Below are 56679 nucleotides of genomic sequence, written 5' to 3'. Positions count from 1 at the left end.
CAGAGGGCCGCGGACCTGCTAGAGAGGGCGGCGCGGCAGCTTGTAGTCGTTGTCCGCCGGCCATCACGATCCCGGGTTTGTCCTTCATTGTCCTCGCCTTCACTAAAATATCGGCCTGATGTCGATGGCCTGCGGGCCGTCGCGGTGATGCTGGTCCTGAATTTCCACGCGTTCCCGGACGCCATGCCGGGCGGATTCATCGGCGTCGACGTGTTCTTCGTGATCTCGGGCTTTCTGATCACGGGCATCATCGCGCGGGAACTGGAACTCGGCCGTTTCAGCCTGGTCGAATTCTACAACCGGCGGATCCGGCGCATCTTCCCGGCGCTGATCGTGGTGCTCTGCGCGACATCGATGCTGGGTTGGTTCTGGATGCTGCCATCGGCCTTCGCGCAGCTCGGCAGAGACAGTTTCGCCAGCGCGGCGTTCTTGGCCAATATCGCGCTGTTGCTGCAGTCCGGCTATTTCGACGTCGAATCCGCCAAAAAGCCGCTACTGCATCTGTGGTCGCTCGGCATCGAAGAACAGTTTTACCTGTTCTGGCCGCTGCTCCTGATGCTCGCGGCGCGACTGCGCATGAGCATTATCGCGATGGCTGCGATGCTCGGCATCGGGTCTTTCCTGCTCAACGTGGCATTGATCGGCCCAAATCCGATCGCGACCTTCTACCTGCCGTTCACGCGTGCGTTTGAATTGCTGGCCGGCGCGGTGCTGGCCTGCGGCTGGATCAACGTCAGTCATTCCAGCATCGCGAGCAACCGGCGCGCCTGGATCGGCGTGGCGCTGATCGCGGCGGCCGCCGCCATCCTCGACAGTCACAGTGCCTTTCCGGGCTGGTGGGCGGTGCTGCCGGTCGCCGGCAGCGCGCTTCTGCTATCGGCGCCCGCGGCGTGGGTGAATCGGGTCGTGCTGGCAAGCCCGCCGCTGGTGTGGATCGGATTGATCAGTTACCCGCTCTATCTCTGGCACTGGCCGCTGTTGGTGTTCGGGGGGATCATCAAATTCGGTCCGCTGACGCTGCCGGAGCGCGAATTGATATTGCTCGCGAGCGCGCTCTTGGCCTGGGCGACCTACCGGTTTGTCGAGACGCCGTTTCGTTTCGGCGTCCCCAGCCGGCGCAAGATATTCAGCCTTGGGGCCGGCATGGCGATGATCGCGGTCGCCGGTATTGCCGTCATTTGGGGACGCGGCTTCGACTTCCGGCTACCGCCGGAAATCCGCGCGATGGCCAGCGTGCCGACGGAAAGCTTCAAGTGGCGGTTTCATGAATGCCTGCTCGATCTCAGTCGCGAAATGACGTTCGCCGACACTTGCGTCGAGCGCGATCGGCGCCCGCTGGTTCTGCTGTGGGGAGATTCGACCGCCGCCGCCCTGCTGCCCGGCCTGCGCAAAGCTCAGGAGCAGCGAGGCTTCAGCATCGCGCAGCTTACCTCCAGTTCCTGCATTCCGGCGCTGAACGCCGACATTGTGAGCATCCCAATTGCCGCGCAATGAATGACAAGGTCCTGTCGCTCGTCCGGCAGATCAAGCCGGACATCGTGCTGCTGCACGGAACCTGGGAAAAACATCTCGGCAATGTGGCTGAGACGGTGGTCGCGCTGAAAAAGGAAACGAACGCGCGTGTCGTTGTTCTCGGCGGGGTGCCGATGTGGCGGCGCGGGCTTCCGTCCGAGGTGCTGAGGTATTTTATGCTCCATCGCGCGCTGATCCCGGAGCGGTCGCCCAATGCCGCACCACCCACTGCCTACGATGCCGTGATGCGCGCCAGGCTTGAGCCGCTCGGCGCGGAATTCATCTCTGCATCGGACGTCTTCTGCAACGCGCAGGGCTGCCTGACGCGCCTTGGCGATGCGGCGGGAGATGTTCTCGTGAGCGATCAGGTGCACCTGACCGAAAAGGGATCGGCATTTCTGATCGACTCGATCATCGACCACTTGCTCGGCGGTGTGGCGCCCGCCGGCAGGGCGCGTTAAGGACTCAGGCGCGACGGCTCACCTGACCCGACTCCACGTCGAAGATCTCGCCGCCGGTGCCGATATCAACGAACGCGGCCGGATCGGCGCCGGTCATCCAGACCTGCGCGCCGAGGTTTGCGAGTTCATCGAACAGCGCCTTGCGCCTGGCGGGATCGAGATGGGCGACGACTTCGTCGAGCAGCAAGAGCGGCACGATGCCGGTCATCTCGGCAACCAGCGTGGCATGGGCCAGCACCAGCCCGATCAGAAGCGCCTTTTGCTCGCCGGTGGAGGCATCACGCGCCGGCATGTTCTTCGGCGCGTAGACCACCTGCAGATCGGTGAGATGGGGGCCATCCAGGGTCCGGCCCGCCGCGGCGTCGCGGGCGCGGCTCGCACGCAGTATATCGCGGTAGCGATCTTCCACTGATGTCGCGGACTCGCCAATCAGCGCATTTTCCATCCAGCCATCGAGCATGATCTGCGCCGACGGAAAGGCAGAAGCTTGCCCACGTTCGCGCAGCATCGCCGCCAGTCGCGTCACGGTCTGGCCGCGGGTGGCGGCGACGGCGACCGCAAGCTCGGCGGTTTCGCGCTCGATCGCGTCGCACCAATGATCGTCGTAATTGCGCACTTCGAGCAGGCGGTTGCGCGAGCGCAACGAGCGCTCCAGCGCCGACACCCGGCTGGAATGCTCGCTGTCGATTGCCAGTACCAGCCGGTCGAAGAAGCGCCGCCGTTCGGAAGCCGCGCCGAGGAATAGCCCGTCCATCGCGGGCGTCAGCCACACCATGCGCAGATGGTCGCCGAATGCGGTTGCCGAACCCACGGGCTCGCGATCGATCCGGCAGCGCCGGCTGGTGGAGGCGGCTTCCGCTGCGGGCGCATCGATACCCGTGCCGAGCGTGGCAAGCCCCAGTGCACCCTCGACCTCGGCCGACACCGCCCAGGAGCCGTCGCCCTGATTGTCGGCGACATCCTCCAGCGTGGCGCGCCGCAGGCCGCGCCCCGGTGACAGAAACGAGATCGCCTCCAGGCAATTGGTCTTGCCGGCGCCGTTCGGCCCCACCAGCACCACGACATCGCCGCGCGTCTGCACGCTTCCCGCGCGGTAGTTGCGGAAGTGCGTGAGGGAGAGGCGATGGATGCGGGACGGGGTCATCGTGAGTTAGTGTCGGTCTTTCTTTCCCTCTCCCCTTGTGGGAGAGGGTGGCGCCGAACGAAGTTCGGCGACGGGTGAGGGGTTCTTACGGCTCGGCGAGCTTTGCGAAGATGTCCTCCAAAACGGCAGAAGGTTGCTGCAACACGTCGTTGTTCCAGTAGCGGGCGATTCGAAAACCTTCCGCCACCAAGATGGCTTCCCTCGCTTCGTCACGCGCGGATGACGCGTGTTGGCTACCGTCAATTTCGATGATGAAGCGCTTTTCGAAGCAAACAAAGTCGAGTATGAAACCTTGGAAGGGGACTTGCCGACGAAATTTGAACCGCTCGAGCCGCTGGTCGCGAAGCAAACGCCACATGGCTAGTTCCGCATCGGTGGGCTCGCGGCGCATCTTCTTTGCGAAGTTGCGGATGCGCTTGGCGACTGGGCGATGGCTCGGTGCTTGTGGCGCGACCCCCTCACCCGTCGCCGAACTTCGTTCGGCGCCACCCTCTCCCACAAGGGGAGAGGGGAAGTCAGCATCCGTTTTGCGCGAAGCCGTCACACCCGCATCGGCATCAGCACGTAGAGCGCGCCCTTGTTGTCCTTGTCCTGCACCAGCGTCGGCGAGCCGGGATCGGCCAGGCGCAGCACGGCGACTTCGCCTTCGATCTGGGCGGCGATGTCGAGCAGGTAGCGCGAGTTGAAGCCGATATCGAGCGCGTCGGAGGCGTATTCGACTTCCAGCTCTTCGGTGGCGCTGCCGGAATCCGGATTGGTCACCGACAGCACCAGCTTGCCGGCGGACAGCGCCAGTTTCACCGCGCGGCCGCGTTCGCTGGAAATGGTCGAGACGCGGTCGACCGCAGCCTCAAAGTCCTTCTTGTCGACGATCAGTTCCTTGTCGTTGTTCTGCGGAATGACGCGGCCGTAATCCGGAAAGGTGCCGTCGATCAGCTTCGAGGTCAGCACGACGTTGCCGAGGGTGAAGCGGATCTTGCCCTGCGACAGTTCGATTTTGACTTCGGCTTCATTGTCCTCGATCAGCCGCTGCACCTCACCGACGGTCTTGCGCGGTACGATCACGCCCGGCATGCCGGTGGCGCCGGAGGGCAGCGCCAGATCGATCTGCGCCAGGCGATGTCCGTCGGTCGCCACCCCGCGAAGCGTCGCGGCCTTGGCGCTGCCGGCCGTGTGCAGATAGATGCCGTTGAGGTAATAGCGGGTCTCTTCGGTCGAGATCGCAAACTGCGTGCGGTCGATCAGGCGCTTGACGTCGGTGGCGGGCAGCGCGAATGAATGCGTGAGGTCGCCGGCGGCAAGGTCCGGGAAGTCGCTCTCGGGCAGTGTCTGCAGCGTGAAGCGCGAGCGGCCGGCGCGGATCGCCAGCACCGAACGGTCGCCGTCGGCTTCCAGCACGATCTGTGCGCCGTCAGGCAATTTGCGGACGATGTCATAGAACATATGCGCCGGCACGGTGGTGGAGCCGCCGGTCGCGGTTTCCGCCGCCAGCGTTTCGGTCACCTCCAGGTCGAGGTCGGTCGCCTTCAGCGACAGCCTGGTGTTTTCGGCGCGGACCAGCACGTTGCCGAGGATCGGAATGGTGTTGCGGCGCTCGACCACGCGATGGACGTGGCCCAGCGACTTCAGGAGTTGCGCGCGTTCGACGGTGACCTTCATTGCAATACCCGCCAGAGATGGAAAAGCCGGGCGGCCCGTCAAGGCAGCGCCGCGGCATTGGAAACCCGAAAAGCCGGATCAGGATCGGAGTTGATCAAACCCCCGGGGGGACCGCAAGGTGGCGCGGATGGCCCGCCGGTGCAAGGGAGACGGGCCCCCGTTCCCCACTTTTGCGGTAGAAAATGGCGGCAGAAAAAAATTCTCCCGCTCCTGAGACCAGGGGCGGGAGAGGTGGGGGAGGAGCCAAGGCCTCTTCAGGGGCAGGTCCTATTCCTGCTGCCGCTATTCCTGCAATTGCCGCTTCAGCGACTCGACCTCTTCGGACAACGAGATATCCCGGGCCACCAGTGCCTCGATCTTGCGCACGGCGTGCAGCACCGTGGTGTGGTCGCGCCCGCCGAACCGGCGGCCGATCTCGGGCAGCGAACGCAGCGTCAGCGTCTTCGCCAGATACATCGCGACCTGGCGCGGCCGAACCACATTCGCCGTCCGCCGCGACGACAGCAGGTCCGAACGGCTTACATTGTACTGCCGGGCGACCACCCGCTGGATGTCCTCGATCTTGATTCGCTTCGGTTCCTGCGGACGGACAAGGTCACGGACCTCGCGCTCGGCCATTTCCAGCGTTACCGGCTGGGCGTTGAGCTTGGAATGGGCGAGCAGGCGGTTGATAGCGCCTTCGAGGTCGCGGCCGTTATGGGTGATGGTGCGCGCCAGATAATCCAGTACCGCCTCCGGCACGTCGAAGCTCGCGTGATGGGCGCGGGCGGCCGCCACGCGCGACTTCAGGATTCCGAGCCGCAGCTCTTCGCCAAGCGAACCCATCTCCACGACGAGGCCGCCGGCCAGCCGCGAGCGCACGCGATCGTCGAGGCTCTCGAGATCGGACGGCGGGCGGTCGGCGGCGATTACCACCTGACGGCCGGCATCGATCAGCGCGTTCAGCGTGTGGCAGAACTCGGCCTGGGTCGATTTGCCCTGCAGGAACTGCAGATCGTCGATCACGAGCACGTCGATGCCGCGCAACGCCTCCTTGAAGGCCAGCGCCGTCTGCGTCTTCAGCGCGGCGACGAAGCCGTACATGAACTTCTCGGCGGTGAGATAGAGCACCTTGCGCTCGCTGCCCGAATTGCCGGCCCACGTCACCGCCTGCAACAGATGGGTTTTGCCGAGGCCGACGCCGGCGTGAATGTAGAGCGGGTTGAACATCACGGGATCGCCGCGGCGTCCTTCGGCGACCTGGCGCGCGGCGGCATGCGCCAGCGTGTTGGAGCGGCCGATCACGAAGCTTGCAAAAGTCAGGCGCGGGTCGAGCGGCGAGCCGCCGAGCGCGTCATGGCTGGCAGATACCGGCGCCGTCGCGCGCAATTCAGACGCGGGCCGGCTATTGGCCTGCTCGATGCGGCGCTGCTCGGCCGGTACGGTCGTTTCCTTGGTTGGCGCGGCGCATCGCATCGCCGTGCGCACGGTGAGGTCGATCCGGTGCACTTCCGGCATCTCGGCCTGCCAGCAGGTCAGGACGCGATCGGCGTAATGGGCCTGGATCCAGCTCTTGAGGAACCGGGTCGGCACCGACAGATGCACGCTTTCGTCCTGCACGCCTTCGAGGTCCATGCGCGCAAACCAACTGGTGTAGACGTCCTCGCCCACACTCGTCCGCAACCGCCCCTTCACGCGCGACCAGCGATCCTGTTCCGTATTTGTCATTGCCTGAGAACTTTTCTGAATGAGTAATGGTGTTGCGAAATCGGCTGGCGGGGATTCCCTGCAGGCTTCCTGCCAGGCGAGACCTCGGCGTGGAGCTTCAACCACCAGGCATAGATCGGACGTTCGGCGGAATCGCCGTTGCTCAGATCAAGTACTGGATGGAGTGAGAGGCTACCGCGAGGTCAGCGCGTACTCGACGGTCTAGCCGGAGTTAGCGCGGGCGAACGACTGGAATCGTCGTCCGGGGATTCTGAAGTGGTGTCGATAGAAATGAGTGTGCCGAATGTCGCGTTGATTCCGTAAAGCATAGTTCCTCCCCCTCTCGCCGCGAGAACGCGCGGCGAGCAATCAGATCACAAGTGTTTCAAAGCCAGTCTGCTGCTACCGAACATCCGCTTGTTCGACGCTGCGCCGCCGCGTACCTCAGTCTGTCGTCTTCAACACGTTCACGAGCTCCGCGTTCCCAATCGTTGCTTCGTCGGCAAGCATCTTATTCCCCTTATCCGGAGCGCGCTGAATATGAGCGCCACGCCGGGAAATTTAGACACAGAACAACCGTCCCCATACTGCTATGAGCTACCAACTCAGCTTCGCTTGGAAAGCGTCGCTAACGCGCACACCGCCGCCGATTTGCACGTCCGCTCTTGGGTCTCATACCGCGCTGGTCAGGAGAGCCTTGAGCGTCGCGAACGAGTAACAAATACACCAAGCGCGATTTCTGACAATCCGTGATTCGACGTCGTGACCCGACTCTTCGACTATGTTGCAACACTGCAATTGCGAAGCTCCACACCAAGTTTTTGAATCCGCGCGTAGAATCGCGCGGCGCCGATGAGCGTGACAATTTTCGCTGCACTCGCAAAATTTTTTAAGAAACCGTTACAATCGTGGTTACCGAGACCAATTTTCAGAACGCTTATGCTCGCTATGTGGATAAGTGATTAGCGAGACGAAGTTTTTCGGAATTGTTTTTCAGGGTAACCCCGCGCGGCTGTGATGCGGGCGGAAGAAGCTGGGCGTTGTCTGATGGGTCAGCCGTTGCGATCACGCTTTTCGCAAGTGCGCATAGCAACGCGGGTGCAATAAATTGCACCTCGTAAAAGATTGCATCTCGTAAGACTACGGGCGCTAGAAATGTGACACGTAACCCGGTGCTCAGCAATGGGACAATTGAATTGTCACAGCCAATCCAGGCCAACGCTTTCAGCGTGAGCCTGAAATGCAACAGGATGGACGTGCGTGATAAATGGATTTTCGGGGTCGCGCTCGCGCGCCCGAGCATGACCGAAAGAGGCATGACCGAAAAAAGAAAAGCCCGGCGAAGCCGGGCTTTGACGAATATCTATTTCCGTCAGCTCACTTCGCGAGCTTGGCGATCGCATGCGTCAGGCGCGACACCTTCCGGCTGGCATTGTTCTTGTGAATGATGTTGCGCTGCGCCGCCTGCATCAGTTCCGGTTCCGCGTGCTGCATCGCCTTGAGCGCCGCCTCGCGATCGCCGCTCTTGATCGCCTCCTCGACGGTGCGCACCGCGCCACGCATCTGGGTGCGGCGCGACTTGTTGACGATGGTGCGGCGGGCAATCTTGCGGGTCGCCTTTTTGGCGGAAGTGGTATTGGCCATGTTCTCAACTATCCTTCGGCTGTCATCGCTCGGTTGGTCGGGCTTGAGCGCGCCGGCCGTTCAAATTGCGTGATCGACGCTGGTTGTGTTTTCCAGGGTGTTCTGACGTAGCCGTTCTTGAGGATGCCATGGACGGAAGCCAAAATGCTCCCGTAAGCGGCGCTGCTCAAAGAACAGCGGCGGCGGGATTGCGCCCGCCGCCATTGGGGGTCTTATAGAGGGCGCGTGCTGCACCGTCAACGCTTTCCGCCCTCCCCGAACGGCCGGGTCGGGGGCGGAAATGGGCGCGTAAGGTGCTGATGAGGTTGAATTTCCGGGATGCCCCCGGTATTGGCTGACGGCCATTTGGGGGCGATAGGTATAAGGTGACGCATGATCCGCGGTTTTTTCCGGCTTATCGGCCTGCTGCTCCTGGCCGGCGGATTCATCTTTATGGTCTATGACGGGGCCCGTTTTGTCGCCGACCAGACCCTGCGGTTCACCCGGTTTGGCCAGTTCTGGAATGACGTCCATCAGTCCAGTCAGCTTGCGTTCCGGACCTGGGTCGAGGGCACCGTGCCCTGGCTCTGGAACAGCGTCATCAAGGTCCTCCTGGATCAGCCGGTTTTTGCCGTGCTGGGCGTGGTGGGCATTCTGCTGATGCTCCTGTTCCGGCCCCGCAAGCCGTTGATCGGCTATTCGCGGGACTGACCCCCGGCCGGCTCCAGCCTCCGGGGCGGGGTAACAGGGCTGCGGCATCAGGCGTAACGACATATATAGAAGTCCGACCGGCCGACGCCGTTGTCGCGTCCGCCGATGTCCCGCCTGGAGGTACTCCATGTTGTTCATGCGCAAGACCACCGCATTGCCAAGCGCAGCCGAAGCGCTGCCGGGCCGCGCCACCCCGATCCCGACCGCCACCACGCACTTCGTCAACGGCCGCAAGCTGCAGCCGCCTTATCCCGCGGGCCTCGAGCAGGCGGTGTTTGGCCTCGGTTGTTTCTGGGGCGCCGAGCGCAAGTTCTGGGAGCTTGGTGATGGCATCTATACGACCGCCGTTGGCTATGCCGGCGGGCATACGCCCAATCCGACCTATGAAGAGGTTTGTTCGGGCCGCACCGGTCACACCGAAGTGGTGTTGGTCGTGTTCGATCCGAAGAAGATCGCCTACGAGCAGCTCCTGAAGACGTTCTGGGAAAATCACAACCCGACGCAGGGCATGCGTCAGGGCAACGATGTCGGCACCCAGTATCGCTCGGCGATCTACACTTTCGGCGACGTGCAGCGCCAAGCCGCCGACGCGTCGAAGGCGGCGTACCAGAAAGCGCTGGCAGCGAAGGGTCTCGGCGCCATCACTACCGAGATCGCGCCATCGGGTGAATTCTATTTCGCCGAGGACTATCATCAGCAATATCTCGCGAAGAACCCGGCGGGCTATTGCGGATTGGGCGGCACCGGCGTGTCGTGCCCGATCGGCGTCGGCGTAACTGCTTGATCGTTGCTTCCGACTAAACCTCGCCCCGCTTGCGGGGAGAGGTCGACGCGCTCTTGCGCGGCGGGTGAGGGGTACAGGTATCTCGACAATTTCATTCGCGGAGAGAGGCCCCTCACCCCAACCCTCTCCCCGCAAGAGCGGGGCGAGGGAGCATCCGCGCCAGTTCACCGCGCACACACCTCTCCCCAAAACCCTTTGTTAACCATAACCGGTGCAAGACTGGAGCTATCTCGCTTCAAGGGATGGCTTCGGTGCGGGTTGTGCGCGCGTTTCGATTACCGATCACTGCGATCATCACCGCGCTTGCTTTGTCGGGCTGCATGCGCACGACCGGGCCGGTTGCGGCCGCGCCGCAAGGCGATCTCGACCAGATGGCCTATGGCCAGCCTGGTAGGCCACCGCCGCAGGTGGTCGCGGCCGATTCCGGCGGCGGTGCCGTCGGCGCGCTTCGCACCGCCTTCGCCGCGGCGCCACGCACAGCGCCGGCACCCGTCGTCGTTGCCGCACCCGTGGCCCACGTCGAACCGGTACCCGTGCGCTACGACAGCGCCTATCATCTCGATGCCGGCGACAAGCTGCGCGTCGTTGTCTACGGTCAGGAAGGCCTGACCAACACTTACGCGATCGACGCCGGCGGCTCGATTACGATGCCGCTGATCGGTTCGGTGCCGGCGCGCGGCCGTACCACGGCCGGACTGGCGGCGGAGATATCAGCGAAGCTGCGCCGCGGTTTCATCAGGGAACCATCGGTCGCCGTGGAGATCGAGGCGTATCGGCCGTTCTTCATTCTCGGCGAGGTCGCCGCACCCGGACAGTATCCGTACGTACCGAACATGACGGCCGAAACTGCGGTCGCCATCGCCGGAGGCTTCTCGCCGCGCGCCCGGCGCGATCGCGTCACAGTCACCCACACCGGTGCTTCGGGAACGTCGCGCTTCGTCGTCCCGCCCGCCAATCCGATCAGTCCCGGCGACACTGTGCTCGTCAGCGAGCGCTGGTTCTAGAAAGCGATACGTTTCATCGAATCTTCATCACGATCGGGCTCTTTCTCGAGCATTTGTGTCAGGCAAATGCCTCGCATTTGACCAAGAAAATTCATTATCCGTTTCGCACCAGCGGGTTCTGCTTTCCGCATCTAACTTGCAGTAGCGGGCATGCGGCTTCGCACGTGCCTGGAGGTCTCGTTGGCGCCCGTACGTTGGTGTCGAGCCGCTTTGGTTGCGATAAATTAGCGCTATGCGCTGACTGCATTCGAAACCTTATTCCAAGTTGCACTGCAGCGATGTAGAAGGACGTGGTCAAATCTAGGCGCGCCGGATTGTTCGGCTAAGTGCCTGCAATCCGGAGTATGACCATGAACTATCATTTGCCGGCTCGCGTGGTGCGCGCGGCGACCGCGGCCGCGTTGCTCGCTTCCATCGCCGTATCGGCCTTGTGTGCCTCTTCGCATCCGGTGTCGGCGGCGGAGCCCTATCCGAGCCGGCGCATCACCTTCGTCGTGCCGTATCCCGCGGGCGGAGCCACCGACGTCCTGGCCCGGTTGCTTGCCAACAAATTATCGGAGTCGTGGAAGCAAGCCGTCGTCGTGGAGAACAAGTCGGGCGGCGGCGGCGTGGTCGGCAACGACCACGTGGCCAAGGCGCAGCCGGATGGCCACACCGTGCTGATCGGCATCACGCAGATTATTCAGGCGCCGAGCCTTGTTGCGAAACTCCCTTACGATGTCTTCAAGGATCTCGCGCCTGTCACTCAGATCGCCTTGTCGACCATCGTTCTGGTGGTCCCAGAGCAGCAGCCGATCAAGTCCGTCAAGGAACTGATCGATTATGCCAAGGCGAACCCCGGCAAGCCTTACGGCACCTTCGGCAACGCCACCACGTCCCACCTCTACGGCGAGTTGCTCAAGAAGAACGCCAATATCGACATGACCCATGTCCCCTATCGCGGCTCCGCGCCTCTCACGAACGACTTGCTCGCCAACACGGTTACCTCCGCGTTCCAGGACCTGACCACGGCGAGCGCGCAAATCAAGGCGGGCAAGCTCCGGGCTCTGGCGGTTGGCGGCGAGAAGCGCAGGAAAGCGTTGCCCGACGTGCCGACGATGTCCGAACTCGGTTACCCCGGTTTTGAGATCGAAGGCTGGCTTGGCGTGTTCGTGCCCGCCGCGACACCCAAGGAGATCGTGAAGAAGCTTTCGGACGAACTCGCCCGCATCATCGCTTCGCCCGAGGGCGTCGCCGGGATCGAGACGCTCAGCCTCATACCGGTGGGCGGATCGGCGGAAACGTTCGAGAAGGTCCTGCGCCGCGATTACGAACGGTGGGCCGATGTCGTGAAGGCAACCGGCGTCAAGGGCGAGTGAGGCGTTCGTTGCAAGCCGTCATTCCGGGATGGTCCGAAGGACCAGACCCGGAATCTCGAGATTCCGGGTTCGCGCGAAGACGCGCGCCCCGGAATGACGCCCTCCGGGCGTCACTTCAAATGCTTGGCGAAAAACGTCAGGCTGCGCGGCCAGGCGATGTCGGCGCTGGCCTTGTCGTAGCTTGCGCGCTCGTCGCAGTGAAACCCGTGTTGCGCGCCGGGATAGATATGGACTTCGACTTCCGGCCGCTTGGCCTTGATGGTTTCGACATCGGTCAGCGAAATGCCCGCATCCTTTTCGCCGAAATGCAGTTGCGTCGGCACCTTCGGCTTGTCATCGGCAAAGCGGACGATGGCGCCGCCGTAATAGCCGACCGCGACCGATAGTCCCGACAGCTTGGTCGCCGCAGCATAGGCGACGCTGCCGCCGAGGCAGAAGCCGATGATGCCGACCGGACCGGCATCTTTTACGGCATCAATCGCGGCCTGGGTATCGCGCAGCATCGCGGCCCAATCGGGATTGGCGATGAACTTTCGCGCCGTCGCAATCTCGTCAGGCGAATAGCCGCACTGGAAATCCGGCTGGGTGCGATCGAAGATCGACGGCGCAATCGCGACATAGCCTTCGCCGGCCAGCCGATCGCAGACCGAGCGGATATGGTGATTGACGCCAAAGATCTCCTGGATCACTACGATGGCCGCTTTCGGCGTGCCTGTGGGGTCGGCACGATAGCCGCCCAGTTTGAAACCGTCCGAAGCCGTCAGCTTGATATCCTGTCCCACGGGTCATCCTTCTTGTTTTGGGTCGCACGAAGTCGGTTGCGTGAATGTGCGGAGGCTACTGCCACATCCAATTATGGCCCCAGTCGCCCTTCCAGCCGGCCAGGCGACCTTTACGGAATTGCAGAAACAGCCGGTCCTTCTTGTAGAACAATCCGCTGCCGCCGATGTTGCGGAATGCGAGGAAGATTTCCTCGCCGGGTCGGCCGCGAACGTAATTGAGCGGGGTGCCGAGCGCACGCGCGGCTTCGTCGGCGTCCATGCCGAACGCGAGTGGCGTGTTGTTCGAGAGCGTCTCGGTGAAAGGTGGCGGGTAGGGGCCGCCGATCGGCGGCAGTTTTTGCGCGGCAGCTTGCGTAAAGCTGCCTGCGAGCAGGGCGAGGGCCACAGCGACTATCTTCATGACGCGGCCTTCGTGGTTGCCTTGGTATCGAGGCCGTCAAGGAACGGCAGCACGGCATCGATGAATGCCTGCGGCTGGTCGATGTTGACGGCGTGGCCGGCGGCCGGGATCACCACCTTCTGCGCGCCGGGAATCTTGGCCGCCATGTAGTCGGAGGCGGCGAGGAACGGCGTGTCGTCGGCGCCGACCACGATCAGCGACGGCACCTTGATATCCGGAAGCGTCTCGATCACGCGGGCATCGCGCTGGGTCAGCATGCCACGTGCGGCGCGCGCCAGTCCCGATGCATCTCTATGGGTGACGCTGGAACGTTCCCGGCTGGCCGATTTCAGGACTTCCAGTCCCTCGCGCTCGAAGCGGTCGCCGGTATCATGCGCGCGCTTGTTCCAGACCTCGCGGGCCTCATCCTTCTTGAAGCCCGGGCCGGTGTCGATGATCAGCAGCGCGCGCACGCGGTCCGGATGGGCGCGGTAAAACGCCAGCGACATGTAGCCGCCGAGCGAGAGCCCGCCGACGATCGCCGTCCCGGCACCGACGGCATCGAGCAGCGCCGCCATGTCGGCGACCGTCAATGCTTCGCTGTAGGCCGCGGGATCATCGGGATAATCGGATTGGCCATGGCCGCGCATGTCCCACAACACGAGCTTGTAGTGTTTCGACAGGGCCGCGATCTGGCCCTCCCACATCTCACTGGTCGATGAATAGCCGTGGGTGAGCAATAGCGGTGGGCCGGAGCCGTGAACCTCGTAGTGGATGCTGACCCCGTCGCGATCGATTGTCGGCATTGCGATTTCCCAGAGCAAACAGCTCGAAATTCCGATCTCGCTTCATCCTAGCGCGATCGGTGCGCCGTTGGGAAATGCGGAAACGGAATGTGCGTCTACGGCGCCCCGCTTGATTGACAAGGCACGTGACAGACATTGCCGCGGCGCACAAACCGCGGCTCGCGAATGTGTTTTTTGCAGAGGATGACGGTCTGGACGCGGCGCATTGCAAACCGGATCGGTAAAATTTTAGCGTCTACGGTAGTTCGTGTTCAGCATCCCTCTTAAGCCGCGGGGAACCCATTTTCCGCTAGCTTCGGTTGCAGGTCATCACCACTAGGGGTCTGGGGTTTCATGACATCGATAGCCAACAAGACTTCGACAAAACGCCGGCTGTTGCTGGCTTCGGATCGGAGCGATCAAAGCAGCGAACTCGCCAGCATTCTGCGATCGGTCGGTCAGGTCGACACAATAGCGACTTCAGATATTCCCGACGCGCCGGAGCGCGACCTCGCCGGGATCGTGGTCGACATCAACCTGCGCTCCGCCGAGAGCGTGCAATTGGTGCGCAACAAGCTGCGGACCGAAGCCTATCGCGAAATGCCGCGGCTGTTCGTGCTGGCTGACGCGCTTCACCACGGATCGATGCAGGCATGGGCGCTCGGCGCCACCGACACGATCGCGCGGCCGTTCGACGCGCAAGGTATCCTGCAGCGGATCCGCGCCGCGTTTCCCGACAGCGACGGATATGACGAGACCGACCGCGGCAAGGCCCTGAACCGGGGCGTCGAGGCGGCGCATGCCGTGATGGTCAAGATTTTCGAAAAGATTCCGGCCGGCGTTCCCCTGAAATTCAGCGACATCGTCGAGGCCGAGAACAAGATTCTCAAGGCGATCAAGCATTCGTCCTTGCGGGAGTGGCTGACGACCGTCGGCTGCCATCACAGCGGCAGCTACCGTCATTGTCTCTTTGTCACCGGTTTTGCGGTCGCGTACGCGCAGCACCTCGGCATGCGCGAGGACGACCAGCGCCGTCTGGCCCGGGCCGCGCTGCTGCACGACGTCGGCAAGGCGTTCATTCCGGTGGCGATCCTGGACAAGCCGGGCCCGCTGACGCTGGAAGAGATGGAAGAGATGCGCCAGCATCCGCGCCGCGGCTATGACGCCCTGGCCGCGCAAGGCGGTTTCCCGCCTGAAATGCTCGACGTGGTGCTGCACCACCACGAGTTCCTCGACGGCACCGGCTACCCCAACGGCCTCAGCGGCAAGCAGATCAGCGACATCGTGAGGCTGACCACGATCGTGGATATCTATGCGGCCCTGGTCGAAAAGCGCGCCTACCGTCTGCAGTTCACCCACGCCCGGGCGTTCGGCATGATGGAAGAAATGGGCGACAAGCTCGACCAGCATTTGCTGCACGCCTTCCGCCCGGTGGCGTTCGGGTATTATTGATTCCTGCTGCGGTCATTCCGGGGCGCGCGACAGCGCGAACCCGGAATCTCGAGGTTCCGGGTTCGGTGCTTCGCACCGCCCCGGAACGACATCTCTTCATTCCAACATCTTCCTTAACTCCGCCTTTGCCACCTTCTCCAGCGTCGAGCGCGGCATGTCGTCGACGAAATGGATTTCGCGCGGCACCTTGAAATCGGCGAGCCCGCTTCGGCAGGCGGCCATCACGGTGTCGTGCAGATCGGCCGGTGCGTCCTTGACGCCGGCCTGCGGAATGATGAACACGACCGGCACTTCATCGAGCATCGGATGCTTCTTCGCCACAACGGCGGCCTCGCGCACGCCGGGCACTACCGCAATCACCTGCTCGATCTCGGACGCCGCGACATTCTCGCCGCCGACCTTGAGCATGTCCTTGGTGCGGTCGCCGAAGCGGATGAAGCCGTTCTCCAGCAGCGTGACGCGGTCGCCGGTGATGAAATAGCCGTGCTCGTCAAAACTTTCGCGCGTCGCCTTTTCGTTGTGCAGATATTCTGAAAACAGCGACAGGCCGGGAATGCCCTTGATCAGGAGATTGCCGGTGTCGCCGACGCCTGTCGGCGTGCCGTCGTCCTCGACGATGCGGATCTGATATTCCGGCGCGGCGCGCCCGATCGACATCGGAATATTGGGCTGGTCGACCTCGCCGACGATGCCGTGGGTGATGGTTTCGGTCATGCCCCACCAGCCGATCGTCTTGACACCAAAGGCGGCAAACGGCGGCGGCTCGGATACCGCGGTGCCCCAGAGCCGGAACGTATGGCTCTTCGGAATCTCATGCTCCAGCAGCGCCTTCATGCAGAACGGGATCGTCGAGGTCCAGGTGCAATTGTGCGCGAGCGCCACGCCCCAGAAGCGGCTGGCGGAAAACCGCGGCTGGATCACGCAACTCGCGCCAACCCACAGCGTCGCCAGCATCGAATAGGCCAGCGCGTTGGTGTGAAACAGCGGGAGATAGGTCTGGTGCACGTCGGCGGCGTGCAGGTCTTCATGCGCGGCGTTGATCTTGGCGCCCCACAATGCGTTGGCATGCGTCCACAACACCGCCTTTGGGCGCGACGTGGTGCCCGACGTGTATTGAACGCTGCATGGCGCGAACGGATCGGTCATACGGCGCGGCCGGTCGGCGCTGTCGGCGAAGAGCTGCTCAAAACTGTCGCCGCGCGGCGTGCTTTGCGCAGGCGTGCTGCCGGCATCATGCGAAATGACAGCGATCCAGCGCAGGCTTCGGCAATTGGCCGAGATCAGCTCGGCGTAAGCAGGTTGGGTGATGGCGGCGACTGCGCCGCAATGGCCGGCGAAATATTCCATCTCGGCTGCCGCCGAGCGGGTGTTGGTGGTGACGGCAATCGCGCCGAGTTCGACGCAGGCAAACCAGGCCAGCATGGCCTCGATGCAATTGTCGAGATGGATCAGCACATATTCGCCGGGCTTGACGCCCCGCTTGGCGAGGCCCGCGGAAAGCTGTCCGACGCGCTCGTGAAATTCGCCGTAGGACCATTTCCGCGCCCGCCCCTCGAACGGCGCCCAGATCAGGAACGGGTGGTTGCGGCGGCTTTCGGCCCGCATCCGCAGCAGCCAGGGCACGTCGAGGCCTGCGAATGGTCCGACAATGCCCGGCGCTGCCTGTGAAATCGGCATGGATGTCCTCCCGCGCCGCGTTGTGGCGGCTTTGGTTCTTGCTTGGGAGTAGTTCTGCCATCGGAAGGCGCGATGGGCAAATCGGGGCGGTCATTCCGGGGCGATGCGCAGCATCGAACTATGGTGCGCAATTGCGCACCGGAGAATCTCGAGATTCCCGGTCTGGTCCTTCGGACCATCCCGGAATGACAGAAGACTTCGATTGCTTCGCTTCGCTCGCAATGACGGGGAGGAAGCAGCGCCTACTTCGCCCCATCCTCATACGACGAAATCTCGATCAAACTCCCGTCCGGATCGCGGCAATAGACCGATCGCAGCGTGCCGCGGGTGCCCTGTTTGGCGACCGGGCCTTCCTCGATTCTGACCCCGTTGGCCTTCAGATGCGCCACGACCTGGTCCGGCGTGCTCGACGTCAGGAAGCACAGATCGTCGCTGCCGGCGGTTTCGTTATCAGCCGTAAACCATTCGATCTTGTCGGCATCGCGCGGTCGCACATTGATCTTCTGGTTGCCGAACACCAGCGAGGTTCGCGGCGTCTTGCCGGGACCGGGATCGAACACCTTGACCTCCATTCCGAGAATTTTCCGGTACCACTCGGCCGATCGGGCCACATCGGACACGTTGATGACGAGATGGTCGAGAGCGTTAACCCTGACAGACATGCCTTATCCTTTCGTCGCGGTCGAAGGCGCCGGGTCGCACTGGCCGTACCGGGGTTTGTTTGTTACAACGCGCGCCGCGTTCGGTTCAATAGAACCGCGCCTCAATAGAAACGGACTGGGCTTTGAATCCCGGCCTCCAAGGAGAAGTTTTATGATTTCACGCCGTACTGCGATTTGTCTGGCCGTCATCGGTCTTTCTGCCGTCGCCCCGATGGGCAGCGCTTCGGCGCAGGATTACCCGACCCGACCGGTGAAATGGATCGTCGGATATCCGCCGGGCGGCGCGACCGATATCATCGCGCGGCTGCTCGGCCAGCGGCTCTCGGAACGGCTCGGCCAGCAATTCGTGATCGAGAACAAGCCTGGCGCCGGTAACAATATCGCTACCGAATCGGTGATCAACGCCGAGCCCGATGGCTACACCCTGCTGTTCGTCAATCCGGCGAACTACATCAACGCCACGCTCTACGCCAATCTGAAATTCAACGTCGTTCGCGATATTGCGCCGATTGCCGCGTTCAACCGCGTGCCGAACGTGATGACGGTCAACAAGGACGTGCCGGCCAAGACGGCCGCCGAGTTCATTGCCTATGTGAAAGCCAATCCCGGCAAGGTGAACTTGGCGTCGTCGGGCAACGGCACGTCGGTGCATCTGTCCGGCGAAATGTTCATGGCGATGTCCGGCGCCAAGATGCAGCACGTGCCCTATCGCGGCGCCGCGCCGGCGATCACCGATCTGCTCGGCGGCCAGGTCCAGTTGATCTTCGACAACATGCCCTCGATTCTCCAGCATGTCCGCGCCGGCTCGGTGCGGGCGCTGGCGGTCACCGGTACTGCGCGGTCGCCGCTGTTGCCTGACGTGCCGGTTCTCGCCGACACCATCCCTGGCTACGAGGCGAGCGCGCTGTTCGGCGTGGGAGCACCGAAGAACACGCCAAAGGCGGTCATCGAGAAGCTGAACAAGGAGATCAACGCCGTGCTCGCCGAGCCGGCGATCAAGGCGCGCCTGCTCGACCTCGGCGGCGAACCGCTGATCGGGCCGCCGGAAGCGTTCGGTGCGATGATCGTGGCCGAAACCGACAAGTGGAAGAAGGTGATCCAGGAAGCTAAGGTCGAAAAAGTGCAGTGATCTACCTCACGGAACATAGGCGCAGCCGCGGTGTTTTATGGCAAAGACGACGCGGCTTGCGTCATGTAAAGGAGATCGATGATGCGCAATGCAGTATTAGCGACATTGGCGCTGACGGTGACGACAGTCGCCACCGTCGCGGGCAGTTCACCCGCGGCGGCGTATGACTATCCCTATTGCCTTCAGGGTCGGACCATCGGCATTCCTGGCGACTGCTCCTACAGCAGCTATGGTCAGTGCATGGCATCGGCGTCGGGTCGCGGGCTCTACTGCAACGTCAATCCGCGCTTCGCCTATGGACAGCAGCGGCGGATGCGGGTTTATCGGGATTATTGATCGCTCCTTGCAATCCTCCTGCATGATGGCCGGGCGAGAGCGCTGTTCGCGCTGAACGATCCGGCCATCCACGCCTCTGTTGCCACTCTCGACTTCGTGATGCAAACGCCGGCTTGACGGCGTTTCTTTTGTGCCTATACTAAACCATATGGTTAAGTATCAAGAAGAAATTCTCGATCGTACCTTTGCCGCGCTGTCCGATCCGACCAGGCGCGCGCTGCTGGCGCGACTCGGCGAGCGCGAAAGCCTGTCGATCAGCGAACTGGCGCAACCGTTTTCGATGTCGCTGCCTGCGATCATGAAGCATCTCGATGTGCTGTCGGATGCCGGGTTGATTGCGCGCGAAAAGACCGGCCGCACGGTCGCGTGCCGGTTGACTGCCCAGCCGATGGAGCAGGCGATGGACTGGCTTAACCGCTACCGGCGCTTCTGGTCCGACGCGCTCGACCGCCTTACCGCTTTTGTGGAGGAAGACCCATGGCCACCCAGTCAAGCCTTGCCAAGCACGATGCTATCAGCGACGCCGAACTCGCCGCGCGCCCCAGTCTCACGCTCACGCGCCGGTTCAACGCGGCGCCCGAAAAAGTCTACGCCGCGTGGGCCGACCCGCAAAAGCTAGTGCAATGGTTCGGGCCGGCGTCGGTTGAGGAGGGCTCGGTCAGGGCCGACATCGATCTGCGCGTCGGCGGCCAATACCGCATCAGCTTCAGCGCCAACGGCAGTTATAACGAGGTTGGCGGCGTCTATCGCGAGGTCGTTCCGAACCAGCGGCTGGTCTTTAGCTGGGCGTGGCACTCCACGCCGGAGCGGGAATCGCTGGTGACCATTTCGATCAAGCCGGAAGACGGCGGTTCGCTGCTGATCTTCAATCACGCGCAGTTCGTCGATGAGAAAGCGCGCGACAATCACCAGCGCGGATGGACGGAATTCCTCGGCAAGCTTGAAAGCTACCTGGTCTGAACAGAGGAGCTGCCCATGCAGCCGAACCCAATCGTCTCCCGCGAGGAATGGATCGCCGCCCGCAAGGCGCACCTTGCGCATGAGAAGGAATACACCAAGGCGCGCGAGCGCCTGAACGAGGAGCGCCGCGCGCTGCCATGGGTCAAGGTCGAGAAGGATTATGTGTTCGACGGGCCCAATGGCAAAATGTCGCTCGGCGACCTTTTCAAGGGACGCAGCCAGCTCGTGGTGCAGCATTTGATGTTCGCGCCCGACTGGAACGAGGCCTGCAAGAGCTGCTCGTTCTGGGCCGACGGGTTCGAGCGCATGATTCCGCATCTCGCCGCCCGCGATACCGCGATGGTCGGGATCTCGCGTGCGCCGCTGCAAAAGCTTGCCGCATTCAAGCAGCGCATGGGCTGGACGTTCGACTGGCTGTCGTCCGGCGACAACGCGTTCAACTATGATTTCGGTGTCTCATTCACGGCCGAGCAGCTCAAGTCAGGCGTCACGCTCTATAATTTCGGCACCACTCCCTTCGGAGGCGAGGAGGCGCCGGGCATCAGCGTATTTTATCGCGACGAGGCCGGGAACATCTTCCATACCTATTCCTGTTTTTCGCGCGGCCTCGACATGATGAACGCTGCCTACCACTATCTCGACCTCACCCCGCTCGGGCGCCACGAGGAAGGCCTGCCATATCCGATGGACTGGGTGCGGCTACGTGACCAATACCAACCGTCACAGGTTCAGGCATCTTGCTGTCATAGCTGAGCAAGCAGTTATTCCCGTCATTCCGGGATGGTCCGAAGGACCAGACCCGGAATCTCGAGATTCCGGGTTCGATGCTGCGCATCGCCCCGGAATGACGGGGCCATTTCTGCTCTTAAGAAAACAACGGAGAGCAATCCGCATGCCCTACGTCGACGGCTTCATCGTCCCGGTACCAAAGAAGAATCTCGAAGCCTACTCCCGCCTGTCGAAGAAGGCCGGCAAGATCTGGCGCGAATACGGCGCGCTGGATTATCGCGAATGGGTGGCCGAGGACGTCAAGGTCGGCAAGTTCACCTCGTTCCCGCGCAGCGTCAAGCTGAAGCCCGGCGAGACCGTCGTGTTCGCCTGGATCACCTACAAGTCGCGCGCCCAGCGCGACAAGATCAATGCCAAGGTGATGGCGGATCCGCGGCTCAGCGAGATGATGGATCCGAAAGCGAAGCCGCCGTTCGACGGCAAGCGGATGATCTTTGGCGGTTTCGAAAGCCTGGTGAAGGTTTAGGCGCGATTGGCCCGTGCATCGGCAAATGCACGGGTCACGGTGGAAAGCTGGGGCCAAGCCCGCCTGCTTCGTTCCCTTGTGATACAACTGTCAAACAAGGCCTTTAGGACATCCGGTATCGCACCTGCGGATACCGGATTGACATGGCCGAGATCGGGATTCGGGCTCTTCACAAGGCTTTTGACGGCGCCGACGTGCTGAAAGGCGTCGATCTCACGATCGAGAACGGTGAATTCATTTCGCTCGTCGGCCCGTCGGGATGCGGCAAATCCACGCTGCTGCGCATCATCGCCGGCCTCGAGCCGCAGTCCTCCGGCGAGATATGGATCGACGGAGCCAACGCTGACGGCGTCAGGCCGAGTGCGCGCAATCTGGCGATGGTGTTCCAGTCCTACGCGCTCTATCCGCATCTCAGCGTGTTCGACAATATCGCCGTCCCGCTCCGGATGAAGCGGCTGTCGGTGCTGGAGCGGATGCCGCTGATCGGCCGGCTGATGCCGAGCCTCCGCCGCGCCGAGCGCACTATTCGTGAGGATGTTGAGCGGGTCGCCGGGCAACTCGAGATTTCGTCGCTATTGAAGCGCAAGCCCGGGCAATTATCCGGCGGTCAGCGCCAGCGCGTCGCGGTCGGTCGCGCCATCGTGCGTCAACCTCGCGCATTTCTGTTCGACGAGCCGCTGTCAAATCTCGACGCCAAGCTTCGCGTGCATATGCGCGCGGAGATCGCCCAATTGCACCGCCAGCTCAAGACGACCTTCATCTACGTCACCCATGACCAGGCCGAAGCCATGACCATGTCGGGGCGGATTGCTGTCATGATCGGCGGCGAGCTCATTCAGGTGGGTGCGCCGGCTGCCATCTATGACGACCCGAGCGACATCCGTGTTGCCGAATTTATCGGCACGCCGAAGGTCAATGCGTTTCCAGCCCGCGTCCGCAGCGATGGCCGGCTGGAAGCGCTCGGACATGTCCTGCATGCGACTACGCCGTCGCCGGCCGGCGAATGTCGCGTTTGCGTCCGCCCGGAGCGGATTGAACTCGGAGCGTCCGGCCTCCTTTCCGGCACCGTCGTGCATCTGGAAAATCTGGGATCGGAAGCCTTCGTCCATATCGGCAGCGCGGGAATGAATGCGCCCGTGGTGGCTCGCGTCAACGATCCCAGCCAGTTGCCGGCGATCGGCGCAGCAACCTCCTATGGCTTTGCGCCGGAGGCGATTCGCGCTTTCGATGCCGGCGGCAAGCGCATCGCGACTTCGGTTCCGTCGCGCATCGAGCGGCCACGGGAGATGGCCATTGTCTGACGCCATCGCCACGCTGCAAGAGGTGGCGGCAGCGCCACGCATGCGTGTGCGGATATTTGCCAGGTCTCGCACGGCTGGGCGATCGAGAGCCGCCTACGCGCTGGCAGCGCCGGCCTTGATCCTGATGCTGATGATGCTGCTCGGACCGCTCGCCGGCGTCATCGCGCTCTCGCTTACGGACTACCAGCTCGGCGCGCCTTCGTTCTCCTGGATCGGGCTGTCGAACTATCAGGAGATGTTCGCCGACCGGGTGTTCTGGATTTCGCTGAAGAATACGCTGACCTATGTCGCCATCGTGGTGCCGGGTGCGGTAGCGCTCGGGCTCGGCGTCGCGCTCCTGATCCAGAGCGGTACCGGCCTGCGAAGCCTCTATCGCACTGTCTACTTCCTTCCGGTGATGGCAACGCTGATCGCGATGGCGATCGTCTGGGAATTCATGCTGCACCCGCAGTTCGGGCTGGTGAACGGGCTTCTGCGCGCCGCTGGACTGCAAGGCCATAGCTGGCTGCAGGACCGCGACACTGCGCTCTATTCGCTGTGTGTGATCGGCATCTGGCAAGCCACAGGTTTCAACATGGTGCTGTTCCTCGCCGGGTTGGTGTCGATCCCGAAGCACCTCTATGACGCGGCCGAGATCGACGGCGCCGAGAGCGCGTGGGCGCGCTTTCGGCTGGTGACGTGGCCGATGCTCGCCCCGGTCACCCTGTTCGTGGTCGCGATCTCCGCGATCCGTTCGTTCCAGGTGTTCGATACCGTGCAGGTGCTGACCAAAGGCGGCCCTTCGAAATCGTCCGAGGTGCTGATCTACACGATGTACACCGAAGGATTCGAGTTCTTCCGCTCCGGATATGGTGCTGCCGTCACGGTCGTGTTTCTCGGCTTCGTGCTGTCACTGACGCTGCTCAAATCCGTCCTCGGCAGACGGGAAGTGCACTACGCATGAGGGTGCTGGGCCGCATTCATCCCTGGTCCTTCGTCCGGCACGTCCTGCTGCTCGCAGGCGCGCTCGTCATGCTCACTCCTTTCATCTGGATGCTGTCGACCGCGTCAAAACCGCAAACCGAGATATTCTCTTCCGATCTGCATCTCATCCCCTACCACTTCGCGCTGTGGGACAATCTCAAGATCGCCTTTGCGAAGGCCGATCTGTGGCGCTACTTGCTCAACGGGCTGATCGTCACGATCTCGATCTTCGCCCTTCAGGTGCTGGTCGCTCTGCCGGCCGCCTATGCTTTCGCAAAGCTGCGCTTCCTCGGGCGCGACGTCCTGTTCGCGCTGGTCGTGTTCTGCATCCTCATTCCGCCGCAGGCGACCGCCATTCCGGTGTTTCTCCTGCTGCACAAACTGGGCGTGCTGGATAGCTACATAGCGCTGGTGCTGCCGTTCACGATCTCGGTATTCGGCATCTTCCTGATGCGCCAGTTCTTCAAGACCGTGCCCGACGACCTGATCGACGCGGCGCGGATGGACGGGATTTCCGAGTTCGGCATCGTCTGGCGCGTGATGCTGCCGACCGCGATTCCGGCGGTGACGGCGTTCGGCATCTTCTCGGTGGTCGCGCACTGGAACGACTATTTCTGGCCGCTGATCGTGCTGAACAGCGAGCACTTGCAGACGCCGCCGCTTGCGGTCGCGCACTTTCGCAACAATGAGGCCGGCACCAATTACGGCCCTCTGATGGCGGCAGCGATGGTCATCATCGCCCCGCTGGTCATCGCCTTCCTGTTCGCCCAGCGGCGCTTCATCGAAGGCATCACGCTCACCGGCATCAAGTAACCGAGTTTTTTCAAACCTCAGGAGACGTCAATGTTCAGAACATGGATTGCCGGAGCCGCCCTTTCGCTTGTCGCCGGTCTCGCGCATGCGCAGACCGAGGTCGTCGTTCAGTACCCCTATGCCGAATTGTTCGAGGGCACGCACAAGCGGATCATCGAGGAGTTCGCCAAGGTGCGGCCCGACATCAAGGTCACGCTGCGCGCGCCGTACGATTCCTATGAGGACGGCACCCAGAAGGTCCTGCGCGAGGCCGTGACCAACCAGATGCCCGACGTGACGTTCCAGGGCCTCAACCGCATCCGCGTGCTGGTCGACAAGAACATTCCGGCCGAACTCGACGGCTACATCGCGGCGGAAAAGGATTTCGACAAGCAGGGGTTCCACCAGGCGATGTTCGATATCGGCACGGCAAGCGGCAAGGTCTACGCGCTGCCGTTCGCGATTTCGCTGCCGGTCGTCTACGTCAACCTTGATCTGGCCAAGCAGGCAGGCGCCGATCCGGCCAACCTGCCGAAGACGTGGGACGGGCTGATCGATCTCGCCAGGAAGATCAAGGCGCTGGGCCCCGATATCAACGGCATCACCTACGCCTGGGATATCACCGGCAACTGGCTGTGGCAGGCGCCGGTATTCGCGCGCGGCGGCTCCATGCTGAACGCCGATGAAAACAAGGTGGCGTTCAACGGACCGGAAGGCCAGTTCGCTATTCAGATGCTGGCGCGCCTCGTCACCGAGGCCGGCATGCCCAACCTCGACCAGCCGGCGATGCGCGCGACCTTCGCCGCCGGCAAGACCGGCATTCACATCACCTCGACCTCCGATCTCAACAAGACCACGCAGATGATCGGCGGCAAGTTCGCGCTGAAGACCCACACTTTCCCCGACGTTGTGTCGCCCAACGGTCGTCTGCCGGCGGGCGGCAACGTCGTGCTGATCCTCGCCAAGGACAAGGCCAAGCGCGATGCGGCCTGGGAAGTCGTGAAATTCTGGACCGGCCCGAAGGGTGCGGCCATCATGGCGGAAACCACCGGCTACATGCCGCCGAACAAGGTCGCCAACGAGGTCTATCTGAAGGATTTCTACGTCAAGAATCCGAACAACTACACCGCGGTCAGCCAGCTCGCGCTGCTGACCAAATGGTACGCCTTCCCCGGCGACAACGGCCTCAAGATCACCGACGTGATCAAGGACCATCTCAACAGCATCGTCACCGGTGCCCGCGCCAAGGAGCCGGAGGCCGTGCTATCAGACATGACGGCCGACGTGCAGAAGCTGCTGCCCAAGACGGTCGGTTCGGTCCGCTGACATAGGCGACCTGACGGTCCATGGCCGCTGCTGTGCGCTTAGCTGCGCCGCAGCGGTCGCTAATAGGGAGGTCATAGTGCGATGAAATTCGTCATTCTCACCGATACCCATTTCGTTGCGCGCGGCCGCAAGCTTTACGGTCTCGACCCCGCGGAGCGGCTTGATGCCGCGGTCGATCGGATCAACCGCGATCATCCGGATATTTCCTTCGTGATCGTGACCGGCGATCTCGCCCATTGGGGCGAGGAAGTCGCCTACGAAAACCTTGCTTCGGTCCTCGCCCGCCTGAATGCGCCGACCATTCTCTTGATGGGTAATCACGACAAGCGCGATCCGTTCGGCCGCTATTTTCCGGGCGTCGCGCGCGACCCGTCCGGCTTCGTGCAGGGCGTCCAGACGTTCGATGCTGCAACAGTCGTCACGCTCGACACGTTGAATGAGGCTGCGCCGGACCACGCCGGATTGTTGTGCGAGGCGCGGCTCGCCTTTCTCGAACAGGCGCTTGCTTCAGCGCCGGCCGACCGTCCGCTGCTTCTCTTCCAGCACCATCCGCCGTTCGACACCGCGCTGCGCTACATGGACGGCATCAAGCTTGCCAATCCCGAGGACGAATGGGACGTGATCGTGCGCACGCGAAAGCCGAACTACCTGTTCATGGGGCATCTGCACCGGCCGATCTCCGGGATCTGGCGCGGCATTCCTTTTCACATCCAGCGCGCCTTGTCGCACCAGGTGGCGTTCGATCTTGAGACCGCGGATCACATTCCCGGCTCGCATGAGCTGCCAGACTATTCGCACGTGACCGTCGACGCCGGCCAGATCGTGATCCATCAATGCTCCTTCCTCTACGACGGACCGCTGTTCTCGTTACAGGACCGCGCCGCAATCGAGTGGATCGACCGATAGCGCCGGTCCCGCCTGGCTGGCGGATGCATACCGCATGTCTTTCAAGATCCGGCAACGCCGGCGCTAAGCTCCGCCGTCAGTTCGGGTGTGCCTGCGCCTCAAGCTGCCGGCTATACCGGGACATGGCAAAGCAGAAGACGAAGTAGATCAGCCCGACGAATATATAGACCTCGACACTGAAGGGCTGCCAGGCGGGGTCGATGATCGACGTCTTTGCCGTCGTCAGCAGGTCGAAGATGCCGATGATCAGCACCAGGCTGGTATCCTTGAAGAAGGCGATGAACGTGTTGACCAGCGGCGGGATGACGTGGCGGATGGCCTGCGGCAGGATGATCAGGCCGTTCTTCTTCCAGTAGGACAGGCCGAGCGCGTCGGCGGCATCGTGCTGGCCTCTCGGAATCGCCTGCAGGCCGCCGCGGATGACTTCGGCGAGATAGGCGCCGGCGTACAGCACGAACGCGATCTGGGCCCGAAGCAACTTATCGATGTTGACGCCGTCGGGCATGAACAGCGGAAACATCACGCTCGCCATGAACAACAGGCTGATCAGGGGAACGCCGCGGATCAGTTCGACGTAGAGCACGCAGAGCGACCGGATCGCGGGGAGCTTGGAGCGCCGGCCCAGCGCCACGACAATCCCGAGCGGGAAGCCGAAGGCGAGGCCGAAGGTGGCAAGGATCAGCGTTACCGGCAGGCCGCCCCAGCGGTCCTGCGACACGTAGGTCAGTCCGGCGATGCCGCCCCACATCAGCACGCCGATCAGGATCAGCGCGGCCGCCCACACCGCCACCAGTTCTTTCCGCCACCAGCGGCGCCGGCTCGACACGTAGAACAGCGCGATGAAGACCAGCGTCGCCAGTGCCGGCCGCCATTGCTCACTGAACGGATAGGTGCCGAACAGGATGAAGCGGTATTTTTCGGGAATCACGGCCCAGCAGGCGCCGAGCCCGCGGATCGATCGGCACGCGCCGGTCTGGTCGCTCGGCACACTCCAGATCGCATTCCAGTAGCCCCACTGCACGAGGCTGACGAAGGCCCTGGCGAGCAGCGCGATCAGGACTAGGGAAATGACGCTTGAGGTGATCGAAGCGAACAGGTTCGCGCGCAGCCATCGGATGACGTGATGGGCGGGGGTCTTGCGCGATCGCGCGCCGTTGAATGGAAGCGGACTTTCCGGCGCGTCCGTGATCGACGTCATGGGATCAGCGCTCCACCAGCGCGATGCGTGCATTGTACCAGTTCATGAAAAGACTGATGCCGAGACTGATCGTCAGGAACACCATCATGATCAGCGCGATGGCTTCGATGGCCTGGCCGGTCTGGTTCAGCGTCGTGTTCGCGATCGACACCACATCCTGATAGCCGACCGCGACAGCAAGCGAGGAATTCTTGGTGAGGTTCAGATACTGGCTGGTCATCGGCGGAATGATGACGCGCAGCGCCTGTGGCAGGACGATGCGTTGAAGCACGAAGCGCCGGCGCAGGCCGAGGGCAGCGGCCGCATCCCATTGTCCCCGGGGAATGGCCTGGATACCGCTGCGTACGATCTCGGCGATGAAGGCCGACGTATAGGTGACCAGCGCGATCAGCAGCGCGAAATATTCCGGCGCCAGCGTCAGCCCGCCGACGAAATTGAACCCACGCAGCTCTGGCATCGTGACGGTCCACGACGCGCCGAGGCTCCACGACACCAGCGCCGGCAGTCCGACGAGCAAGGCCAGCGCGTAAGGCCAGAGATGGCGCACCTTGCCGTCGGCCATTTGGCGCGCCAGCAGGTGCCGCCGCAGCAGATAGAGTGCGATCAGCCCGGCCACCACGGCTGCGATCACCCAAAGGTTTGCTTCCGCAATCGGAACTGATGGAAGCACCAGGCCCCGGTTGGAAAGAAAAACCCCCTCGATCGGCTTCCGTGCGGCGCGCGCCGCCGGGAGGCCCTGCATCAGCACGTACCAGAACAGCAGTTGCAGCAGCAGGGGAATGTCACGGAGCAGCTCGACATAGACCGCGGCAAGCCGCGACAGCAGCCAGTTCGACGACAGCCGCGCGATGCCGATCAGCGTGCCGATCACGGTCGCCAGCACGATGCCGATGACCGCGACACGGAGCGTGTTGACGATGCCCACGATGAAGGCGCGGACGTAGGGGTCCTTGGGGCTGTAGGCGAGCCAGGTGTCTGCGATCGGCATCCCGGCCTCGCGACCGAGAAAGGCGAAGCCGGTCGAAATCCGGCGTACCGACAGATTGTGAAGGGCGTTCGACCACAGCCAGCCAACGATCGCGACCGCGATGCCGACCACCAGGATTTGCCAGGCAAGGCCGATAAGCTGCTGGCGATTCAGCGAGAAGCGCTGCCGTCTGCGGCGTGGAAGGCCGGGCGTGGATGTCGTCACAGCACAAGGATCCTTCTGGCGACAGCGATCTTCGGCCATGCGCCTGGGAGGCGCATTTCAAATGTTGCACCAAAAATGGTTTTGTGCAACGTTTGTTTCATGGCGCAGCCCCAGCCGAAATCCTCGCCGCTCTCCGAATTATGCAGCGCCTTGCCGTCGCTGCCCTCGCGGCTGCAGCAGGTCGGCCGCTTCGTCGCCGCCAACGATTACGATGCTACGACGCGTTCGATGCGCGATCTGGCGGCCGAGGCCGGCGCCGATCCGGCCGCCTTCACCAGGCTGGCGAAAGCGCTGGGCTATTCGGGGTGGGATGAATTGCGGGCTGCGCTCACCGAAGCGCGACGGCCGGCGCAACCCTCTCCCTTCTCGGGCCGAACCAAAGGGCGGCGCGGAGGTCCCGACTCCGACATATCGCTGGTCGCTGCCAAGCTGGAGGCTGAGGCGGCCGGTCTGGCGCGTATTTCACCCGGCTCCGTGGCCAACGCGGCGAAGGCCCTGAACGCGGCGCGACGGATCTGGATCGCCGGCTTTCGTAGCTGCCGCAGCGTTGCGGAGCTGCTCAACTATCAGCTTCGGCTATTCCGCCCCGACGCGGTGCATCTGGTCGGCGGCTCCGGCCCCGAAGATCTGGATCTCGGTGCTTTCCACCGCGGCGACGCCGTAGTGGTCATCGGGTTTGCGCCCTATTCGAGGGCAAGCGTGCTGTCGGCGCGCGCCGCACATGATTCCGGCGCCACGATGATTGCGATTGCCGACACGCTCACGGCGCCGATGGCCGAAGGGGCTGATCATTTGCTGCTCTTTGAGGCGGCTTCGTCGCCGGGATTCTTCCCGAGCCTGACCGGCGCCGTCGCCATCGCGCAGTCGCTCGCGGCGGTCACCTTCACGCTGGGCGGCGCGGCCGCAAAGCGGCGCCTTGAGGAGACCGAAGGCCGGCTGGCTGCGATGTCGCAATATGTCGCCGAGAAAGGTTGACCGCCATGGGAGCCGGCAAGAGCCGCGTGCTGCACCGAAGCCTGCGTGAAACGCCGCCCAAGGCCGTCGGTGGCGACGGCGTGTGGCTGATTGCCGAGGATGGCCGGCGGATCTTGGACGCTTCCGGCGGCGCTGCCCTTTCCTGCCTCGGCCACCAGCATCCGCGCGTGCTCGAGGCGATGTCGCGGCAGGCCTCGCAACTCGCCTATGCCCATACCAGCTTCTTCACGTCGGAGGCGGCCGAAGCGCTGGCCGAAAAGCTCGTAGGCCATGAACCCGGCGGTCTGGCTTACGCCTATTTTGTCAGCGGGGGATCGGAAGCGATCGAGGCCAGCATCAAGCTGGCGCGACAATACTTCATCGAGATCGGCCAGCCGCAACGCCAGCGCTTCATCGCCCGTCGCCAGAGCTATCACGGCAACACGCTGGGTGCGCTGGCCGCCGGCGGAAATGCGTGGCGGCGCGAGCCCTATGCGCCGCTGCTGTCGGCGGCGTTCAGCCATGTGACACCCGCCTTCGCCTATCACGAAATGCGCGACCTCGAATCCGAGGCGGGTTTTGTCGCTCGCCTGGCGGCTGAACTGGAGGCGGAATTTCAGCGTCTGGGCCCGGACAATGTAGCGGCGTTCATTGCCGAGCCGGTGGTGGGCGCGACCGCAGGCTGCGTTCCTGCCCCGGAGGGATATTTCCGGGCCGTCCGCGACATCTGCGATCGGCACGGCGCACTCCTCATCCTCGATGAGGTGATGTGCGGCATGGGCCGGACCGGCACACGCCACGCCTGGGAGCAGGAAGGTATTGCGCCTGACATCCAGGCGATCGCTAAGGGGCTGGGCGGCGGCTACCAGCCGATCGGCGCCATGCTCGCCAGCGCATCCATCATCGATTCGATCCGGGACGGTTCGGGCGCGTTCCAGCACGGTCATACTTATATGGCGCACCCGATGGCCTGTGCGGCGGCGCTTGAGGTGCAGCGCGTGATCGACGACGAGCAATTGCTCGACAGGGTGAAGGATCTCGGCCGCCAGCTCGAGCGGCGGCTCACCGAGTGCTTCGGCAATCACCGGCATGTCGGCGATATCAGGGGCCGCGGCCTGTTTCAGGCCATCGAGCTCGTCGCCGATCGCGGCACCCGCGCGCCGTTCGATCCGTCGCTCAAGCTTCACCAGCGCATCAAGGCCATCGCCTTCGAAGGCGGCCTTGGCTGTTACCCCGCAGGCGGATGCGTGGACGGCCGCAGCGGCGACCACGTCCTGCTCGCACCGCCCTATATCGCGACGTCTGATGATATCGACATGATCGTCGACAGGCTTGGCCAGGCAGTCGACGCCGCGTTGAAGAGTGTGGGCCATTAGGAGGAGCAGAATGAAGAGGATCGTCATCGCTACAGGCTTGCTCGCCGCGTCATGCTGGAGCGCCCAGGCCGCAACGCTCGACACCGTCAAGCAGCGCGGCATGCTGGTGTGCGGCGTGAGCGCCGGCTTTGCCGGCTTCTCCACGCCGGACTCCCAGGGCAATTACAAGGGGCTCGATGTCGACTACTGCCGCGGGCTGGCGGCCGGCGTGCTGGGCGACGCCAGCAAGGTGCGCTATGTCGCGCTGACGGCGCAGAACCGCTTCACCGCGCTGCAATCCGGTGAGATCGACGTGCTCTACCGCAATTCCACCCAGACCTATCTGCGCGGCGTGACGCTGGGGCTGCGCCAGGGCCCGGTCAATTTCTATGACGGTCAGGGCTTTGTCGTGAGAGCCGACGCCGGGGTGAAGGACCTGAAGGGCCTGAACGGCGCCACCGTTTGCGTCGCGCAGGGCACAACCCATGAGGTCACGCTCGGCGATTACGGCCGCGCCAACGGGATCGAATGGAAGCCGCTGGTGTTCGATCGCATCGATACCATGTACCAGACATTCTTCGGTGGGCGCTGCGATGCCATGACCCAGGACGCTTCCGCGCTTGCGGGTGCGGTGACGACAGCGGCTTCGAACGCCGCGGATTACGTTGTCCTGCCGCAGGCCATCAGCAAGGAGCCGCTTGGGCCGTTCACCCGCAACGGTGACGACGTCTGGACCGACATCATCGCCTGGCTGCACTATGGCCTGATCGAGGCCGAAGAACTCGGCGTCACCGCCGCCAATGCCGACGAGATGGCAAAGTCCAGCAGCGTACCGGCCATCCAGCGGCTGCTAGGGACGTCCGGCGAGCTTGGATCGCGGCTCGGCCTCGGCAACAAATGGCTGCTGCAGGCGATCAAGGCCGGCGGAAATTACGGCGAGATTTTTGAGCGCAATGTCGGCAAGGCAAGCCCCTTGAAGCTCGATCGCGGTCTGAACGCGACCTGGGCCAAGGGCGGCCTGATGTACGCTCTGCCGTTTAAGTAAAAATTACGCTGCGGCACGTCGGGTTGACACTCGCCGCGCCGCAGCCAGACTGACGCGCATGCGCATTGCCCTGATCCACGCCCTGAAACACTCGATTGTGCCGATCGAAGCCTCGTTCGCCAGGCTTTGGCCGGAAGCCCGGCTGATGAACCTGCTCGACGACAGCCTTTCGGCCGATCTGGCGCGCGATGGCGGGCTTACCGATGCCATGACGGAGCGTTTCCTCCGGCTTGGACGCTATGCCGCCGGCACCGGTTCGGATGCGATCCTGTTCACCTGCTCGGCGTTCGGCCCCTGCATCGAGGCGGTTGCCCGGGCGCACGCGCCGATGCCGGTGCTCAAGCCCAATGAGGCGATGATCGAGCAAGCGACCGGCCGCGGCCGCAAGATCGGTCTGTTGTCGACGTTCCCGCCGACGCTGGCCTCGATGCCGCCGGAGTTTCCGCCGTCGATTGAGCTGGTGCCGAAATTGGCCGAGGGCGCGCTGGCCGCGCTCGATCGCGGCGACCGCGCCACCCACGATCGCCTGGTCGTCGAAGCGTCAAGGAGCTTGCGCGAGTGCGACCTGATCGCGCTCGCCCAGTACAGCATGGCGCCGGCGGCGGACGAGGTCGCCGAGGCGACGGGACGGCCGGTGCTCACCACGCCCGACAGCGCGGTGTTGAAGCTGAAGAAAATGCTGGGCGTTGCGCCGGGCTAGCCTTCTTTCTTCTTGGCCGGCTTTTTCGCCTGTTTTTGCGCCGCCGCTTCCTCGGCCGCGCTCCTGATCGCCCGCGCGTAGCTGTCGGCGGTGTTCTCCGCCGAGTTTTGCAGCCGCTTGGCCGCGGCCGCACCGAGCAGCATCGTGCTCTTGGCGATCAGCCGGAATTGGTCCCGGGTTTCCCGGTCCTTGGCCTTGGCGGCGCGAGCCATGATCTGGTCGCGCCGTTTCTTGACGGCGGCCATCAGGCTCTTGTTCTGCGCCTTTGCGATTTGCCGGATGACGAGGTCGAGATCGGCTTCAGCCATTATGGTCACTCTTACCGCGGCAAGCCGTCCGCACGGTGCGGCGATCTGGCGCGTCATGTTGGAAGGATAGGTGCGCCATTGTGTCGCCGCAGCGCCGTCATTTCAAGCGCCGATTCTCGCGATCGGACGTCGCGGGCCATCTGCGCAACCCGCCGATAACAGTCGATTAACGTTGTATTGCTACTGGTCATCAACCAACAGGATGACCAGCGGCATGCGTAACCTCTCAGTCTATCAACGATTTGCGATGATCATCGCGGCGCTGACGATCGTGCTGTTTGCCGTCTCTGCCCTGCAGATCCTGGTGTTGCGCGATACGGTGCTGGACGAGCGGCGCACCACGGTCCGCAATCTGGTCGAGGCCGCGACGAAGATGCTCGCCCACTATGACGGCGAGGCCAAGGCCGGCAGGATCGAGCCGGATAAGGCGCGCCAGATGGCCTTTGCTTCGATCAGTGCCATGCGCTGGGGCGAATATTCCGACTATATCGGCGTCTACGGCACGGGAAGCGCCGACGCCGGCGTCACTTACGTGCACGCCAATCCCAAATACATCAACGTCAACCGCTGGGAGTTCAAGGACAAGAGCGGCAAGCTGTTGATTCAGGACATCGTGCGAACGGCGCGCGCCGGCGGCGGCTTTGTCGAATATCTGTCGCCCCGGTCGGCCGGCGGTGCCGAACTGCGCAAGGTCTCCTATGTCGGGGCCTTTGGGGCGGGCGACAAGCTTCTGGCGCTTCAGGCGGGGGCCTATGTCGACGATATCGATGCCGTAGTCCTTCGCCGGATGATCTGGGCCGGGATTGCCGGCCTTGCTGGCCTTGCCATCGCAGCATTCGTGGCGTTCTGGCTTGGCCGCGGCATGGTCGTCCCGCTCAATAAAACCTGCTCGGCGATGGATGAACTGGCCAAGGGCAATCTTGCGGCCGAGATTCCGTTCATTGACCGGACCAACGAAATCGGCCGGATTGCGCGCAGCCTGCAGGTCTTTAGGGATCATTTGGTCGAGTCGACGCGGCTCCGCACCGAACAGGAAGCGATGAAGACGCGTTCGGCCGACGAGCGGCGGACGGATCTGTCCCGTATCGCCGACGAATTCGAGCGCAGCATCGGCGGGGTGATCCGGGGCACCGCCACCGCTGCCGACGAGCTGCAGAATTCCGCTTCGTCGATGTCCACGATCGCGGTGGGAACGACGGATCAGAGCGCGAAGGTCGCGGCCGCTGCCGAGCAGACGGCGTCGAACGTCCAGACCGTTGCGGCCTCGGCGGAGGAGCTGTCGTCCTCGATCCAGGAGATCGCGCGGCAGGTCACCCAGTCTTCGTCAATCGCCCAGAATGCGGTCGGGCAGGCCAACCGAACCGAGGCCATGGTCGGACGCTTGGTCGAGGCCTCGCAAAAAATCGGCGAGGTCATGGCGCTGATCCAGACCATCGCGGGACAGACCAACCTGCTGGCCCTGAACGCGACCATCGAGGCCGCCCGGGCCGGCGAGGCCGGCAGGGGTTTTGCCGTCGTGGCCAACGAGGTCAAGGCGCTGTCGTCGCAGACCGCCAAGGCTACCGACGAAATTACCAGCCAGATCCAGGAAATTCGCGATGCGACCGGCTCGACGGTCAACGCAATCCGCGAGATCGGCACGACCATCGGCCAGATGAACGAGATCACCGGCTCCATTGCGGCCGCTGTCGAGGAGCAGGGCGCTGCGACCAACGAGATTGCCCGCAGCGTGCAGCAGGCGGCACAAGGCGCTCAGGAGGTGATGCAGAACATCACGGGCGTACGCGAAGCGTCGAGCAAGGTCGACGCTGCCGCCACTCTCGTCTTGAACGCCGCAGCGCAGCTCACCTCGCAATCCGAGCAGCTCGAGACCGAAACCGGCAAATTCCTCGGCAACATCCGCGCTGCGTGACGGACGTTTCGCGGCTAGCTCGTCATGCCCGGCCTTGTGCCGGGCGTCCACGTCTTTACGGTCTCGCCGCGAACAAGACGTGGATGGCCGGGCATAGGCGGAGCGGAAGCGACGCCGTCCTTCAGACGGCTATGCCCGGCCATGACGGAAAATCGAGTCCCTTCGAAGAGCTGCTGGAAGCCGAGCAACCCGGCAGCTGTTTCGACCTCTGGCTTCAATTAAGCCGCGCGCCGATCCCCGTGAGAATGCGATAATCGGGCTTGGACTGGATGCCGTTGTGCTGGTTGATGATCGGCACGCCGACGGACACGAAGCCCGAGAAGCGATCGAAGCCTACGCGTACGCCGGGCGACAGATAGACCGTGGTGCCGCCCGAATTGGGATCCGGAATGCCGGCGATACGCTGCTTGTCGTGCCACTCGCCATTGAGCTCGAGAACGAGGTCGAGCGTGTAGGGCGTCTTCTTCATGTCGCTGTGGTCGTGGTTGGCATGATAGAGACAATGCTCCTGCAACTGGTTGCGCGGCTGCATACAATATTCGTGCAGCTCGACCTCTTTTGCCGAGCCGGTGGCGCCGACCAGGCGATACGACACCGCGGTGCCGAACAGGAAGCGGTCGCCGAGATTGGTGTTCTGCGTACCCGTGCTGATCAGGTAATAGAGGCCGCTCACGTCGAACGACCAGCGGCCTGTGCGCTTGGTGAAGGCGGCGCCGAACAGGCCGTCCCACGAACCCGAGCCCGGCTGAAATTCGGCCTGGAAAAGCTGGCCGGCGGCGTCACGCCGGTCGGTGCTGCCGGTCGGTGCCTTGAAGCCGAACAGCACGGCGGCCGACGTCCCCGTCTGCGCGTTGTTGTGGAAGCGGTATTGCCCCAGCATGGTCACGTCGCCGAACCCTGCCGAGTTGCCGCGCCTGTTGATGCCGTCGGGGCTCATCAGGCTGCTCATGTCGCTCGTATTCATCATACCCATATGGCCGCCGCTCAGCATGTCTTCTCCGGGTTCGCGGATATCCGAGCGGCGGACGCCACCGGCGCGAACGGCAACGGTGAAGTCGTTGGTGATGCCGTAGGCAACCGAAAGCGAGACGGCGTCGATCGAGCGGAGCGAATGCGCGTGCGTGCCGCGGCTCGCCGCGGCGAGCAGATCGGCGTCGCTGAGCTGGCCCAGCCGGATGAACTCATAGCGGACGGATGCGGCGATCAATCCTTCGGAAAGCGTATCGGCCGAAATGGTGTTGATGGGCCCGCCGCTACCGGTGTTGCCGCCGCCGCCGGGATGATGCGCTTCCGCAGGCAACACGAGAAAAAATATGATGGATGAAAAGACGCCGGCTACCGGCCTTGCAAGATACGCACACACATACGCCCCCATTACTGATCGCCCCGGCGATTAGCCATCGCAATCGGGCGCGAGATTGACTGGATCATGCGAGAAGCGCGGCCTGCTCGCGACCAAGGGAAAGCGAAAAAGCGAAGACGTCATCGCGGGCGCGGCATCCGTGTGGCTGTCGCGTGTTGAGCGAAAGGCGAAAGGGATGCAGCCCGGTTGCCGGTTGTGCTTCCGTTTTTCTCGCGTCGCATAGTGGCAGCCGCAATCACGTCCGGCAGTAGCCGCAATCACGGCGAGCACCAGCCGTAATCGCGTCTGAATGATTCTCTACACGCCTTATGGTCCAGCGCGCGTATCGGAGTAGGACAATTATGACCACCATCGTCAGAGATATCTTTGTGTTCGTTACAGCGGCCATTTTTGTCGCAGCGAGTGTGCTCATTGCGACCGGGGCCGGCGCGCACGAGTTCAAGGTCGGCGCCATCGACATCGGTCACCCCTGGTCGCGCCCGACCCCGAAAGACGCCAACATTGCAGGCGGCTATCTCACCATCACCAACAAGGGCAAGACTGCGGATCGCCTGATCGGAGGCGCCTCGCCCGCGGCGAGCCAGATCGAGGTGCACGAGGTGGTCGATGTGGACGGCATGACGAATACGCGCGCGCTCACCAACGGCATCGAGATCAAGCACGGCAAGACCGTAGAGCTCAAGCCCGGTGCGCTGCGTATCGTGCTGCTCGGCCTCAAGGAGCCCTTCCAGCTTGGCCAGAAGATTAAGGCCACGCTGGTGTTCGAGAAGGCCGGGCCTGTCGAGATCGTCTACAACGTCGAGGAAAATCCCGGAGCCGCAGTCAGCGGCGTCATGCAGCACAAGCACCATTAGGGCGCTTCACCTGCTCTGCCTGGAAAGGCTCTCCGTTCTTGAGCATTGAATAGGCGCTCGGCAGATCGCGCGATGTCCGCGAGCCGCGTCGGCATCGTGTGTTCGGCGTCACGCGCCGGACCAACAACGCCGGGCCATCGCGATCGGCGATGGCTGGTCTCGAACTCATCATTCTCCAGCCGGGATTGTTAACCAGTGCCCAACTCGAACCAGATGTCAGCCATCGCAGCCGCCAGCCTGCAGCCATCGCCGCAAAGAATGCGAGTGGCGTGGCCGTTCGCTGCCACGATGTTGTGCGCATCGCTTCTCGGGATCGGGCTGGCATTTTGTGCCCGCACACTGCTACCCGCATGGGGGCTCGAGGGGGCCAGCGCGTATTTCTTGCTTGACGACGTCGTCTGTTCGAACGGGAATTCTTCGACCTCGCCGCAGATAACTCGCACGGACGAGTGAAGCGGTCGAGCCTCCGGATCCGAGGGAACGCCGCGTCCGCATGTGAGCGTCCGCCGTCAACCGTTCGGAAACCACACGATCTCTCTTCCAGTCCCGCTAACTAATCGAAAATCGTTCTGCCGCAAGTTCGTGCCCGGGAAAGAAAGGGGAGATCCGAACATGAACGGCCTGACCATCATGGAAAACGTTCGCCGATACCGCACCATCGCATCGTTGTGCCGCCAAACCGCGGCCTTCCGGCCGCTTCATAGCGGCTCACTCCTGGCGCAAGCCAGGGAATGGGAACATCGCGCCGTTGCGGAGCTGGAAGCCTATTATGAGGCTTTCTGTTACGCGGCTTCCGGCAATGCGCAGGCCCACTCCGCAAGCTGCGCCGCGTAAGCTGACGGCGGGCGCCTCCGGAAAGGGACGCGCCCCGTCCCGCCGTCGCCGCAGCTAAGGCCGCTTGAAGCTCTCGCCGAACCAATGCCGCCATCTCGGCTCGCTCGCTGCAGCGTACTGTTCTGCGTCGTCGCCATAATAGTAGAGAGCCATGCTCGCATTTGTACCGCTGTCGGTGCCGTAGGTGCCTATGAGGGCAATGCCGGGGGCCGGAGCGTTCAGGCGCAGCATGATGTAGCGCTGCTTGGCATCCTGCCGCACGCGTTCGACCATGCCGGACAGGCTCTCTGGTTGTTGTGGTGTCGTCCGCTCTTCGCCGACGTTTGCGGCGGCGAGGCCGAGCTTCTCGGTTAGCCGCTCCCAGACCCTGGACTGGGCGCCTTCGTCGCTAACCATGGCGAAGATGGACGCCGCCTTCCTGCCGGCGAAATGCGCGAGGTAGATGCGCAGTACTTCAAAGAAGCCGGGCCAGCCGCTTTCGAAGCCTTCCAGTTGATCATCCCAATCGTCTGTCGAGGCAAACAGTGAATGGACCATGCGAACGACACACCGGCCGCCTGACCTGCTGGTTATGGTGATCTCGGTCGCGACCGGCGGCGCGCCTTCGCTCCAGTTGCGCTCGACATAGCCGAAGCGGAATGGCGGCTCCCAGGCCGTGACTTCGCCAGTGGAGCTTCCATTCGGACCGAAGTCGAAGTGGATGGCGCCACCGATATGCTCGTCAATCCTGGTTTTGGTGAACCAGGCCGTATTGCCGGGTCCCGTCGCCATCGCCTGCCACACCTGCTCAGGCGTGCCATTCACGATCAACTCCATCTCAACCCAGCGCTTTCCGGTTTCATCTTTCTTGAGGGGCATGGGGATCCTTTCAGGGCCGAGCGTCGCGGGGCGCGGGATAGGACGCCACAACGAGCCGGTGGGGTCGTCCGCCCGGCGCACTCTCGTCGTGATAACGTGCCACCAGTGCCGTGACGACATTGGTGAGATCGGAGGTGAAGGCCGCGCGATCTGCAGGCGATCGGAAGCGGATGACGGTGTCGATCGAAAGGGTGGCGAGACGCTTGTCGTTCTGGCGGGCCGTCCGCCAGAGGTCGCCGACCTCGCGGACGATGCGGGCCGCCAGGGCGATGAGATAACTGGCTGATAGACGGTCGTTGTTGCGTGCCGGATCGGCGCCGATTGGACCCAGCGCAGCGGGCGAGACGACATAGGACGATGCCGTTGCGATCATAACGCGTTCCGTGAGGCCGCCCCATTGGCGCTCTTCGGCCGGCCGGATCAGCTTGTGGTCCTCCAAGGCGCGCAGATGATAGTTCACCTTCTGGCGCGTGAGGCCAACCCGCCCGGCGAGCGCGGCGGCGGAAGCAGGCTGCGAAAGTGCCGCCAACAATCGGGTCTTTATCGGGTCCAGCGCGAGAGCCGCGGCCGCAGGGGCCTCAATGACATCAAGTTCGAGCATGCGCTCTGGTGCCCTTGACAAAATTTTTTGTCAAGGGCGAGAGGATGAAACCGGGAACTCTTGTGTGATTGCAACGGCCATCGATGTTCAGTTTCTCAGGCCGGTGGCTGGCCGCGCCTCAATCGGTTGCCTAGTTGAGTCATCCAGGCTCTAATAGCGGAGCCCGCTCGGCACGCGGTCCCCAAGAGCAAGCTGCAACGTTCGGACTGAGAAAGCCGCCGACGGAGATTGCCGCATGCTTCATGTCGACATTCCCACGCTTCCGGAAATCCGCTCCCTGATTGCGGCGCGCTCCGACGCATGCGTTTCGCTGTATGTGTCGACTACACCCGAGACGCAGCACGTCAAGGCTGGCCGCATCGCGTTTGGCAATCTGGTCAAAGAGGCGATGGCGCAATTGACCGCCATTGAATTCGACAAGCGCCGCCGGGCGGTGATGGAGGAGGAGTTCACGGCATTGCGCGAGGACGACGAATTCTGGCGGTTGCAGGCGCATAGCCTTGCCGTGCTCGCCACACCCGACAGCCTGCTCAGCTTCCGGCTCGCCACCGCCGTTCGCGACAGGGTCGAAGTGTCGGATCGCTTCCTGCTCAAACCACTGTTGCGGGCCATCGCCTTCCCGCAGAGTGCGTTCGTGCTCGCACTGTCGGAAGGAGCCGTGCGTTTGAGCGAGATCTTTGCCGATCGCCCGCCGTTGCCTGTGAGAGTTCCGAATTTGCCCAAGAATGCCGACGACGCAGTCGGGCGCGCCTCGGTCAACAATCTTACGCAGAACACGCGCATCGCCAATGCCGAGGGGCAAACCGTGCTGCTTAGACAGTATGCCCGAAAGGTCGATGCCGCCTTACGACCGATCCTGGCGGGACGCGACACGCCGCTAATTCTGGCCGCGACCGAGCCCTTGGCATCGATCTATCGGGCGGTCAACAGCTACCCCGCGCTGGCGACGGAAGGGGTTTCGGTGAGTCCTGATCGCCTCAGCAAAGGCGCACTTGCAAGCGCCGCGCGGCATGTGCTCGACAAGATCTATGCCGCCGAGATCGAAGCGGCGAAAGCGCTTTATGAAACGCGCTTCGCGACCGGGCGCGCCACGAGCGATATCGCGACCGCAGCGCGCGCCGCCAGCATAGGCGCCATCGAACTCCTCCTCGTCGATATGGATACGGACGTGCCCGGCACGTTTGACGAAACGGACGGCGCGGTTTCGTTCGCTAAAACGGCGAGCGCAAACTCCTACGATTTGATCGACGAGATTGCCGGGCGCGCTATTCAGGCTGGCGCCAAGTTCCTCGCACTGCGCCGCGCAGACATTCCCGGTGAAGCCGCACTGGCCGCAACATTACGTTATCCGGTCTAGAGCGCTTCGCCTAACCGGATGGCCTATGACGCTCCCAGCATGCGCCGGGCGGTGGGGCGTGCCTGGAAGCATAGGGCACGTCGGCGAAGGCGCACCATGCACTCGGCAAAATTAGCCAGAGTGCTCGCTCGGACGCGCTCACCACGAACGCCTCGCGAACGGGCCGGTTTCGGGAGGGTGAATGAAGCGTGGCGCACCCGACACGATTCGAACGTGTGACCTTTGCCTTCGGAGGGCAACGCTCTATCCAGCTGAGCTACGGGTGCTTCGCCGGTTCATTTAGCCGATTGGCCGGGCAGGGGCAACCGGCCCTTCCGCGGCTGGTGAGGCGAAGGTGGCATGACGCTGGCCACATTCCCTGCAAAATTCCGGTCCGTTCCTGTTAATTGGTGGTAATCTTGACGCGTTGATCTTCTAGACCATGGATGGGGACGTCCGATGTATAAGAAGGTTCTTCTCGCCTATGACGGTTCGGTCGAGGGGCGGCGCGCGTTGCGGGAGGGCGCAAAGCTCGCACAACTCTGCCGTTCCGAGGTCTTTTTGCTCGCCGTCGTCGAGGTTTCCTCGATCATGACGCCCGAGGCCGGGCTTACGATCCCGATCGAACTGCAGACCGAGGATTACAAGGCCATCCTGAACGAAGGCACCGAGCGCCTGAAGGCGCTGGGATTTTCGCCGACCGCGCGTCTGGAAGTCGGCGATGCCGGGCAGAAAATTGCCGAGGTTGCCGAAGAAATCGGCGCGCATCTCGTCGTCGTCGGCCATCGCCCGCAGGGGACGCTGGCGCGCTGGTTCGGCTCGATCGGTAGCTATCTGGTCAAGCGGCTGCGCTGCAGCGTGCTGGTGGCCCAGACCGAGGTCAGCGACGCCGAGTTCGAGCGGCTGAAGCCGGCGGAAACGGCGGCCTCCGGATAATACGGAGCCGCTTCGAACTTAAGTCGTGGGAACGATGATCTTGCCGATCGGCCACAGCGCGATGCCGGCAAGCTTTAAGTGCGCCCAGGCAAAGGGAATGCCGATAATGGTCACGGCCAGCACGACCGCCGTGACGACATGCCCGAGCGCCAGCCACCATCCCGCCAGCACCAGCCAGATGATGTTGCCGATCACCCCGAGCGGCCCGGTGCCGATATCTTCCTGGCCCGTATAGGCGTCGCGGGAGATCGCCGTGAAGCCGAACGGGAACAAGGTGTAGGCCGCGATATTGAATGCGGCCCGCGCCCAGGGAATGCCGATAATCGTGATCGCCATGATGATGGACGCGATCAGCCAGCCGAACGCCATCCATGCGCCGCCGAGTACGATCCAGATAATGTTGAGAAGCAGCGAGACCGGTGACATGCTCAAGGACTCTAGCTTGCCGTGGGCGCGATTGAAATCGAAAACCGCTCTGCAACCGGAACCCGATTGCCCCGACTTTCGCAACCGCTAAACTCATCTGCCGAACGACCAGGCAACAAGCGTCGACGGGGAGAAACGTTCATGCGTCCGCTCGAATTCGGCTGGTATTTGCCAACGCATGGCGACACCACGGCCTATGGCCTGATGGACGCGCAGATTCCAGGCTCGCCCGAGCTGTGCGACCGCGTGGTGCAGGCGGCGGAAAAGGCCGGCTTCGAATATCTTTTGATCCCGGTCGGCTCGGTGTGCTGGGAGGCGTGGATCACTGGCGCGTTCATGGCGGCGCGTTCGTCGTCCATCAAGCCGCTGATTGCGGCGCGGCCAGGCTACATCAACCCGGTGCTGCTGGCGAAAATGATCTCGACCTTCGACCAGATGTCGGGCGGGCGCATCTGCATCAATTTGATCGCCGGCCAGAACGAGAGCGAGGTCGAAGGCGAAGGCGTGCGCTACCCCAAGGAACAGCGCTACGAACTGATGGAGGAGGAAGTCTCGATCCTGAAGGCGCTGTGGACGACGCGCGGGCCGGTGAACTTCGAAGGAAAATTTCACAAACTGTCCGGCGCCCACATCAGGCCGCGCCCGCACCAGCAGCCGTTTCCAAAATTCTATCTCGGCGGCGGCTCGCGCCAGGCCTGGGAATTGTCCGCCAAGCATTCCGACGTGCATCTGTTTTGGGGCGACCTGCCGGAAAAGATCGCCTCGAACATTGCCGAGATCAGGGAAATGGCGCGCCCGCATGGCCGCGAAAACGACATCGGCTTCGGCATGCGGCTGCAGGTGATCTGCCGCGAGAACGAGGCGGACGCCTGGGAGGCTGCCGATCAGCTGGTGCGGCATGCGACCGAGCGGCAGAAGCAGGAAATGAAGACGCTGTACAACCGCTCGGAGGCGAACCTGCGCGTGCAGCAGCTTGCCCGCGAGCATGGTGATTTGCTGCTGCCGCATCTGTGGACCGGCATCACCAAAGTCCGCCCCGGCGCCGGCATCGCCGTCGTTGGCAATCCCGTCCAGTGCGCCGACACGTTGCAGCAATTCATCGATGCCGGCTGCCATTCGTTCTGCCTGTCCAGCTATCTGCATGACGAGGAGGCCGAGCGCTTCGGCCGGCTGATCCGGCCCATCCTCGCCGAAAACAATCGCGGCCGGTGGGCGGCGTAACGCAGGGATGCGGCCTCCATGCTGCAGTGCATCGCTATCTTTATATCGCTCGCGGTGGTGGGGGCCCGGCGCTAAGGTTGGGCCGTTAATTCAACCGGGTACCGCCAAATGAGTGGATCGAGCTCAATACTCGCGTTGGGCTCCGCCTCGGAGGACTTCGCGCTGTTTCGAACGCTCAGTTCCGAACAGCGGCTGAAAGCGCTCAACGCGATGGTCCGCCAGGATCTGGTGCGCGGACAGATGCTGGTCGCGCAAGGCGGGCCGTCGGATTCGCTTTTCCTGGTGCTGCATGGCGCGCTAGCGGTGCGCAAGACCGGCTATCTCGAACCGATCGCCGAGCTTCGGGCCGGCGAACTGGTGGGCGAGATCGGCTTCTTTGCCGATGTCCCGCGCACCGCCGATGTGATCGCCATCCGCGACACCAGCGTGCTGGCGCTGACGCGTCCGGCCTACCAGAAGCTCGTCGAGGAAGCCCCCGCCATCGTCGAGGCGCTGCTCGCGGCGCTGGCGCGGCGGTTCGCCAAGGAAACCGCGCGCATCGCGCCGTTCCGCACCTCGCCGAAGGCGCGAACGGTGGCGCTGATCGACAGCGGATTGGAGCCGCTGCCGGGTGCCTTCGATCGCCGGATGCGCGAGGCGCTGGCCGCGACCCATGCCGAGATCGTCGACGCCGCCCGCCTGCAGGCGATGTTTCCAGGCGTCGCGCTCGATGCGCACGACGTCACCGAATGGCTCAACAAGCTCGAACACACGGCGCCGCTGGTGGTTTATCTCGGCGGCCGCGAGGCTTCGCCCTGGGCGCGCAAGGCCATCCGTCAGGCCGACATGGTCGTGTTCGCGTGCCGCGGCGATGCGCCGGCGGCAGCATTGACTGATATCGAGGCCTTCGCCTGCGAGGTTCATCCCGTCTCGGCCAGACGCCTCGTTCGCATTCATGACCGCCGAAGCGGCGAGGTCTCTGGCACCGCGGCCTGGCTGGCCCGGCTGCCGGCCTTCATGCATCACCATGTCGCTCTCGAAGACCAGGTCGATATCGACAGCCTGGTCCGTTTTCTGTGCGGCCGGGCGGTGGGCTTCGTCGCCGCCGGCGGCGGCAGCTTCGGAACCGCGCATGTCGGTATCTACAAGGCGTTTCGCGAACGCGGCGTGATGTTCGATATCTTTGTCGGGACCAGCGTCGGCTCTGCCATGGTGGCCGGCTTCGCCAAAAATCTCGAAGCCGAGCATCTCGAGCACGGGACGGACGAGATCTTCGTCAGGAGCAGAAGCTTTCGGCGGCCGACCTGGCCGCGCTACTCCCTGCTGGATCACAAGGCCTTCGATCGCGCCCTCGCCCATCAGTACGGCTCAGACTGCCGGATCGAGGATTGCTGGCGGCCCTTTGCCGCCGTCGCCACCAATCTTTCGACCCACAATCTCGAATTGATCAGGACAGGGCCGCTCTGGCAGGCGGTGCGCGCATCGAGTGCGATCCCCGGGCTGTTGCCGCCGTTCTACACGGCGGAGGGCGCGATGCTGGTCGATGGATGTCTCATCGACAACGTCCCGCTGGCGTCAATGCACCAGCTCAAGAGCGGTCCCAATCTCGTCGTGCATTTCGGCGAGCCGGCGGCGGAGATGTTCGACGTCGACTATGCATCGCTGCCCGGACGGCTCGAACTGATCGCCGCCATGCTGACGCCGTTCCGCAAGAAGCTGCTTCCGGCGGCGCCGAGCGCGGTGAACGTCTTGTGGCGAAGTCTCGTGGCGCATCAGCGCTACGATACGCTGCCGGTCGGACCGTTCGATACGGTGATGCGGCCACCGCCTCCGGTCGGGATCGATGTGACGGATTTCGATCGCCACACGGAGATCTTTGAAGCTTCCTACCTCTGGGCCAAGGAGGCCATCGCGTCGCTGGAGGCGGGAGGCAGTTCGGCGATCGCCGCGATACTCGACACTGCCGCGATGGAACGGCGTCAGGCCACCGCTGCCGCGGTCTCCAATCGCGCGGCCAGCAATCGCCTCGCCTCGGTCGCCGGCTTCGGTGCGCTGAACAGATAACCCTGCACCTGGGTGCAGCCGAGCAGGCGCAGCATCCGCCGCGGGCGCCGCGCTCCCTAGCGGCGATAGCCGCCGCTGCGCGAGTAGGCGGCGCGGGTTTCCGGCGCGGGACGGCTGACGAGGCTGGCGCGCGCCTCGCTGGCGCGCGGGGTCGCCAGCTTGAGGTCTTCGAGGAAAATCGGCCTTGAGAAGTAGTAGCCCTGGGCGTAGCGGATCTTGGTCGCGGCCTGCAGATAGGCCAGTTCCTCGAAGCTTTCGAGCCCTTCGGCGATTACGGTCATGCCGAGCGCTTCGCTCAAGGATTCGATCGCCCGCAGGATGCCCTGGCTGCGAGGGCGCTTATGGATGTCGGTGATGAAGGAACGGTCGATCTTGATTTCATCGGCCGTGATGTCGGCCAGCGCCGACAGCGACGAATAGCCGATGCCGAAATCGTCGATCGAGATCCTGACGCCGAGATTACGGAAGATCGGCAGGATCTCGTCCTGGAAATGCGTCTTGGTCACGAACGCGTCTTCCGTCACCTCGATCATGAAGCGCTTCGGAAAGCCGGTGGCCTCGATCGCCTGGGCGAACGGCCGCATGAATTCGGGATTGCCGGCCTGCTTGGCCGCAACGTTCATGCTGATCGTGGTGTCGGGGCCGAAGGTCTCGTTGATCAGGTCGATCGACTTGACGATCTCCGCCAGCACCAGATGGGTCAGTTCGTCGATCAGGCCCAGTTCGGTGGCAAGATTGATGAAGGTGCTGGGGGCCTGAATCACCCCCTCGTCGTCGCGCAGGCGCACCAGCGCCTCGACGCCCGTGACCTCCTGGGTCCGGATATCGACCTTGGGCTGGAAGGCGCAGCAAAATCGCTTTTCCAGGATCGCCAGCCTCAGCGATTGCTCGATCTTCATCCGCGCCAGCGCCTCGCGCTCCATGCTGCCGTCGAAGAACGCCGCGGCGCCCTTGCTGCCGTTCTTGATGCGATACATCGCGATGTCGGCGTTCTGCCGCAGCACTTCATAGCTGCGTCCGTGCTCGGGATAGAGGCTGACGCCGATCGAGGTCGAGGCGAATATCTCGGATTGGTCGATGAAGAACGGCGCCTTCAGCCGTTGCAGGATGAAGTGGATGTACTCTTCGACCTCGGCGTCGCTCTGGATCGGGTTGAGCACCAGCACAAACTCATCACCGCTGATCCGCGACAGGATATCGGATTCGCGCAGGTCCAGCCCCAGCCGCTTGGCCATCTCCACCAGCAGCGCGTCGCCGACCGGGTGTCCGTAATAGTCGTTGATGTGCTTGAAATTGTCGATGTCGAGAAACGCCAGCGCGAAACGGCCCTGTCCATTGTCGTACTTCAGGAGACTGTTGACGCGATGCTCGATCACGCGCCGCGTCGGCAAGCCGGTCAGCTCGTCGTAATAGGCGGAGCGGAACAGGTGATCCTCGAACGCCTTCTGTTCGGTGATGTCGGTCGAACTCGAGATCAGCAAATTGCGCCCTGCGACCTGGATGGGCCGATGCGAGGTAAGAAACACCTGTTTGGCCGGGCCGCTGGCAATGGCTTCTTCCACCACGGCCGGGCGGCCCGTGCGCAGCAATTCGAGACAGGTTTCGCGGCGATCGTTCAGTTGCGAGGCAGACGGCGCCGCGGCGGCCGCCTCCAGGATGGCGGTCGCGGCATCGTTCATCAGGACGAACTCGCCGTGCTCGTCCTGAACCGTCACGCCGGCCGGAAGCAACCTGAAGACATCCCGCAGGATGGTCAGTTCGGATTCAAATATGCTTTCATCGCTGGCCTGCGTCGCCGCTGCGTGAAAGTCGTGCTTGTTGGGACTATGCATGCCACGGAGACTGGCAAAGTCCCTTGTAGTATTGGTTAAGCGGAACTCCGAAAAACCCTAACAACCGTAGAAGTCAGCGATTTTCAACGACGTTGGACTTGATCGTCATTAACAGAGTGTCAACGCCGAACGAGAGACAGCTAAGACGGATTTCCATTGCGCGCTTTGGGCGCACGACGGACATTTTGCGTCGGGGCAAGGTGCGGCAAACCGGGAAACGCTCAACTCGCAGGAACCCGGCATTGCATCGTGCAATGCACGCCGGTCTTCAGGAAGCGTATCTCCGTCTTGCCGTCGAACGCGCGAAGCGCCGATTGCAACAGCTTGGTGCCGAAGCCCGGGGGGCCGACGTTATCGATCACCGGACCTTCGGTTTCATCCCAGGTGACGTTGAGGCGATCCTCCGACATCGACCACGACACCTGCAACAGCCCGCGGGCCGAAGAAAACGCGCCGTACTTGCCTGCATTGGTGGCCAGTTCATGAAAGACCAGCGCCAGGCTGACCGCCAGCTTGGCCGGCAGGAATAGTGGATCGCCGTTCAGATTGAACCGGACATGGCCATACGGCCCGAGTTCGGAATGCAGCATATCCTTGATGTCGCATCCGCTGCCGTCCAGCCGCGCGATCAAATCGTCGGTCGCCGACAGCGCGCGGAGGCGGCGATCGATGCTGCCCCAGATCTGCGGCTGGTCCTGCAGGACCTGGTGCAGCACGGCGTGGATCGTCGAGGTCTTGTTCTTGAGCCGGTGCTGCAATTCATCGACCAGGAGCTTGCGGTAATCCTCTTCCTGGATCAGGCGTTTCGAGACTTCCCGTTGTTGAGCCATGATCGTCCGGTAATGTTCGACGCCCCAGATGGCGAAACCGCAAACCGCCCAGAACATCAGCAGCAGCGCAAACCGTGCGGAATCGGCACTCGCGCCGCTGAAATTGACGGTGACGCCGAGCGCGCCTCCTGCGATGGCCGTAGCGATCCCGAGCCTGGCACCGCCGACGGCGGCGGCCAGGAACACGGCCGGGAAATAGGGCGTAAAGAATACGTCGGGACGGAGCTGGGCCACCCCCCACCGGGCGATTGTCGACACGGCGAGACAGCCGGCCGCGAAGGCCGCGCTGAAAAGCAGCGAAGGCTGGGCGATTCCCTGCCACCCGCGCCTGAATTCGTCGATCAATTTCTTCATCGGAGTTGTCACTTCACGTGATCAGCGAATCCAAAATAAGGCCGATCATAGCGAAAGTGGGGGATTTCTGCGCCGCCGTTGGCGGCAAAGCGGGCCGAACGTCGGTGATCGCAGTGGAACAAGTCAGCTTGCCTTGTCGGCAAGGGACGGGAATATTGGCGTCAACCGATATCGATAGGGGGTAACGAGATGGGACGGCTGGACGGCAAGGTTGCGGTGATCACCGGTGCGACGAGCGGCATCGGATTGCACACCGCGGAGCTATTCGTCGCCGAAGGCGCAAAAGTTGTGATCGCCGGACGCCGCGCGCCGGAGGGCGAGGCGCTGGCCAAAAAGCTCGGCGCCAACTGCATCTTTCGCCAGACCGACGTCACGGTGGAAGAGCAGATGAAGGCGCTGATCGCCCTTTCGGTGGAAAAATTCGGCCGGATCGATTGCCTGTTCAACAATGCCGGCGGTCCGGCGCAGACCGGCGGCATCGAAGGCCTCGATGTCGAGCGGTTCGACGCCGCGATGGCGACGCTGGTGCGCAGCGTGATGCTCGGCATGAAACACGCGGCCCCGCATATGCGGAGGCAGGGTTCCGGCAGCATCATCAACAACGGCAGCATCGCCGGCAATCTCGCCGGCTATTCGTCTTCGATGGTCTACAGCGCTGCGAAGGCCGCCGTCATCCACCTCACCAAATGCGTGGCGATGGAACTCGGCGAATCCAATATTCGCGTGAATTCGATTTCTCCCGGCGCGATCGCGACCGGCATTTTCGGCAAGGCGCTGGGCTTGTCGGTCGAGGCCGCCGAAAAGACCCCAGCCGTGATGCGCGAGGTCTACAAATCGGCGCAGCCGATCCCGCGCGCCGGCTTGCCGGAGGATATTGCGCAGGCCGCGCTTTTCCTGGCGAGTGACGAATCCTCCTTCATCAACGGCCACGATCTGGTGGTCGATGGCGCCATGATCGGCGGCCGCAACTGGAGCCAGCAGCAGCAGGGCTATGTCACGCTGAAGAAGGCGTTCGATCAGGGCGCGGGGTAGACGTTCATCCGTCATTGCGAGCGTAGCGAAGCAATCCATCCATCCGCGAGCAAGAAGCTGGATTGCTTCGTCGCGGAGCCTGTCATCGGGCGCGCATTCGCGCGACCCGTTGGCTCCTCGCAATGACGTTGAAATGTAGGACGACACAAAAGGGAGAGACGCAAATGTCTGCAACATTCCGCCCCTCGCCGATATCGGAAGGCCGTCCATTCTACCTCGCCATCGTCGCCGGCCTCGCCTGCGCCTTCGTCATCGGCAAGACGTTGCCGTCGACCATGGACGCTGTCTCGGCGATTATCGAACCGCTTTGCGCGAACAGCATTTCGTCGGGCCCCGCGCAGGATGTGGTCGAGCCGATCTCCTCGCACGCGCTGCCGAACGTACCCGGCAAGCGCGTGACCATCGTGCGCGTGTTCTATGGTCCCGGCGGCTTCACCCGCGCGCACCGGCATTCCGGCTCCGTCACCGCCTATGTGACCAAGGGCGAAATCCGCTCGCAGCTCGCCGGTGGTCCGGTTGAAACGTTTGGCGTCGGCCAGTCGTTCTTCGAGCCGCCGGGCGCCGTGCATCTGGTTTCGGCCAATGCCAGCAATACCGAGCCGGCGGAATTGATCGCGGTGTTCGTGGCCGATGAGGGCGCGCAGTTGACGACGTTCGTGGATTAGGGTCGTGGCAGCCCCAACTCGTCATGCGCGGGCTTGACCCGCGCATCCATCGAAAGAATCAAGCGAAGGGCGATGGATTGCCGGGTCAAGCCCGGCAATGACGGTTAGAGCGCCTTCACCACCACCCGCAGCCCGTCGCGCGGCTTCGGGATCGGCCACATCTGCCAGTCCGCCTTGTAGCCGGGCTCCAGGGAAACCTCCAGATTCTGCAGGAAGTGCCGCGCAAAACATTTCGCCTGCATATAGGCGAAGTGCAGGCCGAGGCACATATGCGCGCCGCCGCCGTACGGCACCCAGGCGAAGCGGTGGCGGGTGCGCTGCGCTTGATCAGAAAAACGCATCGGATCGAACTTATCCGGTTCGTGCCAGATATCCGGCATATGGTGCGTGAACAGCGGGTTGACGCCGACCAGCGTGCCGGCGGGAACGTCGTACCCCCTGAACGAAAAGTCGCGCACCGCGCGGCGCGGCATCGACGGCACCGGCGGCTTCATTCGCAGCGCTTCCTTGAACGCCATTTCCGACAGCGGCATCTTCTCGAGATTGTCGATGCTGGAGGGATCGTTGGCTTCGATGCCGAGGCCTTTGACTTCCTCGCGCAATTGCTGCTGCCATTCGGGGTGGGCGGCAAGCTCGCCGACAAAGGAGGTCAGCGACGATGTCAGCGTGTCATGCGCCGCCATCATCAGAAAACTCATGTGGTCGATGATGTCCTGGGTCGACAGCAGCGCGCCGTCCTCGTGCGTCGCCTGGCACAGTTGCGAGAATAGGTCATCGCCGCCGCCCCGCGCGCGGCGGATCGGAATCTGCTCGGCGAAGTAGGCAACGATCCGCTTGCGGCCTGCGACGCCGCGGCCCATCTGCGTGAACGGCAGCGGCCGCCGGATCGGCGCCACGGCTGCGGCCACCATGTCGATGAAGGCGCGGGTGATCTCGTCGACCTCAGGCCCGATATCGGCGCCGAGGAACGACGTCGCCGCCAGATCGAGCGTGAGCTGCTTCATCGCCGGATACACCAGCATCTCGCCCGGCCGCGCCTTCCACTGCTTGACCCGCGCGGCAATGCCGCGGTCGAGGTCGACGAGGTAGGACTTCATCGGCCCCGACTTGAACGCGACCGACAGCGCGCGGCGGTGCAGGCGGTGCTCTTCAAAATCCAGCAGCATCAGCCCGCGCGGAAACAACTGGCCGAGGATCCGTCCCCACCCATGGGTGGAGGAGAACAGGCGCGCCTGGTCGAACAGCACGAGCTCGTTGGCCTCGGGCCCGAGCATCGTCACGCTGGTCTCGCCGAATAAACGGGTGCGATAGATCAGACCGTATTTGGCGGCCGACTTCTCAATCTGCCCTTTGGGGTCGGCCAGCACCGCCAGCGTGTTGCCGATGAACGGCCAGCCCTCGCTACCGGGAATGTGCCGCAACGCCTTAGGGTTCGGCGGCGTCAACGTCATGGCAGGGGAAGCCACACTCTGCATCGACATAGCAATTGCTCCGGTTGAGCCTCGCAAATCGCAAATATTATCCACCGTGTTGGCGGCTTTGTCGCGGCCTTAAATGTTGGCGGGCCGGTGACGCACCTAGGTAAATACCCTTTGTTTCGTCGCCACAAGTGCGATGGCTCACAATGCCGCAATCCAATTCGCAGCGCAGGAAGCCGTGCAGGAATTTTTCGGGAAGTAGGCACCCCTATACAGGGAAAAGACTGCCAGCTCCGTCATTGCCTGCGACAAACGCGAAGCGTTTGCGCAAGGGAGCGTAAGCGACGAAGCAATCCATGCCTCCACTTGTGGCGCTATGGATTGCTTCGCTAACGCTCGCAATGACGGGGAGAGATATCGTCGTCCCTCACAGAAGCCATCACGCCTTGCGCTTGGCCGCTTCCTTCTGCAGGTCGGGCGCGTTGATGGTCGGGATCGCCACCCGGCCGGGGCCGGTATGGGCAAGGGCTGCTGCAGCCTTTTCGTTCTCCATGATTTTCGCCATCACGGCCTGGCCCGCCCGCTCGAACACCGCGCGGTTCTCGATCACGAATTTCTGCGACTCGCGCAGCTTGGCGACATAGCCGTTGATTTCGGGGATCACGTAGCGCGCCACCATGTCCCAGCTCCGGCGGGTGTTCTCCGGATTGGCCCAGTCGTGCACGAAGCCGATGATGCTGCCGACGCCGCCGGAGACCTGCATCAGGTTCTTGATGGTTTTGACCAGATCGTCCGGCGTGCCGATGGTGGACGCCGCGTTTTCGCCGCCGGACGTCTTCTCGATCGCATCCTCCGGCGAGGTGAACGGCTCGAGGCCCGGCCGCTGCAGCGTGCGCACGTTATATTCGTTGTGCCACCGCATCAGGCCGGGACCGGCCTCGCGCTGCGCCTGTTCGCGGGTCTCGGCGATGTGCCAGGAAAGCAGCACGCGCCAGTCGGAGCGGCTCACGGTGGTGCCGGCCTTCTTGGCGGCATCCTCGGCAAAACCCCACTGCGTCGGCAGCGCCATCAGGCCTTGCGTCGACATCGAGCCGAGCGAGATGATGCCGATGCCGTATTTGCCGGCGAGCGTCATGCCCGAGGGCGAGATCTGGGAGGCCACCACGAACGGCATGTCTTCCTGCAGCGGCAGCAACTGCAGCGCGGCGTCGTTCATCGTGAACCAGTCGCTCTTGGCGGTGACGCGCTCGCCCCTGAACAGGCGGCGGATGATCGCGATCGCCTCGTCCTGGCGGTCGCGCTGCGTCATCGGGTCGATGCCGAGCGTGTGCGCGTCGGAGGCCAGCGCGCCCGGGCCGGAGCCGAAGATCGCGCGGCCGCCGGTCATCCAGTCGAGCTGCACCATGCGCTGCGCGACGTTGTAGGGATGGTGATAGGGCAGCGAGATCACGCCGGTGCCGAGCTTGATGCGCTTGGTGCGCTCGCCAGCGGCCGTCAAAAACATTTCCGGCGAGGCGATCATTTCCCAGCCCGAGGAATGATGCTCGCCGCACCAGAACTCGTCGAAGCCAAGCGTGTCGATCTGCTCCACGAAATCGAGGTCGCGGCGGAACTGCAGCAGCGGATTCTCGCCGATCGGATGATGCGGGGCGAGAAAGGCTCCGAATTTGAGACGCGCCATGGGGTTTTCTCTCCGGATTTATTGTTCTTCTGCATTGCTCGGGACCAAGTTACGGGGTGGGCAGCGGCAAGGCAATCCTCGCACCCCGCGGCCAGCGCATGGTGGTCGCGCAGAGTTCGCCGACTTGCCGTCGCCCGGAATTCCGCGCCGCGGCGGAATGGATGCCAAAGGCCGACCTCCAGCCAAGGCTGGGCAGGAAAGATCGCTTACCTCCCGAGTAATCGCTGAGATGACCGAAGCCTGAGATCATCCGGCGCAATGCTTCCCGGACAAGGCCCGTTCTCATGCATCAGATCGTCTCGCATCCCGTCGATACTTCGCGCCGCTGGTGGGTGCTTGCGACCGTCGTCGCGGCGCAATTCATGTTCGGGGTCGACGCCTTCATCGTCAACGTCGCGATCCCGACCATTGCGGCCGAGCTGCACGCCAGCGCGGCGCAGATCGAGGCCGTCATCGCGATCTACCTGATCGCCTATGCCACACTGGTCGTCACCGGCGGGCGGCTCGGTGATATCTACGGCACGCGCAACGTGTTCATCGCGGGCGTGGCGGGCTTCACCGTCACCTCGCTGTGGTGCGCGCTGGCGCAATCCGGCCCTGAATTGATCGCAGCACGGCTGGCGCAGGGCGCGACCGCGGCATTGATGGTGCCGCAGGTGCTTGCCACCATTCACCTGCTGTTCGCGGATGGCTCGCGCGGCCGCGCCTTCGGCATCTATGGCATCGTGCTCGGGCTTGCCGGCGCGGCCGGTTTCGTGCTCGGCGGCCTCCTGGTCACGCTCGATCTCGCAGGCCTCGGCTGGCGCGCGGTGTTTTTCGTCAACGTGCCCTTTGGTGCGATCATTATCGCCGCAGCCTGGAAGATTATGCCGATGCTGCCTCGGCGCGCCGGCACGCGGCTGGATATTCCAGGCGCCATCCTGCTGTTTCTCGGCCTGCTATGTCTGATCGGCCCGCTGCTGTTCGGCCATGATCTGCACTGGTCGCCCGCGGTCTGGCTGGTGATGGCGGCGGGCGCGGTCATCATCGCCGGCTTCCTGCGGCTGGAGCGCGCGGTTGCCGGCCGCGGCGGCATGCCGCTGATCGATCTTTCGCTGCTGTCGGACAAGGCGTTCATGCGCGGGCTTGTTGCCGTGTTCTTTTTCTTCTTTGCCAATTGTCGTTCTATCTCGTCATGACAATGTACATGCAGAAGGGGCTGCAGGTTCCGCCGCTGCAGGCTGGCCTCGTCTTCCTGCCGTTGGCGCTGACCTTCGTGATCGCTTCGCGCCATAGTGGAATGCGCGCCAAGCATCGCGGCACGCTGGTGCTGATCGAGGGCTGCGCGGTGCAGATTGCGGGCCTTGCGGCGCTGGTAACCGTCATCGAATCGATCGAGGCGCCGTCTGCAATGATGCTTTCGCTGGTGCTGACGATCTTCGGTTACGGCCAGGGGCTCGTGATGGCGCCATTGTCGAGCGCCGTGCTCTCGACCGTGAAGCCGGCAAGCGCCGGCGCGGGCTCCGGCATGTATGGTACGACGGCGCAGATTGCGAACGCTGCGGGCGTGGCCGCGATCGGTGCGGTATTCTTCGCGATCGAAGCGAATCAGTCGAGCCGGCCAGCGCTACTTGCCGCGTGCGCGCTGTTTGCGTTGTCGATTGTCGCCTGCGCCGCATTCCTGACATGGATGCGTCGGGTCACGGGATGACAAATTAACGTCAATTGCCAAAATTTGATTGTGGGGAAATGACAGTGCACGGCCTTTCTATTTTGCGGTGCAGCAACTATCTGTGCACGGTAGCGTTAAGAACAATCGCCCTCAGAACAATCGCCCCAGGAGCCATCGTTGTCGCTCGCGAAGAACGTCGAATTCTTGCGCCATTTCCCGAAGCTGAACGGGTTCGGTGGCTTGGGAATCTATGGCCGAACCGCTCCTCCGTCGGGGCGGAGTCCGCTCGTCGAAATCCCAGGATTCGGCACCAATCCCGGCGCGCTCAAGATGTTCGCCTATGTGCCCGAGCAATTGCCGCGCGCGTCCGCGCTCGTCGTCGTGCTGCACGGCTGCGGCCAGACCGCGGCCGCTTACGATTTCGGCACCGGCTGGTCGACGCTTGCCAAGCGCTATGGCTTTGCGTTGCTGATGCCCGAACAGCAGGCCGCGAATAACGCCAACACCTGTTTCAACTGGTTCAACCCGGGCGACATCGCGCGCGGCCGCGGCGAAGCCGCGTCGATCCGCCAGATGGTCGCGCGGATGGTTGCCGATCACAAAATCGATTCGCGCCGGATCTATGTGACCGGGCTTTCCGCCGGCGGCGCGATGACATCGGTGATGCTGGCGACCTATCCGGAAGTGTTCGCGGGCGGCGCCATCATCGCCGGCCTCCCGTACGGCATCGCCAGCAATGTCCGGGAAGCGCTCGGCGGCATGATGCAGTCGACGTCGCGCCCGGCCGGCAAGCTGGGCGATCTTGTCCGCAAGGCCTCCAGGCACAAGGGGCCGTGGCCGAAAGTGTCGGTGTGGCATGGCAGCGCCGACCGCACCGTCAACCCCGGCAACGCCAATGAGATCGTCAAGCAATGGCTCGACGTTCACGGCCTGCCGGCCGCGCCGATGTCGGCGGGGGATGTCGACGGCCATCCGCGCGAAGTCTGGTGGAACGAAGACGGCGAGACCATCGTGGAATCCTACACCATCACCGACATGGCCCATGGTACGCCGTTGGGGCTCGCCGGCAATGATGAGCCCTATGGCGCGGAGGGTGCGTTCCTGATCGAGGCGGGGATCTCGTCGTCCTATTATATCGCTGATTTCTTCGGCCTGACCGAGCGCGTCAGCGAGGCTGCAAAGCCAGTCGTCAAGGCGCCGGTCACTCCGTCGGCTGCAACGGCATCCCTGCAGTCGTCCGATCTCGCAGCTACGCTCTGGTCGCGGGCCAACAAGCCGGTTCGCCAAACCAAGCCGGTGCCGCACGAACCGAAGCGCCGGGGCATCGATGTCGGGGCCGTCATCACCCGTGCGCTGACGGCTGCGGGACTGATGAAATAACCGCTCCGGCCTTCAGCCCAACGGGACTAGATTCCGATCTCGCCGGTCAGGAA

The 56679-nt window shown here is 63.2% G+C and carries 54 protein-coding genes, 1 tRNA gene and 1 pseudogene (1 of these 56 cut by a window edge); 33 read left to right on the top strand and 23 right to left on the bottom strand.

What is annotated here, in order from left to right:
* Positions 1-87 precede the first annotated feature (87 nt).
* Together GWE18_RS26580 and GWE18_RS42350 are read left to right on the top strand one after the other, a co-directional pair.
* Positions 88-1494 (top strand): acyltransferase family protein, encoded by a 1407-nt coding sequence (locus GWE18_RS26580; protein ID WP_342804298.1) that lies wholly within the window; start codon positions 88-90, stop codon positions 1492-1494.
* Complete coding sequence (locus GWE18_RS42350; protein WP_342804297.1) at positions 1491-1973, top strand: SGNH hydrolase domain-containing protein; 483 nt, start codon at positions 1491-1493, stop codon at positions 1971-1973. Before GWE18_RS26580 ends, GWE18_RS42350 begins: the two co-directional genes overlap by 4 nt.
* A gap of 4 nt (positions 1974-1977) precedes the next feature.
* Here GWE18_RS42350 and recF read toward each other — a convergent pair whose 3' ends face one another.
* The 5 genes from recF to rpsT form a co-directional block, all read right to left on the bottom strand.
* Positions 1978-3117 (bottom strand): DNA replication/repair protein RecF, encoded by a 1140-nt coding sequence (recF, locus tag GWE18_RS26575; protein WP_275188646.1) that lies wholly within the window; start codon positions 3115-3117, stop codon positions 1978-1980.
* Positions 3118-3202: 85 nt separating this feature from the next.
* Positions 3203-3616, bottom strand: coding sequence for a DUF559 domain-containing protein (locus GWE18_RS26570; protein ID WP_275188665.1), 414 nt, complete (start codon positions 3614-3616; stop codon positions 3203-3205).
* A 41-nt stretch (positions 3617-3657) separates the two neighbouring features.
* The gene (gene dnaN / locus GWE18_RS26565; protein ID WP_275188645.1) at positions 3658-4776 is read right to left on the bottom strand and encodes a DNA polymerase III subunit beta; all 1119 of its coding nucleotides are present in this window, start codon (positions 4774-4776) and stop codon (positions 3658-3660) included.
* A gap of 282 nt (positions 4777-5058) precedes the next feature.
* Positions 5059-6483, bottom strand: coding sequence for a chromosomal replication initiator protein DnaA (gene dnaA / locus GWE18_RS26560; RefSeq protein ID WP_275188644.1), 1425 nt, complete (start codon positions 6481-6483; stop codon positions 5059-5061).
* A 1356-nt stretch (positions 6484-7839) separates the two neighbouring features.
* Positions 7840-8106, bottom strand: coding sequence for a 30S ribosomal protein S20 (gene rpsT / locus GWE18_RS26555; protein ID WP_057849714.1), 267 nt, complete (start codon positions 8104-8106; stop codon positions 7840-7842).
* 372 nt (positions 8107-8478) lie between these two features.
* Here rpsT and GWE18_RS26550 point away from each other — a divergent pair, with 372 nt between their 5' ends.
* The 4 genes from GWE18_RS26550 (at position 8479) to GWE18_RS26535 (ending at position 11942) form a co-directional block, all read left to right on the top strand.
* Complete coding sequence (locus GWE18_RS26550; protein ID WP_275188643.1) at positions 8479-8796, top strand: hypothetical protein; 318 nt, start codon at positions 8479-8481, stop codon at positions 8794-8796.
* Positions 8797-8923: 127 nt separating this feature from the next.
* Positions 8924-9580 (top strand): peptide-methionine (S)-S-oxide reductase MsrA, encoded by a 657-nt coding sequence (gene msrA, locus GWE18_RS26545; RefSeq protein ID WP_275188642.1) that lies wholly within the window; start codon positions 8924-8926, stop codon positions 9578-9580.
* Positions 9581-9840: 260 nt separating this feature from the next.
* Positions 9841-10584 carry a polysaccharide biosynthesis/export family protein gene (locus GWE18_RS26540; RefSeq protein WP_275188664.1) on the top strand — a complete coding sequence of 248 codons (744 nt, stop codon included), beginning with the start codon at positions 9841-9843 and terminating at the stop codon, positions 10582-10584.
* Between the two features lie 350 nt (positions 10585-10934).
* On the top strand, positions 10935-11942 hold the full coding sequence (locus GWE18_RS26535; protein ID WP_275188641.1) for a tripartite tricarboxylate transporter substrate binding protein: 1008 nt from the start codon (positions 10935-10937) through the stop codon (positions 11940-11942).
* Positions 11943-12052: 110 nt separating this feature from the next.
* On the opposite strand, the gene GWE18_RS26530 is transcribed toward GWE18_RS26535, so the two are convergent.
* Genes GWE18_RS26530 through GWE18_RS26520 form a run of 3 tightly spaced genes read right to left on the bottom strand, consistent with a single transcriptional unit; the run spans position 12053 to position 13909 of the window.
* A complete protein-coding gene (locus GWE18_RS26530) occupies positions 12053-12724 on the bottom strand; it encodes a dienelactone hydrolase family protein (protein ID WP_275188640.1) in 672 nt (223 codons plus the stop codon).
* Between the two features lie 55 nt (positions 12725-12779).
* Positions 12780-13124 carry a hypothetical protein gene (locus GWE18_RS26525; RefSeq protein WP_275188639.1) on the bottom strand — a complete coding sequence of 115 codons (345 nt, stop codon included), beginning with the start codon at positions 13122-13124 and terminating at the stop codon, positions 12780-12782.
* A complete protein-coding gene (locus GWE18_RS26520) occupies positions 13121-13909 on the bottom strand; it encodes an alpha/beta fold hydrolase (protein ID WP_275188638.1) in 789 nt (262 codons plus the stop codon). Before GWE18_RS26520 ends, GWE18_RS26525 begins: the two co-directional genes overlap by 4 nt.
* Positions 13910-14242: 333 nt before the next feature.
* Between GWE18_RS26520 and GWE18_RS26515 the strand changes: the two genes are divergently transcribed.
* Positions 14243-15340: an HD domain-containing phosphohydrolase gene (locus tag GWE18_RS26515; RefSeq protein ID WP_275188637.1), complete on the top strand. Its 1098-nt coding sequence runs from the start codon at positions 14243-14245 to the stop codon at positions 15338-15340.
* A 96-nt stretch (positions 15341-15436) separates the two neighbouring features.
* On the opposite strand, the gene GWE18_RS26510 is transcribed toward GWE18_RS26515, so the two are convergent.
* Together GWE18_RS26510 and GWE18_RS26505 are read right to left on the bottom strand one after the other, a co-directional pair.
* Positions 15437-17017 (bottom strand): AMP-binding protein, encoded by a 1581-nt coding sequence (locus tag GWE18_RS26510; RefSeq protein WP_275188636.1) that lies wholly within the window; start codon positions 17015-17017, stop codon positions 15437-15439.
* Positions 17018-17259: 242 nt separating this feature from the next.
* On the bottom strand, positions 17260-17679 hold the full coding sequence (locus GWE18_RS26505) for a VOC family protein (RefSeq protein WP_275188635.1): 420 nt from the start codon (positions 17677-17679) through the stop codon (positions 17260-17262).
* Positions 17680-17830: 151 nt separating this feature from the next.
* Between GWE18_RS26505 and GWE18_RS26500 the strand changes: the two genes are divergently transcribed.
* The 11 genes from GWE18_RS26500 (at position 17831) to GWE18_RS26450 (ending at position 26647) form a co-directional block, all read left to right on the top strand.
* Entirely contained in the window at positions 17831-18808 is a 978-nt protein-coding gene (locus GWE18_RS26500) for a tripartite tricarboxylate transporter substrate binding protein (RefSeq protein WP_275188634.1), read from the top strand.
* Between the two features lie 81 nt (positions 18809-18889).
* Positions 18890-19144, top strand: coding sequence for a DUF3551 domain-containing protein (locus GWE18_RS26495; RefSeq protein ID WP_275188633.1), 255 nt, complete (start codon positions 18890-18892; stop codon positions 19142-19144).
* A gap of 148 nt (positions 19145-19292) precedes the next feature.
* Complete coding sequence (locus GWE18_RS26490; protein WP_275188632.1) at positions 19293-19763, top strand: metalloregulator ArsR/SmtB family transcription factor; 471 nt, start codon at positions 19293-19295, stop codon at positions 19761-19763.
* A complete protein-coding gene (locus GWE18_RS26485; protein WP_275188631.1) occupies positions 19763-20104 on the top strand; it encodes an SRPBCC domain-containing protein in 342 nt (113 codons plus the stop codon). Before GWE18_RS26490 ends, GWE18_RS26485 begins: the two co-directional genes overlap by 1 nt.
* A gap of 15 nt (positions 20105-20119) precedes the next feature.
* The gene (locus tag GWE18_RS26480; protein ID WP_275188630.1) at positions 20120-20857 is read left to right on the top strand and encodes a thioredoxin family protein; all 738 of its coding nucleotides are present in this window, start codon (positions 20120-20122) and stop codon (positions 20855-20857) included.
* A gap of 139 nt (positions 20858-20996) precedes the next feature.
* Positions 20997-21359 (top strand): DUF1428 domain-containing protein, encoded by a 363-nt coding sequence (locus tag GWE18_RS26475; RefSeq protein WP_275188629.1) that lies wholly within the window; start codon positions 20997-20999, stop codon positions 21357-21359.
* 143 nt (positions 21360-21502) lie between these two features.
* Positions 21503-22660 carry an ABC transporter ATP-binding protein gene (locus tag GWE18_RS26470; protein ID WP_275188628.1) on the top strand — a complete coding sequence of 386 codons (1158 nt, stop codon included), beginning with the start codon at positions 21503-21505 and terminating at the stop codon, positions 22658-22660.
* A 40-nt stretch (positions 22661-22700) separates the two neighbouring features.
* Positions 22701-23603, top strand: coding sequence for a sugar ABC transporter permease (locus GWE18_RS26465; protein ID WP_342804299.1), 903 nt, complete (start codon positions 22701-22703; stop codon positions 23601-23603).
* Complete coding sequence (locus GWE18_RS26460) at positions 23600-24436, top strand: carbohydrate ABC transporter permease (RefSeq protein WP_275188626.1); 837 nt, start codon at positions 23600-23602, stop codon at positions 24434-24436. Before GWE18_RS26465 ends, GWE18_RS26460 begins: the two co-directional genes overlap by 4 nt.
* Before the next feature lie 30 nt (positions 24437-24466).
* Entirely contained in the window at positions 24467-25741 is a 1275-nt protein-coding gene (locus tag GWE18_RS26455; protein ID WP_275188625.1) for an ABC transporter substrate-binding protein, read from the top strand.
* Positions 25742-25822: 81 nt separating this feature from the next.
* Entirely contained in the window at positions 25823-26647 is an 825-nt protein-coding gene (locus GWE18_RS26450) for a phosphodiesterase (protein WP_275188624.1), read from the top strand.
* A gap of 76 nt (positions 26648-26723) precedes the next feature.
* Here GWE18_RS26450 and GWE18_RS26445 read toward each other — a convergent pair whose 3' ends face one another.
* Both GWE18_RS26445 and GWE18_RS26440 read right to left on the bottom strand, forming a co-directional pair.
* Positions 26724-27845, bottom strand: coding sequence for an amino acid ABC transporter permease (locus GWE18_RS26445; RefSeq protein WP_275188623.1), 1122 nt, complete (start codon positions 27843-27845; stop codon positions 26724-26726).
* 4 nt (positions 27846-27849) lie between these two features.
* Positions 27850-29037 carry an ABC transporter permease subunit gene (locus GWE18_RS26440; RefSeq protein WP_275188622.1) on the bottom strand — a complete coding sequence of 396 codons (1188 nt, stop codon included), beginning with the start codon at positions 29035-29037 and terminating at the stop codon, positions 27850-27852.
* A gap of 99 nt (positions 29038-29136) precedes the next feature.
* Here GWE18_RS26440 and GWE18_RS26435 point away from each other — a divergent pair, with 99 nt between their 5' ends.
* From GWE18_RS26435 to GWE18_RS26420, 4 genes are read left to right on the top strand one after another with little or no spacing between them, the layout of a single operon-like run.
* Entirely contained in the window at positions 29137-30012 is an 876-nt protein-coding gene (locus tag GWE18_RS26435) for a MurR/RpiR family transcriptional regulator (protein WP_275188621.1), read from the top strand.
* 5 nt (positions 30013-30017) lie between these two features.
* The gene (locus tag GWE18_RS26430; RefSeq protein WP_275188663.1) at positions 30018-31367 is read left to right on the top strand and encodes an aspartate aminotransferase family protein; all 1350 of its coding nucleotides are present in this window, start codon (positions 30018-30020) and stop codon (positions 31365-31367) included.
* Positions 31368-31377: 10 nt separating this feature from the next.
* Entirely contained in the window at positions 31378-32391 is a 1014-nt protein-coding gene (locus GWE18_RS26425) for an amino acid ABC transporter substrate-binding protein (protein WP_275188620.1), read from the top strand.
* Between the two features lie 58 nt (positions 32392-32449).
* Positions 32450-33091 (top strand): arylsulfatase, encoded by a 642-nt coding sequence (locus tag GWE18_RS26420; protein WP_275188619.1) that lies wholly within the window; start codon positions 32450-32452, stop codon positions 33089-33091.
* Here the strand turns inward: GWE18_RS26420 and GWE18_RS26415 are convergent.
* Positions 33088-33399 (bottom strand): hypothetical protein, encoded by a 312-nt coding sequence (locus GWE18_RS26415; protein ID WP_275188618.1) that lies wholly within the window; start codon positions 33397-33399, stop codon positions 33088-33090. The genes GWE18_RS26420 and GWE18_RS26415 overlap by 4 nt on opposite strands.
* Before the next feature lie 214 nt (positions 33400-33613).
* Between GWE18_RS26415 and GWE18_RS26410 the strand changes: the two genes are divergently transcribed.
* The gene (locus GWE18_RS26410) at positions 33614-35311 is read left to right on the top strand and encodes a methyl-accepting chemotaxis protein (RefSeq protein ID WP_275188617.1); all 1698 of its coding nucleotides are present in this window, start codon (positions 33614-33616) and stop codon (positions 35309-35311) included.
* A gap of 214 nt (positions 35312-35525) precedes the next feature.
* Here the strand turns inward: GWE18_RS26410 and GWE18_RS26405 are convergent, their stop codons facing one another.
* A complete protein-coding gene (locus GWE18_RS26405; RefSeq protein WP_275188616.1) occupies positions 35526-36674 on the bottom strand; it encodes a transporter in 1149 nt (382 codons plus the stop codon).
* 341 nt (positions 36675-37015) lie between these two features.
* On the opposite strand from GWE18_RS26405, the gene GWE18_RS26400 reads away from it, so the two are divergent.
* Together GWE18_RS26400 and GWE18_RS26395 are read left to right on the top strand one after the other, a co-directional pair.
* Entirely contained in the window at positions 37016-37528 is a 513-nt protein-coding gene (locus GWE18_RS26400; RefSeq protein ID WP_275188615.1) for a copper chaperone PCu(A)C, read from the top strand.
* 612 nt (positions 37529-38140) lie between these two features.
* Entirely contained in the window at positions 38141-38362 is a 222-nt protein-coding gene (locus GWE18_RS26395) for a hypothetical protein (RefSeq protein WP_275188614.1), read from the top strand.
* 54 nt (positions 38363-38416) lie between these two features.
* Here GWE18_RS26395 and GWE18_RS26390 read toward each other — a convergent pair whose 3' ends face one another.
* Both GWE18_RS26390 and GWE18_RS26385 read right to left on the bottom strand, forming a co-directional pair.
* Positions 38417-39301: an SRPBCC domain-containing protein gene (locus GWE18_RS26390; protein ID WP_275188613.1), complete on the bottom strand. Its 885-nt coding sequence runs from the start codon at positions 39299-39301 to the stop codon at positions 38417-38419.
* Complete coding sequence (locus GWE18_RS26385) at positions 39231-39821, bottom strand: winged helix-turn-helix domain-containing protein (protein ID WP_275188612.1); 591 nt, start codon at positions 39819-39821, stop codon at positions 39231-39233. The genes GWE18_RS26390 and GWE18_RS26385 overlap by 71 nt, the downstream gene beginning before the upstream one ends.
* A 235-nt stretch (positions 39822-40056) precedes the next feature.
* Between GWE18_RS26385 and GWE18_RS26380 the strand changes: the two genes are divergently transcribed.
* Positions 40057-41178: a hypothetical protein gene (locus GWE18_RS26380; protein WP_275188611.1), complete on the top strand. Its 1122-nt coding sequence runs from the start codon at positions 40057-40059 to the stop codon at positions 41176-41178.
* A 189-nt stretch (positions 41179-41367) separates the two neighbouring features.
* Here GWE18_RS26380 and GWE18_RS26375 read toward each other — a convergent pair.
* Positions 41368-41444 (bottom strand) — tRNA-Arg (locus GWE18_RS26375).
* A 172-nt stretch (positions 41445-41616) separates the two neighbouring features.
* Here GWE18_RS26375 and GWE18_RS26370 point away from each other — a divergent pair.
* Positions 41617-42093 (top strand): universal stress protein, encoded by a 477-nt coding sequence (locus tag GWE18_RS26370; protein ID WP_275188610.1) that lies wholly within the window; start codon positions 41617-41619, stop codon positions 42091-42093.
* An 18-nt stretch (positions 42094-42111) separates the two neighbouring features.
* Here GWE18_RS26370 and GWE18_RS26365 read toward each other — a convergent pair whose 3' ends face one another.
* A complete protein-coding gene (locus GWE18_RS26365) occupies positions 42112-42519 on the bottom strand; it encodes a YccF domain-containing protein (RefSeq protein ID WP_275188609.1) in 408 nt (135 codons plus the stop codon).
* 141 nt (positions 42520-42660) lie between these two features.
* On the opposite strand from GWE18_RS26365, the gene GWE18_RS26360 reads away from it, so the two are divergent.
* Both GWE18_RS26360 and GWE18_RS26355 read left to right on the top strand, forming a co-directional pair.
* Positions 42661-43740 (top strand): LLM class flavin-dependent oxidoreductase, encoded by a 1080-nt coding sequence (locus tag GWE18_RS26360; protein WP_275188608.1) that lies wholly within the window; start codon positions 42661-42663, stop codon positions 43738-43740.
* A gap of 108 nt (positions 43741-43848) precedes the next feature.
* Complete coding sequence (locus GWE18_RS26355) at positions 43849-45783, top strand: patatin-like phospholipase family protein (protein WP_275188607.1); 1935 nt, start codon at positions 43849-43851, stop codon at positions 45781-45783.
* A gap of 56 nt (positions 45784-45839) precedes the next feature.
* Here GWE18_RS26355 and GWE18_RS26350 read toward each other — a convergent pair whose 3' ends face one another.
* Both GWE18_RS26350 and GWE18_RS26345 read right to left on the bottom strand, forming a co-directional pair.
* On the bottom strand, positions 45840-47615 hold the full coding sequence (locus tag GWE18_RS26350) for an EAL domain-containing protein (protein ID WP_275188606.1): 1776 nt from the start codon (positions 47613-47615) through the stop codon (positions 45840-45842).
* A 221-nt stretch (positions 47616-47836) separates the two neighbouring features.
* Positions 47837-48799, bottom strand: a complete 963-nt coding sequence (locus tag GWE18_RS26345) for an HWE histidine kinase domain-containing protein (protein WP_275188605.1) — start codon at positions 48797-48799, stop codon at positions 47837-47839.
* A 189-nt stretch (positions 48800-48988) separates the two neighbouring features.
* On the opposite strand from GWE18_RS26345, the gene GWE18_RS26340 reads away from it, so the two are divergent.
* A complete protein-coding gene (locus tag GWE18_RS26340) occupies positions 48989-49831 on the top strand; it encodes a glucose 1-dehydrogenase (RefSeq protein ID WP_275188604.1) in 843 nt (280 codons plus the stop codon).
* Positions 49832-49995: 164 nt separating this feature from the next.
* On the top strand, positions 49996-50496 hold the full coding sequence (locus GWE18_RS26335; RefSeq protein ID WP_275188603.1) for a cupin domain-containing protein: 501 nt from the start codon (positions 49996-49998) through the stop codon (positions 50494-50496).
* Between the two features lie 104 nt (positions 50497-50600).
* Here GWE18_RS26335 and GWE18_RS26330 read toward each other — a convergent pair whose 3' ends face one another.
* A complete protein-coding gene (locus GWE18_RS26330; RefSeq protein WP_275188602.1) occupies positions 50601-51977 on the bottom strand; it encodes a cytochrome P450 in 1377 nt (458 codons plus the stop codon).
* 376 nt (positions 51978-52353) lie between these two features.
* Complete coding sequence (locus tag GWE18_RS26325) at positions 52354-53595, bottom strand: LLM class flavin-dependent oxidoreductase (protein ID WP_275188601.1); 1242 nt, start codon at positions 53593-53595, stop codon at positions 52354-52356.
* Positions 53596-53879: 284 nt separating this feature from the next.
* Between GWE18_RS26325 and GWE18_RS26320 the strand changes: the two are divergent.
* Together GWE18_RS26320 and GWE18_RS26315 are read left to right on the top strand one after the other, a co-directional pair.
* Positions 53880-55285: pseudogene (locus GWE18_RS26320) on the top strand (MFS transporter).
* Between the two features lie 138 nt (positions 55286-55423).
* Positions 55424-56626, top strand: coding sequence for a PHB depolymerase family esterase (locus GWE18_RS26315; RefSeq protein WP_275188600.1), 1203 nt, complete (start codon positions 55424-55426; stop codon positions 56624-56626).
* A 26-nt stretch (positions 56627-56652) separates the two neighbouring features.
* On the opposite strand, the gene GWE18_RS26310 is transcribed toward GWE18_RS26315, so the two are convergent.
* Positions 56653-56679: the end of an MBL fold metallo-hydrolase gene (locus tag GWE18_RS26310; RefSeq protein ID WP_275188599.1), read on the bottom strand. It continues 648 nt past the right edge of the window; only the last 27 of its 675 coding nucleotides appear in the window; its start codon lies off the right edge, out of view; its stop codon occupies positions 56653-56655.

This window comes from Bradyrhizobium sp. CSA112 (assembly GCF_029051645.1).
GTDB lineage: Bacteria > Pseudomonadota > Alphaproteobacteria > Rhizobiales > Xanthobacteraceae > Bradyrhizobium.
This window is presented reverse-complemented; position numbering and strand designations above follow the sequence as displayed.

Coding starts and splice junctions, on each gene's coding strand:
- GWE18_RS26355 (WP_275188607.1), top strand. CDS start 43,849: ATGAGTGGATCGAGCTCAATACTCGCGTTGGGCTCCGCCTCGGAGGAC.
- GWE18_RS26415 (WP_275188618.1), bottom strand. CDS start 33,399: ATGGCTGAAGCCGATCTCGACCTCGTCATCCGGCAAATCGCAAAGGCG.
- GWE18_RS26325 (WP_275188601.1), bottom strand. CDS start 53,595: ATGGCGCGTCTCAAATTCGGAGCCTTTCTCGCCCCGCATCATCCGATC.
- GWE18_RS26420 (WP_275188619.1), top strand. CDS start 32,450: ATGCGCATTGCCCTGATCCACGCCCTGAAACACTCGATTGTGCCGATC.
- GWE18_RS26515 (WP_275188637.1), top strand. CDS start 14,243: ATGACATCGATAGCCAACAAGACTTCGACAAAACGCCGGCTGTTGCTG.
- GWE18_RS26450 (WP_275188624.1), top strand. CDS start 25,823: ATGAAATTCGTCATTCTCACCGATACCCATTTCGTTGCGCGCGGCCGC.
- GWE18_RS26480 (WP_275188630.1), top strand. CDS start 20,120: ATGCAGCCGAACCCAATCGTCTCCCGCGAGGAATGGATCGCCGCCCGC.
- GWE18_RS26340 (WP_275188604.1), top strand. CDS start 48,989: ATGGGACGGCTGGACGGCAAGGTTGCGGTGATCACCGGTGCGACGAGC.
- GWE18_RS26425 (WP_275188620.1), top strand. CDS start 31,378: ATGAAGAGGATCGTCATCGCTACAGGCTTGCTCGCCGCGTCATGCTGG.
- GWE18_RS26535 (WP_275188641.1), top strand. CDS start 10,935: ATGAACTATCATTTGCCGGCTCGCGTGGTGCGCGCGGCGACCGCGGCC.
- GWE18_RS26350 (WP_275188606.1), bottom strand. CDS start 47,615: ATGCATAGTCCCAACAAGCACGACTTTCACGCAGCGGCGACGCAGGCC.
- GWE18_RS26430 (WP_275188663.1), top strand. CDS start 30,018: ATGGGAGCCGGCAAGAGCCGCGTGCTGCACCGAAGCCTGCGTGAAACG.
- GWE18_RS26470 (WP_275188628.1), top strand. CDS start 21,503: ATGGCCGAGATCGGGATTCGGGCTCTTCACAAGGCTTTTGACGGCGCC.
- GWE18_RS26460 (WP_275188626.1), top strand. CDS start 23,600: ATGAGGGTGCTGGGCCGCATTCATCCCTGGTCCTTCGTCCGGCACGTC.
- GWE18_RS26410 (WP_275188617.1), top strand. CDS start 33,614: ATGCGTAACCTCTCAGTCTATCAACGATTTGCGATGATCATCGCGGCG.
- GWE18_RS26445 (WP_275188623.1), bottom strand. CDS start 27,845: ATGACGTCGATCACGGACGCGCCGGAAAGTCCGCTTCCATTCAACGGC.
- recF (WP_275188646.1), bottom strand. CDS start 3,117: ATGACCCCGTCCCGCATCCATCGCCTCTCCCTCACGCACTTCCGCAAC.
- GWE18_RS26385 (WP_275188612.1), bottom strand. CDS start 39,821: ATGCTCGAACTTGATGTCATTGAGGCCCCTGCGGCCGCGGCTCTCGCG.
- GWE18_RS26395 (WP_275188614.1), top strand. CDS start 38,141: ATGAACGGCCTGACCATCATGGAAAACGTTCGCCGATACCGCACCATC.
- GWE18_RS26400 (WP_275188615.1), top strand. CDS start 37,016: ATGACCACCATCGTCAGAGATATCTTTGTGTTCGTTACAGCGGCCATT.
- GWE18_RS26360 (WP_275188608.1), top strand. CDS start 42,661: ATGCGTCCGCTCGAATTCGGCTGGTATTTGCCAACGCATGGCGACACC.
- GWE18_RS26335 (WP_275188603.1), top strand. CDS start 49,996: ATGTCTGCAACATTCCGCCCCTCGCCGATATCGGAAGGCCGTCCATTC.
- GWE18_RS26365 (WP_275188609.1), bottom strand. CDS start 42,519: ATGTCACCGGTCTCGCTGCTTCTCAACATTATCTGGATCGTACTCGGC.
- GWE18_RS26455 (WP_275188625.1), top strand. CDS start 24,467: ATGTTCAGAACATGGATTGCCGGAGCCGCCCTTTCGCTTGTCGCCGGT.
- msrA (WP_275188642.1), top strand. CDS start 8,924: ATGTTGTTCATGCGCAAGACCACCGCATTGCCAAGCGCAGCCGAAGCG.
- GWE18_RS26380 (WP_275188611.1), top strand. CDS start 40,057: ATGCTTCATGTCGACATTCCCACGCTTCCGGAAATCCGCTCCCTGATT.
- dnaN (WP_275188645.1), bottom strand. CDS start 4,776: ATGAAGGTCACCGTCGAACGCGCGCAACTCCTGAAGTCGCTGGGCCAC.
- GWE18_RS26330 (WP_275188602.1), bottom strand. CDS start 51,977: ATGTCGATGCAGAGTGTGGCTTCCCCTGCCATGACGTTGACGCCGCCG.
- GWE18_RS26490 (WP_275188632.1), top strand. CDS start 19,293: ATGGTTAAGTATCAAGAAGAAATTCTCGATCGTACCTTTGCCGCGCTG.
- rpsT (WP_057849714.1), bottom strand. CDS start 8,106: ATGGCCAATACCACTTCCGCCAAAAAGGCGACCCGCAAGATTGCCCGC.
- dnaA (WP_275188644.1), bottom strand. CDS start 6,483: ATGACAAATACGGAACAGGATCGCTGGTCGCGCGTGAAGGGGCGGTTG.
- GWE18_RS26510 (WP_275188636.1), bottom strand. CDS start 17,017: ATGCCGATTTCACAGGCAGCGCCGGGCATTGTCGGACCATTCGCAGGC.
- GWE18_RS26520 (WP_275188638.1), bottom strand. CDS start 13,909: ATGCCGACAATCGATCGCGACGGGGTCAGCATCCACTACGAGGTTCAC.
- GWE18_RS26345 (WP_275188605.1), bottom strand. CDS start 48,799: ATGAAGAAATTGATCGACGAATTCAGGCGCGGGTGGCAGGGAATCGCC.
- GWE18_RS26500 (WP_275188634.1), top strand. CDS start 17,831: ATGATTTCACGCCGTACTGCGATTTGTCTGGCCGTCATCGGTCTTTCT.
- GWE18_RS26475 (WP_275188629.1), top strand. CDS start 20,997: ATGCCCTACGTCGACGGCTTCATCGTCCCGGTACCAAAGAAGAATCTC.
- GWE18_RS26525 (WP_275188639.1), bottom strand. CDS start 13,124: ATGAAGATAGTCGCTGTGGCCCTCGCCCTGCTCGCAGGCAGCTTTACG.
- GWE18_RS26505 (WP_275188635.1), bottom strand. CDS start 17,679: ATGTCTGTCAGGGTTAACGCTCTCGACCATCTCGTCATCAACGTGTCC.
- GWE18_RS26370 (WP_275188610.1), top strand. CDS start 41,617: ATGTATAAGAAGGTTCTTCTCGCCTATGACGGTTCGGTCGAGGGGCGG.
- GWE18_RS26465 (WP_342804299.1), top strand. CDS start 22,701: ATGCGTGTGCGGATATTTGCCAGGTCTCGCACGGCTGGGCGATCGAGA.
- GWE18_RS26550 (WP_275188643.1), top strand. CDS start 8,479: ATGATCCGCGGTTTTTTCCGGCTTATCGGCCTGCTGCTCCTGGCCGGC.
- GWE18_RS26495 (WP_275188633.1), top strand. CDS start 18,890: ATGCGCAATGCAGTATTAGCGACATTGGCGCTGACGGTGACGACAGTC.
- GWE18_RS42350 (WP_342804297.1), top strand. CDS start 1,491: ATGAATGACAAGGTCCTGTCGCTCGTCCGGCAGATCAAGCCGGACATC.
- GWE18_RS26435 (WP_275188621.1), top strand. CDS start 29,137: ATGGCGCAGCCCCAGCCGAAATCCTCGCCGCTCTCCGAATTATGCAGC.